This is a genomic window from Streptomyces sp. NPDC018019 (genome assembly GCF_044327805.1).
Classification (GTDB): Bacteria; Actinomycetota; Actinomycetes; order Streptomycetales; family Streptomycetaceae; genus Streptomyces.
In genome coordinates, this window is the sequence record NZ_JBIRGD010000003.1 from 112,630 (window position 1) to 166,879 (window position 54,250).

Sequence of the window (54,250 nt, forward strand, 5' to 3'; positions counted from 1 at the left end):
GGCAGGGCGGTCGTCATCGAGGGGGCCGACCACTATGTGCATGTGGAGGAGCCCGGCCAGGTCGCCGCGCACCTGACCGCCTTCCTTGCCGACTACGACGGCAGTGGTGAGCGCGATGACTGCTGAGACGGCAGAGATGGCTGAGACGGCAGAGACGCGGGCCGACCGGGAGCGCCGCTACCTGGAGCTCGGCTACTGGCGGGACGAGTTGCTGCACCGCGCCGTCCTGGGGGACTGCGCGGTCCGGGGTGACCGTACGGCCCTCGTCGAGGGTGCGCGGCGCATCGGCTACCGCGAACTCGGCGAGCGGGTGGAACGGGCTGCGGCGGGCTTCGGCGCCCTCGGGCTCCGGCCCGGCGACCGGGTGGCGGTGCGGCTCGGCAACACCATCGGCATGGTGTGCGCCTTTCTCGGGCTGGTACGGGGCGGCATGGTGCCCGTCCTGATGCCGCCCGGTCTCGGCACCCGCGAGGTGGACCACGTGGTGCGTACGACGGGAGCGCGTGCCCTGCTGAGCAGGGACGCCGGCAGCGGTTCGGAGACCGCCGCGCTCGTCGGCCACCTGCGGGAACATCATCCCGGTGTCCTGGTGTGCCTGGCCGCCGAAGGAGGCCGGGCCCGGCGCCGTACGCCACCGGAAGGGGTCCTGGCACTCGATGAGGTGCTGACTTCCGAGCGCTCCGAGGGCTCCGAGGGCATCCGGGATGCCGCGCAGGCCCCGCCGCCTGCTGCCCGGGACAGTTCCGACGTGGCTTTCTTCCTGCTGTCGGGCGGCAGTACGGGACTGCCCAAGGCCATCCCGCGCACCCACCGCGATTACATCTGCAACCTGGAGGTCAGCGCCCGCCTCACCGCACTCGGCCCGGACAGCATCTACCTGGCCGCGCTGCCGGCCGCCCACAACTTCGTCCTCGGCTGCCCCGGGGTGCTCGGCACCCTGGCGGCCGGCGGCACCGTCGTCCTCGGCTCCCCCGCGCTCGGCCGGGTGCGCCGGGACATCGGGAACGAGCGGGTCACCGTCACCGCGCTGGTCCCCGGCCTGGCCCGGCTGCTGCCGGAGCACGGAGCCGACCTGTCCACCCTCCAGGTGCTGCAGGTGGGCGGGGCCCGCCTGTACGAGCCGGACGCCCGCCGCCTGATCGACGCCCTGCCGGGGCGCCTCCAGCAGGTGTTCGGCATGGCGGAGGGACTGCTGAACTTCACCCGGCTCGACGACCCGGACGACGTGGTGGCCGGGACCCAGGGCCGGCCCGCCTCGCCCGCGGACGAGTGGTTCCTCGCCGACGCGGCCGGCGCTCCGGTCCCCGCCGGCCAGGAGGGCGAACTGCTGGTCAGAGGGCCGTACACGATCGGTGCCTACCTGGCTCCGGACGAGGTCAACCGGGCCTCCTTCACGGCCGACGGCTTCTACCGGACCGGTGACATCGTGCGGGTGCACGAGTCGGGCAACTTCGTGGTGGTGGGCCGGCGCAAGGACTTCGTGAACCGCGGCGGCGAGAAGGTCTCGGCCTCGGAACTCGAAGAGGTGCTGGCCGGCTGCCCGGCGCTCGCCGCGTCCGCCGTCGTCCCGGTCGCGGACGACCTGCACGGAGAGGCGGTCTGTGTGGCGGCGGTGGCCGCCGAGGGTGCCCGGGTGGACCTGCACACCGTGCGGGACTTCCTCGGCGCCCGGGGGATCGCCCGCTACAAGCTCCCCGAACACCTGGTGCTCTTCGAACGGCTTCCGGTGACCGCGGTCGGCAAGGCCGACCGCGCCGTGCTGGCCGAACAGGCACAGGCGCGGGTGCGGGCCGCCGCCAGGCCGTCCCCGGACGACGGCCCGACCGATCACTGACGCAAACAGACGACCCGTTCGACCAGGAGGCAGGTGCGATGGCCGCACACACCGACAACGAGATCGTGATCGACGCTCCTTTCGAGACGGTCTGGAAGACCGCCAACGACGTGGCGAACTGGCCCGAGCTGTTCCAGGGCGCCTACGACCGTGCCGAGATCCTGCACGGTGACGAGAGCCGGATGACGTTCCGCCTGACCACCACCCCCGACGAGGAGGGCAAGCAGTACAGCTGGGTCTCCGAGCGGGTGATGGACCGGGAGGAGGGTGCGGTCAGCGCCCGGCGGATCGAGAACGGCCCCTTCCTCTACATGCACATCTTCCAGTCGTTCGAGTCCCTGCCCGAGGGCGGCACCAGGCTGCGGTGGGTGCAGGACTTCGAGGTGCTGCCGCACATCCCGTACGACGACGCCTGGTTCGCCGACCGGATCAACAAGAACTCGCGGCGCGAACTCGCCCGCCACAAGGAATACATCGAGGCACGCGCCGGCGGGCGGCGGTGAGCGCCCCGGCCGGCGGCCGCACGGCGGACCGGCAGCGCCTGGTGGACCTCGGCGACGAGGTCTTCGCGGTGGTCAACGGGGACGGCGGGATGGGGCTGTCCAACTCCACCGTGCTGCTCGACGGCGGCCGTGCCGTCGTGATCGACACCATGCTCCTGCCGCGGATGAACGCCCCCGTGCGCAAGGAACTCCAACGGCGGAACGCCACTGCCGGACTGGTCGTGAACACCCATCAGCACGTCGATCACATGGGAGGCAACGGCGCGTTCCCCGAAGCACGGGCGGTGGCGCCCGCGGAGGCCGCCCGGGCCCTGGGCCTGATGGCCCAGGACACCAGCTTCCTGCCCCGCCTCATGCCCGCGTTCGCCTCCGAGCTGGCCGGCCTGGAGCTGCGGCTGCCGGAGCCGGTGGATCCCCACACGCTCCCTCTCCCCCACGGCGCCGAGGCACGGGTCTTCCGTAACGCGCACAGCATCGTGGACCTCGCCGTCTGGCTGCCCCGGCAACGGGTGCTGGTCGCCGGGGACCTCTGCTTCCACGGGGTGACCCCGCTCGCCGTACACGGCAGCATCTCCGGGTGGATCGGCGCGCTCGACCGGCTGATCGCGCTGGACCCGGCGGTCGTCGTACCCGGCCACGGTGAAGTGACGGGTCCCGAAGCGCTCCACGCACTGCGTGACTACCTGAAGGGCCTGTGGGCGACGGCGCGGCAGGCGGCCGACGAGGGCGCCACGGCGTCCGATGCGGCCGCGGTGGCGCGCTCCTTCGACGCCGGGACGGCCGGCGGTTGGCGCGAGCCGGAACGCAGCGCCCTCAACGTGCGGGTGGCGCTGGGCGAGATCACCGGTGACCCGCTTCCCCTGGGACCGCCCCGGTGACGCCGCGCACACCCGACGGCCGGCCCCCGCGGCCGGGCGAGAGCAGCAGGACAGGAGAATCATGAGCAACGCTCCCGGCGGGACGTCCCGCACCGCCCGACGCGTGGTGATCACGGGCATCGGCGTGGTCAACCCGCTCGCCACCGGCACGGAGACCTTCTGGGAGGCCGTGCTCGCGAAGAAGACGGCCGTCGGCGCGATCAGCCGCTTCGACGCGGCCGGCCTGCCGGTCCGTCTCGCCGCCGAGATCGCCGGCTTCAAGGCCACCGACCACGTGCCGCGCCGGCTGGTGGTCAAGAGCGACCTGTTCGCGCACTACGCCATCGCCGCCTCCGGGCAGGCACTGGCCGACGCCGGCCTCGGTGACGGGGGGCCCGGCGACGGGGGGCTCGACCCGTTCCGTACGGGCATCAGCTTCGGCAACAACAGCGGGGGCTGGGAGCTGTGCGAGCGGGGTTTCCGCGAGTACTACGAACAGCACCCGACGATGATCAACCCCTGGCAGGCGACCGCGTGGTTCCCCACCGCGGCTCAGGGATTCGTCAGCATCCGCTTCGGTATCCGCGGCTTCAGCAAGAGCTTCGCGGCGGACCGGGCCAGTGGCGCCTGCGGACTGCTGCACGGGATGCGCAGCATCAGCCGGGGCCGCAACGACGTCGTCCTGGCCGGCGGCGCGGAAGCGCCGCTGACCCGCCTGGGGGTGGCGGCCCACATCACGACCGGGGACCTCAGTTCGGCGGCCGCGCCCGAGGACGGCTACCTGCCCTTCGACCGCGAGCGCGGCGGGCTGGTGCTGGGCGAGGGCGCCACCGTGCTGGTGCTGGAGGAACGCGAGCACGCGCTGCGCCGGGGGGCCCGCATCCTGGGCGAACTGGCCGCCGCCGAGCAGCGCACCAGCGCGCCGGACGACCCGGACGGGCCCGCCCGGGCACTCACCGCTGCACTGCGCGCCGCGGACCGGGGCCCTGGGGACACCGACGTCGTCTTCGCCGAAGGGGCCGGCTCCGCGCAGGGTGATGCGACCGAAGCACGTGCCCTCGCCGGCGTCTTCGGGGAAGGCGGCGTCCCCGTGACGGTCCCCAAGGCCGGTTACGGCCATCAGTACGGCGCCAGTGCCGCCACCGAACTCGCCTGCGCCGCCCTGTCCATCAGGGACGGCGCCCTGCCGCCCACCCCGGGCACCCGCACGGTCGACGAGCGGTGCGCCGTCGACCTCGTGACCGAGACACGTCCCCGGGCCGTCCGCACCGCTGTCGTCCACTCCCGTTCCCGGGAGGGCACGAACGTGGCCGTGGTGCTGACGGCCACCGACCGGCAAGACCACGAGCACGACCGGAGGGTCGCATGAAGTACTACACGGAAGTCCACCGGGCCATCTGCGCCCTGGGGTTCGAAAGCGAACAGGTCGAGCCCGGCACGCGGCTGCTGGGGGACCTGGAGCTGGACTCCACGGAGCTGGTCGAGGTCTCCCTCCAACTGCAGCGGGACCTGGGGATCGAGGTGAAACTGGAGCTCGCCGACGATCTCACGGTCGCCGACGCCTGCCGGCTCGTCGAGGAGGCCGGGCAGGCGGCGGAAGGCGTTCCCCAGGCCGCGGGATGACCGGTCCGGCGCGGGAACCGGCCGGAGTGGCGGGTGTGGGCATCGACATCGTCGATCTGTCGCGCATGGCCCGGTTCCTGCGCCGGTACCCCGACCGCTCGCTGCGGATGCTCCTCAGCGAGACCGAGCTGGGGCAGGTCCGCCGCGACCCTTGTCCCGCCGTCCGCCTCGGTACCAGCTTCGGCGCCAAGGAAGCCTGCGGAAAGGCGCTGGGCACCGGCCTCGCCGGCCTCGCGTGGACCGACATCGAAGCCGATTGCGCGGCCGGGTCCGGCGATCGGGGCGTACGGATCGCACTGAACGGTGCGGCAGCCCGGCATGCCGCCGGCCTGGGGGTCGCGCGCTGGCAGGTGCGTACCCAGCGGCTCGGCCCCGAGGCGCTCATGGTGTGCGCCCTGGCCCTCACCGCCGGCGCGGACGGAGCGCCGGAACCACGGGGCGTACGGCACGTACGACAGCCCAGGCGATGAGAAGGAGAAGAAGATCCATGGCCGAGCACATCGAGAACAAGGTCCACGTCCGGGCACCTCTGGAGACCTTGTGGAAGCTGGCGAACTCGCCGGAGAACGACCGCAGGCACGCCCCCGACGGCCACCGCCTGGTGTCCCAGGACGAGGCGCGCCATTCACTCGTGCTCCAGGTGAAGACACCCCCGGACCGTGACGGCCGTTCCTGGTCCTACTTCGTCGAGCGGATCATGGACCCCGCCCATCACACGGTGTACGCCCGCCGCTGGGGCAACCCCAACTTCCGCTACGCACACCTGCTGTGGGTCTACCGCGAGGAAGCGGACGGCTCCAGCATCCGCTGCATCCAGGACTTCGAGATGACCCCGGAGTCCACGGTGGACGGCCCCACCATGGCCGGCATCATCCAGCAGGGGACCGAGAAGGCGCTTCAGGCCACCGTGCAGTTCGTCGAGGAGCAGGTCGCCCTGGCGGGGTGACGCCGCCCGCGGGAGGGGAAGAAAGGAGAACGACCGTGCCGATCCCGCAGTCCGGGCCCCCGCCGTCCCGGCTCCCGGCGTCCGCGGTGGCCACGGACCGGCTCGACGGCTTCCGCCGGTGGCTGGCCAAGCGGCGGCGTACCGACAGCCACCGGGTCCGGCGGGTCCGTCTGGACGAGCTGACGGGGTGGCGCACCGATGCCCGGTCCGGGAACGTCGTCCACGAAAGCGGCCGCTTCTTCACCGTCGAGGGGCTGGAGTCGACGCACCGGGACGGTGCGGTGCCACAGTGGTCCCAGCCGGTCATCCACCAGCCGGAGGTCGGCGTACTGGGGCTGCTGACCCAGGACTTCGACGGAGTCCCGCACTTCCTCGTCCAGGCGAAGACCGAGCCGGGCAACTGCAACGGTGTACAGCTCTCACCGACGGTCCAGGCGACCCGGAGCAACTTCACCGGCGTGCACGGCGGTTCGGCGGTCCCGTACCTGGACCGCTTCCGGGACGCCGACCCGCGGCACATCCTGGTCGACGTGCTGCAGTCCGAGCACGGGGCGTGGTGCTACCGCAAGCGCAACCGGAACATGGTGGTGCGCGTTTCCGATGCCGGTGAGCCGCCCGACGGGTTCCACTGGCTCACGCTGGGCGCGCTGCACCGGCTGCTGCGGGAGGACGACCTCGTGCAGATGGACACCAGGTCGGTGCTCGCCTGCCTGCCGCCGCCCGCCACCGGGCCCGGGCTGCACACCACCGCCGAGGTCCTGCACCGCATCACACAGGCGCGGGCCGAGGCGGCGGTGCGGTCGCGGCTGGTACCGCTCGCGTCGGTACGCGGCTGGGAGCGCGACGAGTGGTCCCTCTCTCCGGCCGGGGCCAGCGGTTTCGACATCGTCGGGGTGGACGTGGCGGCACCCGGCCGGGAGGTGTCCGCCTGGCGCCAGCCCATGATCGCGCCGCGAGGCACCGGTGTGGTCGCGTTCGTGGTGCGGCGCATCCACGGCGTGACCCATGTGCTGGCCAGGACCCAGACCGAGCCCGGCTTCCCCGACCTGGCGGAGCTGGCCCCGACGGTCCAGTGCGTCCCCGAGGACCATGTGCACCGGCCGCCGGCACAGTGGCCGCCCTTCCTCCGCGAGGTCCTTACGGCTCCCGCGGACCGGGTCCGGTTCGACACGGTGCTCTCGGAGGAGGGCGGCCGGTTCCTTCATGCCAGGACCCGGCATCTGATCGTGGAGGCCGACGCACGGGACCCCGTCGAAGAGCCCCCCGGTTTCCTGTGGGTGACGCCCGGGCAGATCGGCGAACTGCTGCGGCACAGCAACTACGTGAACGTACAGGCGCGCAGCCTGACCACCTGTCTGCACAGCGTGCTGACGAACGGGGAAGCGGATGCGGACGGGAGGTCCGGTGACGGCACGACGGACCGGTGACCAGGCCGTACGCTTCGGGATTCTCGGTACGGCGTCGATCGCCCGGCGGCGCACGGTGCCGGCCCTGGACAAGGACCCCCGGTGCACGGTGGTCGCCGTGTCCGGCCGGGACCCGGACAAGACGGAGGCGTTCGCACGGGAGTGGGGGTGCGAGGCCGTACCGGACCACGGGGCGCTTCTTGAGCGTACGGACATCGACGCCGTCTACATCCCGCTGCCGACCGGTCTCCACCACTCCTGGGCGGCGGCCGCGCTGGAAGCCGGCAAACACGTCCTGGTGGAGAAGCCGATGGCGGCCACGGCGGACGAGGCGGCCCGTCTGGTGGCGCTCGCCGAGGAGCGGGACCTGACCCTCCGGGAGAACTTCGCGTTCCTGCACCACCGCCAGCACCGTGAGGCGCGCGCCCTCCTCGACGGCGGCCGGCTGGGGCGCCTGGAGGAGTTCCATGCGGCGTTCTGCATCCCGCCCTTGGACGCGGGGGACATCCGCTACCGCCGTGACCTGGCCGGCGGGGCCCTCCTGGACGTGGGGGTGTACCCGGTACGAGCGGCGCAGCTGTTCCTGGGCGGCGGCCTGGAGCCGGTCGGCGCCGTCCTGCGGTACGACAGCGCCCTGGGGGTGGACGTCGCGGGCACCGTCCTCATGCGGTCCGCCGACGGTGTGCCCGCGACCCTCACCTTCGGTCTCGGGCACGCCTACGGCTCCGGCTACCGGCTGTGGGGCAGCGCCGCGCGCCTGGAACTGGACCGGGCGTTCACCCCGCCCGGCACCTGGTCCCCCGTCCTGCGCCTGGCATCGCCGCCCGACGTGGAGGAGGTACGGGTCCCCGCCGACGACCAGTTCGCCGGCGCGGTCGGCTCTTTCGCCGAGGCGGTGCTCCGGGCCGGGCGGGAGCGGGACCGGGACGCGCGTCGGTCCGCGGCGCGGCAGCGGGCGGCCTGGGGTGCGGACGCCGTACGCACGATGGAGCTGGTCGACGCGATCCGGCGGTGCGCACGGCGGGTGGAGGTCTGATGGAGATCGTCGGCCGGGGTTTCATCGCCCGGTACATGGCGCCCGTCGCCGACCGCCACCCGCACGTCACCCTGCTGGCCGCCGGGGTCTCCAGCACCCGGACCGCCGACCCCGCGGACTACGCGCGGGAGACCGCACTGGTACGGGCGGAGCTGGCCCGCTGCCGGGCGCGGGGCAGCACCCTGGTCTTCCTCTCCAGCGCCTCGTCCTCCCTCTACGGGCAGCCCGCCGAGCCCGCCGCTGAGGAGCTGGACCCTCACCCCCGCGACGCATACGGCAGGCACAAACTGTCCCTGGAGGAGGAGGTGCGCACCGGGGCCCCGGACTGGCTGGTGCTGCGGCTCAGCCATGTGGTCGGCCCCGGACAGCGTGCGCATCAGCTGCTGCCGTCGCTGGTCCGTCAGGTCCGGGCGGGCCAGGTGACGCTCCACAGGGGCGCCGCCCGGGACCTCGTCGACGTCGCCGACGTGCGCACCGCGCTGGAGGCACTGCTGCGACAAAATATTCGCAATGAAGTCGTCAATGTCGCTTCAGGGTTTCTTTGCCCGGTGGAGCGGATCGTGGCCGGGCTGGAGGCGCGACTGGGCGTCACGGCACGTAAAGAATTGGTTCAGGCCAATGCGTCCGGGGCGCCGATATCCATCCGGAAACTCCGCCGACTGCTCGCGAATTGGCCCTTCGACTTCGGCGCGGACTACCCGGAGCGGCTACTGGAGCGCTACACACAAAGTTACGACCAGGTTGCCCACGGCGCTGCCGGGTGAACGTTCAATCACTCAGGCGGAGTTGTCGCGTCCACGGCATGTAAAGTCTCCCCCAAGAGCCCCGCGCAAAACTTGCTACTGCCTGACCGGGCATGTTGTTGTATTGGTGTTCGAGGTCAGTGCGGCATCGGTGGCAGCTGATACCGCACACGAATCACGGGGGACATCAACATCTGGGGACCGCCGGACCAAGGCTGGTCGACGCATGCCGCATTCCATGGCACAGGCCGCGTAAAGCCCGTACCGCCGTCCATGATTTCCCCCCACGTTCCGTGCACCGAGCGGCACTCTCGGCAGAAGAGAGCCGCTCGGTTCGAATTGATTGGGGGACAGGATGGCCGCCGAAACGATCGCTTTGCCGGCTCAGGGTGCAGTGGTGGCAGACGATCAACCCGTGGTACGCCACGGCGTTCGGTCGGTACTGGAGAAGTGCGGGCTGGCCGTGGCCGCGGAAGCGGCCACCGCGGAGGAGCTCCAGCGGACCGTCCGGATGTGGCGGCCCAGCCTCCTGGTGGTCGACATCAATCTCCAGGACCGGTGGGTCATCACGGAATTGGAAGACATTCCCGCCCGCTCCCCGCACTCCCGGGTCCTCGTTCTGACGGAATGCATGGACTCGACCATCGCCCAGAAAGTCATGCAGGCCGGCGTGCACGGCTACATAAGAAAAGGCGCACCGCTGGAGCAGCTCTCGTCCGCCGTCGGCACGGTACTGTCCGGCGGCATCTATCTGGACTCGACGGTGGGGCAACGGGTGCTGTCCGGAAAGGAAACCGGCGCCGTGGCCGCACTGACCGCCCGGGAACAGAAAGTGCTCGCGCTGATAGGAGCGGGCCTGACCAATATGCAGATCGCCAGCCGCATCCATGTCAGTCTGCGGACGGTGGAAACCCACCGGGCCAGCATCAAGATGAAAACCGGGCTGCACGACCGGAGCCAGTTGAGCGCGTTCGCACGGAAGGCAAAACTGGTCAGCCTGGTGGAAGTACTGTGACCGGATACCGGACGGCGCCGGTTGGCAGCCGCTTGCGCGGATGCGAAAGGATCCCCGGGTGAGCACCTACATCATCGACTCGATCAAGGACCCACGCATCGCCGAGGCGAGAACGCTGCTGACCCGGGCCGGCCGGCTCGCCGCGGGGCTGTGTCTGCTGGAGGGGGCCAGCCTCATCGGTCAGGCCCTGGCCGGCGGGGCGCGGCTGCGGTACGTGCTCCGCGCGGCCGACGCGTCCGAGTCCGGCCTCGAAGCCGGCCTCGCCGCCGCGGGCGTCCCCGTCCACCCCGTCCGCAGCGGTCTGCTGCCGAAGGCGGTGGGCGGCTCCAAGCCCGTCTCCTGGGTCGCCCTCGCCGAGCTGCCCGCCGAGGTCGCGCCGGACGGCGAGTGGAGCGACTTCGCGCTGGTCTGCGAGGGGATCGCCGACCCGGGCAACCTGGGAACCCTGGTGCGCTCGGCGCAGGCCCTGGGCGTACGGGACGTGGTCCTGACCGACGAGCAGACCGACCTGGGCTCCCGCCGCACCCTGGACTCGGCCCGCGGCGCGGTACTGACCAGCCGGGTGCGCCGGTTCGCCACCCCTGCCGCCGCCGTGAAACAGCTCAAGGAGTCCGGCTTCCAGGTCGTCGCGACCAGTCCCCGGGGCAGCCACCTCCAGGCGATGGCGCCGCTGCGCGGCGGGCCCGTCGCGCTGGTCATCGGGAACGAGACGGCGGGGGTCAGCGACGAGACGCTCGACGCCGCCGACCTGATCGTCCAGATTCCGATGGCCGGCGGTGTCGAGTCGCTCAACGTCGGTGTGGCCGCCGGCATCAGCATCTACGAATTGCGGACCAAAATGATCCTCACCATGCTCACCGAGCACATCCGCGGCACCCTCGGCCGCGAACTCAACGTCACCGCCCGCCTGGTGCGCTCCGCACTCGACGCCGAGCTGAGCAAGATCGGCGACCTCGACGGCCGGCAGATGGTCGCGCTCATGGTCGTCGCCTGCGAACGCTCCACCCCGCTCACCGAACTGCACCGGGACCTCGGGGCCGGGAGCGAGGAGGAGCTGGGGCAGGTGCTGCGGCCGCTCAGGGACCGCGGGTACCTGGAGGCGGCCGGGCCGGACGCAGTGTCCATCACCGGCGCCGGTGAGCAGGCGCTGGCATCGATGTGGTCCTGCCAGGAACGCGTGGAGGCGGAGCTGCACGCGGGACTGTCGCCGGACGAGCGCGATCAGCTGCACGCGATGCTGCGCCGCGTCCAGGCCAATGCCTCCCGCCTCTGCGGCGGGCCGGAACAGCCGTAGCGCGCACCGGAACGGCCGTGGCGGCGGGACCGGAACGGAACAGCCGTGGCGGCGGGGCCGGGCGCGGCTCACCGGTCACCGGCACCGACGGCCGCTGCGCCCGGCCCGCCGCGGGCGCCGGTGGGCCGCCGGCTCTCCCGGTACCAGGCGACGGTCTCGGCCAGCCCCTGTGAGAACTCCCGGCGGGACCGGTAGCCCAGTTCCGTACGGGCCTTGGTGATGTCGATGGCGTAGCGCCGGTCGTGGCCCGGCCGGTCGGCGACATGCTCGATCATGCCGGGCTCCGCACCGCACAGTGCCACCAGCAGCCGGGCGAGTTGCAGGTTGCTCAGGTCGGTTCCGCCGCCGATGTTGTAGACCTCGCCGGACCGGCCGCGGGTACGGACCAGTTCGATGCCCTGGACGTGGTCGTCCAGGTGCAGCCAGTTGCGCACCTGGAGCCCGTCGCCGTACAGGGGGACCTTCCGGCCCGCGAGGAGTTCGGTGACGAAGCGCGGCACGGCCTTCTCGGGGTGCTGCCACGGCCCGTAGGTGTTCGACCCCCGGGTGATCCGGACGTCGAGGCCGTGCGTGCGGTGGCAGGCGAGCGCCAGCAGGTCCGATGACGCCTTGGACGCCGCATACGGCGAAGCCGGCCGCAGCTGTGCGTGCTCGGTGCACGATCCGGACGCCACCGAGCCGTACACCTCGTCCGTGGAGACATGGACGAATCGCCCGGCCCCGTGCCGCAGTGCCGCGTCGAGCACGGTCTGGGTACCCAGCACGTTGGTGCGGACGAAGGCACCGGCGGAGCTGATGGAGCGGTCCACGTGCGACTCGGCGGCGAAGTGCACGATCTGGCCGTGCGTGCCGACGAGGGCGTCCACCAGGGCCGCATCGGTGACATCGCCACGGTGGAAGGTGAAGCGCGGATGGTCCCGTACCGGTGCCAGCCGTGCGAGGTCTCCCGCGTACGTCAGCTTGTCCAGCACGGTCACCCGGACGCCGGGCGGGCCCGCGGGGCCCAGGAGCGTACGGACGTAGTGGGAGCCGATGAAGCCGGCACCTCCCGTCACGAGAATGTTCTCGGTGGTCATGAGCAGATCTGCACCTTGCTGTGGTCGCCGAGGAAGAGGCGGTGGGCGGCGGGCACCCGGGGCGCGGGGGTGACCTCGGCGTCGTGTCCGATGAGGGACGCCTCGACCCGGTGCACCCCGTCCAGCGAGGCCCCGCTCAGCATGATCGAGTATTCGATGCCGCTGCCGGTGACGCTGGTGTGCTCCGCCAGGGAGGTGTACGGGCCGACGTAGGCATCGACCACCGAGGCGTGCGGGCCGATGACGGCCGGGCCCACGATCCGGGAGCGGCACACCTTGGCGCCGGGGGCGATCCGGACGCGGCCGACGATCCGGCTCTCGGTGTCCACGGCCCCGTCGGTCCGCGGCTCGACGCTCTCCAGGGCCAGCCGGTTGGCCTCCAGGATGTCGGAGATGTTCCCGGTGTCCTTCCAGAAGCCCCGCACCGGCAGGGAACCGACGTCCCGGCCCCGGTCGATCAGCCACTGGACCGCTTCGGTGATCTCCAGCTCGCCCCGCCCGGACGGGACGAGCGAGCGCACGGCCTGGTGGATACCGGCACTGAAGGCGTACACGCCGGCGATGGCCTGGTCGCTCTTGGGCAGGAGCGGCTTCTCCTCCAGGCCGGTCACCCGGCCCGTGTCACCGTCGAGTTCGGCCACGCCGAAGGCCCCGGGGTCGTCCACCCGGGCCAGCAGCAGCATCGCGTCGGGGCGCTGCCGGCGGAAGGCGTCGACGAGTTCGGTGATCCCCGCACCGACGAGGACGTCACCGAGGTACATCACGAAGTCGTCGTCGCCCAGGAAGTCACGTGCCACGAGCACCGCGTGGGCGAGTCCGCGCGGCCGGTCCTGCGGGAGGTAGGTGACCCGCAGCCCGAACCGGGAGCCGTCGCCGACGGCCCGGCGGATCTCCCCGGCCGTGTCTCCGACGACGATGCCCGCTTCGGTGATGCCCGCGGCGGCGATCGCCTCCAGCGCGTAGAAGAGCACCGGCTTGTTCGCCACCGGCACCAGCTGCTTGGCGAAGGTGTGGGTGATCGGGCGCAGCCGCGTGCCGGCGCCACCTGCCAGGACCAGTGCCTTCATACCGCCCCCTCCCCGGGTGCCGCGGACACCTCATCAGGGACCCCGGGAAGTGCAGGGACCTCGGGGGGCTCAGGGACCTCGGTCATCTCGATGACGGCGGCGGTGCAGGTGTAGCCGGCTCCGCCCGCGTACAGCAGCACCCGGTCCCCGGGCACGAGCCGCCCTTCCGCCAGGAGGTGGGCCAGTCCCGCGAACTGGTCGCCGGTTCCCAGGTGCCCGGTGTGCTGCCCGAACCCCCAGGTCGTACGGGACTCGGGCAGGCCCAGCAGGTCGTGCAGCTCATGCCGGCCGTTCCCCCTGCGGGTGGCGGGCAGTACCGCACGGGCGAGCCCGCCGGCGGTGGTTCCGGCGTCCGCCAGTACGCGGTCGGCCGTCTGCCGCAGCAGCTTCAGCAGACGTTGGCCCGATCCGGCCGACTCCGGTGCCGCCGCGTACTGTTCGGCGCGCCGGAGCAGCGGGACGGGGGCCTTGCCGCCGGGGGCGTCGGCGAACGCCTCGTCGCCGCGGCCGACCGGCTCCAGCGTGTTGTCGGCGACGGTCGCCGTGGCGAGCACCCGTGCGAAGCCGGACCGGCGGGACAGCAGCAATGCCGTGCCTCCGTCACCGTAGGCGCACACCTCCTGCGAGTTCCAGCGGTCGATGGCGGGAGCGGCGAACCGGTCGCCGGTGGTGAGCAGGGCGGCCGGCCTTTCCGGAGGACCGGCCGTCAGCCATGCCGCGGCCATCTCCAGGGTGCCGAGCCCGGCGTTGGAACGCTGCTGCACATCGAAGGCCACCGGGTGGGCACCGACCGCGCCGGCGGCCACATAGCTGGCCGCCGCCCACATGTCGAGGCCCTGGAACCACAGGCTGCTGTGCAGTACGAGGCCGATCTCGGCAGCGGGTGTGCGCGCGTGCCGCACCGCCGAGCGGCCCGCCCGGACCGCGAGATCGGCCGCCGCCTCGTCCGGTGATACACAGACGGACCGGTAGCCGAGCTGGGCGCGGCGCTCCGGCGTCACCCGGCCGGCCGCCGTCTCGGACTCCGCGGCCACCGGCGGCGGCAGCGCCGTACCGACACCGGAGACGTACAACTCCTGCTTCCAGCGCATGAGGAGGCTCCTGGCTCTCGGGAACGTGCTTCGCTGATCACTCGGCGCGGCGGCGCCACAGGCAGTACCAGCCGTACGGCGACGAGGGGTCCGCGTCCGGGGACGCGCTGCCGAGTTCCATGTGCTCCGCCTGGAAATGAGGGCCGAACGCCTCCCACAATTCGGTGCTCGACACCCCGAAAGTGCGCACGAAGTGACTGGCGTCGTCCGGCCGCACCTGGCCGGGGCGCTGGCTGGAGACACAGCGCAGGACGTACAGACCGCCCGGCCGCAGCATGCGGGCGACCTCCTGGGCGAACCGCTCGCGCTCGTGTGCGCGCAGGCAGTGGAAGCAGCCGCGGTCCGTCACGGCGTCGAACGTGCCCTGGCCGAACGGCAGATCGAGGACATCGCCCACGTGCCAGTCCACGGAGTAGCCGTACACCTCGGCGAGCGCGCGCCCGCGCTCGACGGCCTGCGGCGCGATGTCGACGGCGGTCACCTTGAACCCTGCGCCCGCCAGGTACACCGATTCCGATCCCACGCCGCAGCCGATGTCGAGCACGGAGGCACCCTGGGGCAGTGCACCGGACCTCACCAGGGAGACGAGTTCCGGGGCGGCGGTGGCCGTGGTCCACTGCTGTCCTGCGGGCGCCGTGGTCTCGTAGCAGTTCAGGTAGTACTCACGGATTTCCTGCCCGGTGTTGCTGATGGCGTTCATGGTCCCTGCCTAGGCAATTCGACGGGTCGGAGATCGCAAGTCTTCGGCTGCCGGTCAGACCCGGTCAAGCGCCACCGGGAATTCCTGCGGCATTACCGCGCAGTGTGTATCGGAATCCCGCACCACTCCTTTTCCGCGGCGCGCTGCGTACGCACAAGGACCTAGCGTGCGAGAAAGGGCCGGACTGTTCCGGTGCCGACGCGAGGGAGTTGACAGTGTCTGAGACCGAAACGGATGCGCCGGCCGCGGGCGTGGTTTCCCTGCCGACCGCACGGCGCTGCCCGCTGGACCCGCCGGAGGAATACGGCCGGATACGGAAAGCGGGCGCACCGGCGCGCGTCGCCCTCCCGGGCGGCGGACAAGGGTGGCTGTTCACCCGGTACGAGGACGTGCGCGCGGTGCTGGCGGACCCCCGGTTCAGTTCGCGCACGCACGGGGTGGCACCGGCCGGCGACGGCGGTCCGGCCCGGGTGCCGCCGGGGATGTTCATCCTGATGGATCCGCCGGAACACACTCGTTACCGGCGGCTGCTGAACGGCGGGTTCTCGGCGCGGCGCATCCGGAAGCTGCTGCCGAGGATCGAGCAGATCGTCGAGGAGCGCCTGGCGGCGATGGCGGCCACCGGCGGCGGTCCGGTCGATGTGGTGCGGGAATTCGCCCTGCCGATCCCCTCACTGGTGGTGTGTGAACTCCTGGGGGTTCCGTACGAGGACGTGGCGGAGTTCCAGCGCACCTCCTCGACGCTGCTGTCGCTGGAGGACGACGCGGAGGTGGACGCGGCGCGCGACGAGGTGTGCGCGTTCATCCACCGCCTGGTCGTGGCCAAACGGGCCCGGCCCGCGGACGACCTGCTCAGTGAACTGATCACGGCGCCGGATGCGCAGCCGCCGCTCAGCGACGAGGAGTTGGTGGGCATGGGTACCCTGCTGCTGGTCGCCGGGCACGAGAGCACCGCGAGCATGCTCGCGCTGGGACTGCTGACGCTGCTGGAGCATCCGGAGCGGCTGGCCGCGCTGCGGGCCGACCCGGACGGCGCCGAGCGGGTCGTCGACGAGCTGCTGCGCTACCTCACGGTCTTCCAGTTCGGCATGTTCCGTACGGCCGCCGAGGACGTGGAGACGGCCGGGGTGCGGATCCGGCAGGGGGAGACGGTGATCGCCTCGCTGGCCGCGGCCAACCGCGACCCGGAGCGGTTCACCGGCCCGGACGCCTTCGACCCCGGCCGGAGGCGGGGCACCCATCTCTCGTTCGGCCACGGCGTGCACCAGTGCGTCGGCCTGCAACTGGCCAGGGTCGAGCTGACCATCGCCCTGCGGGCCCTGGTGCGGCGCTTCCCGGGGCTCGAACTGGCCGTACCGGTCCAGAAGCTGAAGTTCCGGGAGGACGCTGTCGTGTACGGGGTCGAGGAACTGCCGGTGCGGTGGTGACCGGGCCCGGGTCCCCGGGCGCGCCGGCGGTGCGGCCGGGGACCGGCGGAAGGAAGCCGGCCGGGCCGGTCAGCGGAAATCGTCCACGTGACCGGTCAGCCAGTCCTGGAAGGTACGGGCCGGCCGGCCGGTCAGTTCCCGTACGGCGTCCCCCGCACGGGCCCACGGTGCCGCACTGTCCCGGAGGGCGTCGAGCGTGACTGCCGCGTCGGGGCCGCACCAGCGGAAGTGCTCCAGGGCCGCCTCCCGCGGCACTTCCTCGAAGCGCAGCGGCCTGCCGAGCGCTTCGCCGATGAGGCGGGCCTGTTCCGCGGCGCTGATGCGGTGCGCTCCGGTGACGCGGTGTATGCGTCCTTCGTGACCCGGCTCCGTCAGGGTGCGGGCGGCCACCTCGGCGAGGTCCTCCGGGGCGACGGGTGCCGTGGTCACGTTCCCGTACAGCCCTTTGACCACGCCTTCCGCGCGGATGCCGGCCGCCCATTCCAAGGTGTTCGACATGAAGGCGCCCGCACGCAGCATCGTCCAGGACAGGCCGCTCTCCCGGACGGCGCGCTCGCCCGCGGCATGCCAGCGTCCGATGGCCTCGGGCGGTTCGCCCTCCACGCTCAGCGACGACAGCAGCACCAGCCGGCGCACACCGCTCGCCGCGGCGGCGGTGACGAGGTGCTGCGCGTGGTCCGGCAGCCGGGAGGCCCGGGTCGCGAGGAAGACGGAGTCCACTGCGCGCAGGGCCGGTTCCAGGGACGCGCGGTCGTCGAGGTCGCCGGCCACCGCCTGCACGCCGGCGAGCGGGGGCACCGCCGAGGGGTTCCTGCTCAGCGCGCGGACCGCGCTGCCGCGCCGGGCCAGTGCGCGGATCAGTGACCGCCCCACGTTGCCCGTCGCACCCACCACCAGGATCATTCCGCATCCTTTCTCTCTTAAAAGGTAGGCACCAAACTAGTTGGCACCATACTGTTTGGCCCCTATGCTTCTGCCATGCCACTCGACGACGCACTCCGCTCCGACCTGGAGCAAGCGGCCCTGCCGCATCTGGTGTCCCTCGCGGGCCATGTGGTCAGCCGCACGTGGGACCGCCTGGCGAGCAGCCAGCACGGCCTGTCCGCCGCCGGGGTCAATGTCCTGATGGTCCTCACCCGGGGCGAGGCGACGCACCGGGAGATCGCCCGGCGCTGCTGGGTCCACCCGTCGACGCTCACCGGCGTGGTGGACAACCTGGAACGGGACGGCCTGGTCAGCAGACGCCGCTCGGAACAGGACCGGCGGCAGGTACGGCTGGCGCTCACGCCGGCCGGCGAGCAGGCCATCCGGGCGGTCGGCGAGGACATCCGCGCCCGGTTCCCGCCCACCGCCACCGAGCGGGACGAGGCCGCCCTCGCCGCCGTCCGCACGTATCTGATCGAACTCATCACGCAGCACCACGGAGAGGAGCCGGCCCGTTGACACAGGAACTGGACAGCCCGCCGGACACGATGCCGCCGCCCGTCGCTCCGCAGCCCGCGGTGGTCGTGCGCGACCTGGTCAAGCGGTATCCCAAGCGCCCCGTCAACGCGGTCGACGGCCTGTCGTTCACCGTCGGACGCGGTGAGGTCTTCGGCCTCCTCGGCCCGAACGGCGCCGGCAAGAGCTCCACACTGGGCATCCTGACCACCCGCGCCGTCGCCACCAGCGGTACGGTCCTGATCGGCGGTGTCGATGTGACCACCCGGTCCGTCAGGGCCCGCAGCCGGCTCGGGGTGGTGCCGCAGCGCAACAACCTCGACCGCTCGCTCTCCGCCCGCCAGAACCTCCTCTTCCACGCGGCGTACCACGGCGTACCGCGCAAGGAGAGGATCGCCCGCGCCGACCGGCTGCTGGAGTCCTTCGGGCTCGCCGACCGGGCCGACGACCGGGTCGACTTCTTCTCCGGCGGCATGGCACAGCGGCTGATGATCGCCCGCGCGCTCATCCACGAACCCGAGGTGCTCTTCCTCGACGAGCCTTCCACCGGCCTCGATCCGCAGGCCCGCCTCTTCGTGTGGGACCGCGTCAGAGAGCTGCGCTGCCGCGGGGTGACGGTGGTGCTGACCACGCACGACATGGACGAGGCCGCCGAGCTGTCCGACCGGGTCGCCATCGTCGACCACGGCCGGATTCTCGCACTGGACACCCCCGAGGCGCTCGCCCGGAAGCTGGCCGGGCAGGCCGTACTGGACATCACGGTCGCCGCGCCCCAGGACCGCCTCCCCGGCGGTCTCCTCACCGCCCTCGACAGCATCGAGGGCGTCCGGCGGGTCGAGTGCATGGACGCCTCCGCCACCGCCACCGACCTGCGGCTGTACACCACCGAGGACCCCGCGGCGGTGCTCGTCCCGGTGACCCGGCTGCTGGCCGGCAGCGGCACCGCGCTCACCGGCACCCGCGTCGGGCAGCCGACCCTCGAAGACGTCTTCATCCACCTCACCGGAAGGGGGCTGCGATGACCACCGCCACTGCCGAAGCGGTGCCGGCCGGGCGCGCGGTTCCGGGGCCCGCGAAGGTCTTCCTCGCCGTCCTGAGCCGCGACCTGTTCGTCACCACCCGGCGCGAACTCGGTGTGTTCCTGTGCCAGGTGACGGTGCAGCCGCTGTTCATGCTGTTCGTCTTCGTCAAGGTGCTGGGCGCCATGAACTATGTCGGCGAGGACTTCGTCGACGTCCTGCTGCCCGGCGTCATCTCCCTGACCGGCTTCGTCGCGGCGTTCCAGACGGTCGCGCTCCCGCTGATCATGGAGTTCGGCTACACCAAGGAGATCGAGGACCGGCTGCTGGCGCCCATCCCGCTCCGCCTGCTGGCGGTGGAGAAGATGGTGATGGCGACCCTTCGCGGGGTGTTCGCCGCGCTGCTCATGTACCCGCTCGGCGCACTCGTCGCGGGATCGGCGCCCTGGCGCGCCGCGGGCCTGCCCTGGCTGCTGCTCTTCCTCGTACTGGGAAGCTGGGCCGGCGGGGCCATCGGCCTGATCCTCGGCACCGCCCTCCCGCCGCAGCGGGTGAACATCATGTTCGCGCTGATCCTGACGCCGCTGATGTTCACCGGCGGCATCCAGTACCCGTGGCCTTCCCTGGACGGCATGCGCTGGTTCCAGGTGGTGACGGCCCTCAATCCGATGACGTACCAGAGCGAGGGGCTGCGCGGTGCGCTGGTGCCCGGGGTTCCTCACATACCGCTCGGCGTGTGCACCGGGGTGCTGGTGGCCGTGGGCATCGCCCTCGCCGCCCTGGGAGTGCGCGGATTCCGTCGCCGGGCCCTGGACTGAACAGGACGGCGGTGCGGCCGGCCTCACGGCGGGGTGCCGCGGCAGGGCGCCGGGAGGCCGGTGTCCTGCCCAGGGCCGGCACCCGGCGCCGGAGCGGCGTCCGACGCCAGCGCGACCAGCCGCTCCGCGAGATCGGTGGGTGAGGGCAGCGCGGCGTTCCGCTCCCGCAGCCGCAGTGCCGCGGTGCGGTACGACTCCTCGCCGAGCAGCGAGCCGAGAGCGGTACGGACGGTGTCCGGCGCAGCGGTGTGGTTCGGCACGCTGATCGCGGCACCGGCCGCCGCCAGCCGCTCCGCCACCAGGGGCTGGTCGTAACCGCAGGGCAGGCACAGCTGCGGCACCCCGGCGGCCACCGCCGTCATCGCGCTGCCGCCGCCGGCGTAGTGGACCACGGCAGCACAGCCGTCGAGGACCTGGTGCAGCGGTGCCTCTTCCAGCGGGTGCACCCACGGCGGCAGGGGCCCGCACGCGGCCAGCTCCTCCCGGCCCGCCAGGAGCAGTACCTCCGCGCCGAGTTCACCGGCAGCCTGTAGTACGGCCGGAACGCGCAGCGAATCCGGACCGAAGACCCGGTGTACGGAGCGGCCCCAGACCACGCAGATCCGCGGTCGGCCGGAGCGGGGCACGGCGGAACGGGAGAAGGTTCCCGGCCCGTTGTACGGCGTGTACCGGGCCGGGAGCCGCAGGACACCGGGGTCTGCGGGCCGGTCGAGCGGCGCCGGGCAGGGATCGGCGACGATGCGACCGGTGTCCCCGGCGGACGCCGGGAGACCGTACCGTTCGAACGCCCCGCTGAGGTCCTGGGGAAGGAACCGCCTGTCGCGGCTCTCCGGAGCGCAGCCGATCGCCCCCCACCGGTCCGCGGGACCGACCGGCCCCCACAGGTGCAGCACGGCGGGCACCGCCGCGAGGGCCGCGACGAGCGGACCCTCCGCGCTCATCAGGTCGTGCAGCACCAGGTCCGGCTCCCAGGCGCGGGCGAAGTCCGCCGCCGCGTCGGTGCTCGCCCGGTGCAGCCGCGTCAGGGCGGGTTCGGTGCGCCCCCACCACGCGGCGAAGTCGAACGCCCCGGTACCGGCGAGCACTTCACCGGTGTCGGGGTGCAGCGGCGGCGACGCGTACGGCCAGGCACCTTCGTACGCGCTCAGCAGAGCGCCCATCCGCGCCTTGACGAGCATGTCCATCGAGGACAGGACGGGCGCGGCACTCAGGCCGGCCCGCGACAGCGCACCGGACTGCGAGGCGTCGCACAGGAACCGCACCGGGTGCCCGGACCGTTGCAGGGCCCGGGCGAGGGGGACCATCGGGTAGTAGTGCCCCGGCCAGGCCGAGACGGCGAACAGTACGCGCACGCGGCGTTCTCCCATCGGTGCCGGCGGTCAGCCGGCTCGCAGCCGTTCGAGGAGCATCCCGGCCAGGTCCAGGAACTCGTCCGGGGACGACGCGGTCATCTGGAGATCGACGAGGGCCTCGTCCGCTCCCGCCTCGGCGCCCGCACGCAGGTAGTCGGCCACCGAGGCGACGGTGTTGCCGGCCGGGTGCCGCGGCGAGGCGTCCGCGGTGAGTACCGGGTTGGTCCGCAGGATCATCCGCAGCCCGTCCGGGTCGCGGCCGGCCCGGTCGGCGGCCTGCCGTACCGCGGACCACATGTGCCCCAGCACCGGTACGGGCAGGTCCGCCGGCAGCCAGCCGTCGGCCCGCCGCCCGACCCGCTCCAGCGCGGACGGATGGAAGGCCGCGAAATACAGCGGCGGCCGGGGCCGCTGGACAGGGCCCAGCTCCACGTGGGACGGCGGTACCGTCCACAACTCGCCCTTGTGCTGCACGGGGTTCTCGCCCCACAGGGCGTCCAGCGCGTCCAGGAGTTCGTCGGTCCTGGCGCCCCGCCCGCGCCACGGCACGCCCAGGGCCTCGTACTCGTCCCGCGACCAGCCCAGGCCGAGCCCGATGTCGAGCCGCCCGTCACTGAGCCGGTCCAGCGAGGCGAGCGTCCTGGCGAGCAGCACCGGTGTGTACCAGGGCGCCACCAGCACATTGGTGCCCAGCCGCACCCGTTCGGTGACCGCCGCCACCGCCCCCAGGACGCTGACCGGGTCGAGGAAGCCCCGGTACTCGCGCGGTACGGGACCGGGCCCCTCGGGGGTCGAGTACAGGCTCCGCGGTTCGACCGGGACCAGGGCACGGTCCCCCACCCAAAGGCTGTCAAAACCGGCCTGCTCGGCAGCCCGCGCCAACCGGGTCAGACTCCGGCCGTCGGCGAACGCCCCGTACTGCGGCAGCGCCAGACCTACCCGCATCGTGACGGTGCTCCCTTCCGTTGTCGCGTCTGTCGTGTTCTCCGGGCACCGGGTGCGTCGTCCGAGGTCAGGGCTGGAGCCCGAGCTGCTGCATCAGGCTCAGCCGGTCGAAGACCGCGCTCCAGCCGGTGATCAGCCCGTCCGCCACCTCCACCCGGTCCACGGCCCGCCAGCGCAGCTGCTTGCCGGTCGGCTCGATCCGCTGCCCGTTGGGGTGCACCAGGGCACCGCTGTGCGTTCCGGTGAAGAACAGCTCCACGGCGATCGCCGAACCGTCGGCCGCCACCACCTCGGAGACCACTTCCCGGCGCAGGTCCGGGTAGGCGGCAACATGCCGGGTGAGGACGCCCTTCGCGTAGTCCCGGCCGGTTCCCTCGGTGGTCGAGGTACGGAATACCGCATCGGGTGCGAAGAGTTCGTCCAGCTCGTCGATGCGCCCGGCCTCGACCGCCGTCCAGACCGCGTCCCAGAGTTCCTTCGCGGTGGCCATGAAAAATCAGTCTCCTATTGCCCTGGAAATTCCTCTGCCGCAGCATGTAATTACCGAACCGCTCCGTACCGGCAGTGGGGTGTGCCGCGCGCCGGTGCGGGTTTGCCGCAACCGGACGGCGGTGACGCGACAAACCCCGCCGCACTCAATTACCGGTGTCGGCAAAATGATTGACAGTACGCGACGGCGAATTGCACAGTGCGAATGCGCCGGCGCCGTGAACGAATGCGCCGCAGCACTTTCTCCCTCTTCGCCGACCCCGGAGGTCACCCATGTCCACAAGCCCCGCGAGCACGGCCACGGCGGAGCCGGACCCGCTCCCCGTCATCGAGCTGGCGATGGCCTTCTACGGGTCCCGGGCGCTGATGAGCGCCCTCGAACTGGGGGTGTTCACCGCGCTGGCGGACGGCGGCGCGGACCGCTCGCTGCTGGAGGAAAAGCTCGGGCTGCACCCCCGTACCTCGCAGGACTTCCTCGACTCGCTGGTGGCGCTCCGCCTGCTCACCCGCGAGGACGGCCGGTACGCCAACTCCGCCCTCGCGGAGCGTTTCCTGGTACGCGGCCGGGACGGTTACGTCGGCGGGTTCGCCGAGATGGGCAGCGCCTCGCTGTACCCGGTATGGGGCAAGCTCACCGACACCCTGCGCACCGGCGAGCCGCAGATCCCCGCCGGCAGCAATTTCTTCGAGGGCCTCTACCAGCGCCCGGAGGCCGCGCGGAAGTTCATGGACGCGATGGACGCCTTCAACGCCGACATCGCGGCGACGCTCGAAGAACTGGCCGACTGGAGCGCCTGCGCCACACTGACCGACGTCGGCGGCGCCCGGGGCGATCTGGCCGCACGGCTGGTGTCCGCGCACCCGCAGCTCTCCGCCACCTGCATGGACCTCCCCGGCGTCCAGCCCCTCTTCGACGAGCGCGTGGGGGAGGCCGGCCTCGCCGACCGGGTCGCTTTCCACAGCGCCGACTTCGTGCACGACCCGCTGCCGGCGTCGGACGCGTTCATCTTCGGGCACATCCTGCACGGACGCGACCTGGACCAGCGCCAGGACCTCATCGACCGGGCCTACGCCGCCCTCAGCCCCGGCGGCAGCCTGTTCATCTACGACCGCATGATCGACGACAACCGGAACACCAAGGCGCTCAGCCTGCTGGGCAGCCTCGGCATGGCCCTCGTCTCCAGGATCGGCAGCGAGTACACGCCGGCCGACTGCCGCCGGTGGCTGGAGCGGGCCGGCTTCGAGGTCGTCGCCGTCCGCCCGCTGGCGGCCACGGACACCATCGTCGTCGCCCGTAAGCCCGCCTGACCCGGCGTACGGCGACACGCCCACGGCCCACCGCGCGAAGAGAAGGAGAGGGCGATGACGACGGACGACGACGCCGGGGTGCTGGCCGGCCAGGAGGTCTACTCGGCACGGGTCCTGAAGTTCTACGACCTCCTGGTCCTGCGGCTCACCAGCTCTCTGGTCTGGCGGTGCCCACCGGGCGCGATGCTGCGCCTGCACGAACGGAACCTCGGCGCGCGGCACCTCGAACTCGGCGTCGGCACCGGCCACTTCCTCGACCGCGGCCGCTTTCCGGTGCCGCACCCCGCCATCGACCTGCTCGACCTCAACCCCGACGCGCTCGCCCACGCCGCACGCAGGCTGGCGCGCCACCGTCCCACGACGCACCGGGCCAACGTGCTGGAGCCGCTGCCGGTGCCCGAGGGGGCGTTCGACTCGGTCGGCATGAATCTCCTGCTGCACTGCCTGCCCGGCGGCAGCCTGCGGGCCAAGGAGGCCGTGGTGAAGAACGCCGTCACCGCTGCGCGCGCCGGCGGCCGGGTCTTCGGCAGCACCGTTCTGGCCGAGGGGGTGCACCTGAACCCGGCCGCACGGGCGATGCTGCGCAACCACAACGAGCGGGGCATCCTCAACAACGCCCGCGACAGTCTCGCGGACCTGCGGTGGGTCCTGCACGAACACCTCACCGACGTCCAGATCCGCGTCCGGGGCTGTATCGCGCTCTTCGAGGCCACCGCCGGGTGACCGATCCGTGCCCGAGTCCAGGCCGTACGCCACCCGAGAGGAATTCCCCGAGATGACAGATCACGAGTCGGCCGGCGCCGCGGAAGCCGGCCGGCCGGGCACCGCGGTACGGCGCTTCCCCTTCGCCCCGTCCCCCCGGCCCGAGTGTGCGCCGGACCCGGGGCCGGGCCCGGACGATCCGTTCGCGGAACTGCGCGAGCACGACCCGGTGCACCTGGTCGAGCTGCCGTTCGGCGGCCGGGCCCGGCTGGTGACCCGGTACGAGGACGTCAGGACCGTGCTCGCGGACCCGCGCTTCAGCCGTACCGCTGCGTCACGTCCTGACGCCCCCCGGTTCGAACCCGTGCCGCCGCCACCTGTCGGGGTGTTCGTGTCCGACCCCCCGGAGCACACCAGGCTCCGCTCCCTGGTGGCGAAGGCGTTCACGAAACGGCGGGTCGAAGCCATGCGCCCGGGCGTCCGGGCCTCCGTCCAGACGCTGATCGGCCGTATGAAGGCCGCGGGACCCCCGGCGGACTTCGTGCCGGACTTCGCGCTTCCGCTGCCCGTGGCGGTGATCTGCGACCTCTTCGGCATCCCCGAGGAGGACCGCGCTTCCTTCCGGCAGTGGTGCGATGGCCTGCTGTCGACCACCTCGATGACCGAGGAGGAGATCCACGCATCGCGCCGTGCCCTCTTCGGCTATCTGTCCTCGCTGGTGGCCGAGCGGCGCAGGAAACCCGCCGACGACCTGCTCAGCGGCCTGGTGCGGGCCCATGTGGCGGAAGACCGCCTCACCGAGGAGGAACTGGTCGTCTTCTCCGGCGGGCTGCTGGTGGCCGGTTACGAGACCAGCGCGAGCCAGCTGGCGAACTTCACCTGCCTGCTGCTGCGTACACCGGATCTCTGGAAGCAGCTGGGGGCCCGGCCCGAGAGCGTCGGCACGGCCGTGGAGGAACTGCTCCGCCATGTGCCGTCACTGGAGATCGGCGGCTTCACCCGGGTGGCCACGGAGGACGTCGAACTCGGCGGCGTCCTGGTGCGGGCCGGGGAGACGCTCGTCCCGGTGCTCGGCTCCGCCAACCACGACCCGGCCGTCTTCGACGCACCGCACCGGCTCGACCTTGAGCGCACGCCGAACCCGCACATCGCCTTCGGCTACGGACCGCACCGGTGTGTCGGTGCGCAGCTCGCCCGGGTCGAACTCCAAGAGGCGTTCCGCGCGCTGCCCCAGGCCTGTCCCGAGCTGCGCATCGCCGCCGAGCCGCGCCGGAAGACCGGGACGATCATCCACGGCCTCGCTTCGCTCCCCGTGTCGTGGTGAGCCGCCCGCACCGGCCCGCCCACCCGGACCGCCCCGCCCACCCCGTCCACGCCCCGGCGTCGTACGCCGTACGCCGCCACTGATCGCTCGCGCCGGAGGCCGTACGCCACCGGCCCGGCCAGGAGGAACCACCATGCTCGCCCGTAAGGAACTTCCGGCACCGTACGCCGAATTCAACCGCAGCACCGGGGCGCCCGGACGGCACATGTCACAGGACGGCCGCACTCCCCAGCAGCGGCTGGCCGACCCCGACCCCCGGCGCTTCGGCCTCTTCGGCTTCCAGGTCCCGAGCGACACCCGCGCCTTCGAATACCCCTTCGCCGCCACCCGCATCGCGGCGGAACAGGGACTGCGGGTGCTGGACGTCGGTGCCGGTCTGTCCGGCCTGCAGTTCCTGCTGTCCGGGCAGGGCTGCAAGGTGACCACGGTCGATCCCGCCGCGCGGCAGACGCCGCACGCCGGCCAGGCGGACGAGGAAGGCAGCCGCTTCTCCCCCGGCTACTGGATGACACTGGACCCGGCCGATCACGCCCGTATCAACGAGCTGTTCGGCACCGACGTGGAACTCGTCGCGGACGAGATCCAGCACTGGGACGGGCCCGTCGGCGTGTTCGACCGGGTCGTGTGCCTCTCCGTCCTGGAACACGTCGGCCCGGCCGAGGCCCGCCAGATGATCACGTCGATGGCCGACCGGCTGGCTCCCGGCGGCACGCTGCTGCTCACCGTGGACCTCTTCTTGGACCTTGAGCCGTTCGGTGTGCTGAAGGAGAACGTCTGGGGCCGCAGCCACGACGTCCACCAGCTGCTGGCCGGGCTGCCCCTCGCGCTGAAGGAAGGGGACCGGCGCGAGCTGCTGGGGTTCCCGGAGTTCGACCGCGAGCGGATCGTGGGCCTGCTGCCGGAGCTCCTGATCGGCCGGCACTACCCCGTGATGACGCAGGCGCTGGTCCTGGAGAAGACCACCCCGGACCACACGTTCTCCTGACCGGCTTCCGCGCCGCAGAACCCGGGCCGGCTCCCCGGCCGCGAACCCCAGAGGAACGATCATGCGCGTACTCTTCAGCACCCTGCCGTCCCGCGGGCACTTCTACCCCATGGTGCCGCTCGCCTGGGCACTGCGGTCCGGCGGCCACGAGGTGGCCGTCGCGGCCACGGGTGCCTTCTCCCCCGCCGTGGCCGCCGCCGGACTCAACCCGCTCGGCACGGTCGACGACCTCGACATGCGCCGCCTGATCGGCGAGGACCGCCAGGGACGGCCGGTGCCCGACCCGCAGGACACCGAGGGCAAGCTGCACCGCAGCGGCCGCGGCTTCGGCCGGGCGTCCGCCGCGGCCTTGCCGGCCATGACCGAGCTGCTCACCGCCTACCGGCCGGACCTCGTGGTCGGCGAGCCCACGGACTTCGCGGGCCGGCTCGCGGCCTACGCGGCCGGCATCCCGCACATGGTCCACGCGTGGGGGCTCCCCGTCCCCCGGGCCATGGCGGACGGTGTGGTGTCCGAGCTGCGACCGGAACTGTCCGGCCTCGGCCTGGCAGAACCCCCGCCCCCCGGGCTCTTCGTCGACGTGTGCCCGCCCTCCCTCCGCCCCGGCGACGGGCCGGCGTCCGGCGCCCCCTCCCTGGCCATGCGCTACACGCCCTTCAACGGCTCCGGCGCCCTCCCCGACTGGGCACTGGGCCCGCCCGCCACGCGCCCGAGAGTGTGCGTCACCTTCGGCACCATGATCGGCGGCTATCCGGGGGCCGCGCAGTCCATCGCCGCACTGGCATCGGTGCTCATCGCATCCGGGTACGAGGTGGTGGCAGCGGTCGGCGACGACCTCGCCCCCCAGGTCCGCGAACTGGTCCCCCAGGCCCGCCACGTCGGCTGGCTCCCGCTCCACGCCGTACTGCCCGCATGCGACGTACTGGTGCACCACGGCGGCTCGGGCAGCGCCATGACGGCCCTGTGCACCGGCGTCCCCCAGGTCGTCACCCCGTACGCGACCGACCAGTTCAGCAACGCGGGCCACGTCGAACGCGCGGGCGCCGGCCTTCGCATCGACCGGGGCGGGTCCGGCCCCGAAGAGGTGGCCGAAGCCTGCACCCGCGTCATCGAGAACCCGGCCTTCACCCGGCAGAGCCGAGCCCTCCAGCAAGAAATCAGCCTTCAGCCGTCCCCCGCCGACGTGGCCACCAACCTGGCATCCGCCCTGTCCCGGGACCTGCCCCCGGCCCCTGCCGCGCAGCCGGCTGCGAACGGCCTTTGACCTGGGTCGTGCGTGTGGCCGCTGCGGGGCCCCTGATACCGAGCAGGCGGCCGGACAGGGGCGGCGGCCTCACCGAACTCCGAAAAGCGAGCATCTCCCTCATCTTCCCCCTCACCCTCCTGTGACCCACCACACTTCGTCCGGCGTCGAAGTGGCAGCTCTATAGCGTGGCGATCGCTGTTTCGGGCGACGACATTCACAGCTGCATTCGAGGGAGAGATATATGCCAGGCCGCAAGCGCTACACCGCGACCGAGACCAGCGAGGATTATTACTGGGAGCGCGTCAAGCGTAACCTCGGCTGGCTCGGTAACACCCTTGAAGAGCAGAAGGAACGCCAGCTCAAACTGTGGGACGCCACCATCGGCGTAGCGGGTGTCGGCGGTATAGGCGGGGCCACCGCCGAGCGGTTGGTGCGCATGGGCGTACAGAACCTCAAGGTGGCGGACCCCGACACCTTTGAAGTGTCGAACATCAACCGCCAGTACGGCGCTTCCCTCGACACCGTCGGGCGCAACAAGGCCGAAGTGGTGGCCGAGCTCGTGTACAACACCACCCGCGACGTCAATGTCGAGGTGTATCCGGAAGGCATCACCGAGGAGACGGTCGACGAGTTCTTCGAGGGCTGCGACTACGTACTCGACAAGATCGAGCTGTACGAGATCAACGCCCGTTACACCCTTCATCGGGCATTCCGCCGGTCGCAGCAGTGCCGGTTCATGATGCTCACGCCGGTCTTCGGGCACCGTACGTTCTTCTTCAAGTGGACCCGGGACTCCATGCCCGCCGAGGAGTATTTCGGCGTTCCGGCCGACGAGCCCATGAACGAGAAGAACGCCCGACGGATCATCAGCCGGTTCATCCCGGAAATGCCGGATATCCGAGTTCCGAGGTGCTGGAGGACTGGTTCATCAAGAACCTTGAGTGCCCGATCTTCGCGGGAACTCCGCCCCTCGCCCAGGGAATGCTCGCCTCCCGGATCGGCCAGGCCATCACCGGCCTCGACCAGCTGCCGGGAGCTGTCCCGCTGCCCGTCACCCCGGGGTACTCCATGATCGACACACAGAAGTGGATCGCCAGGACGGTGGAGGGGGTCTGGTGGTAGCCGGCACCTCCACGACGTCCCCCACCCGCCCGCCCGAGGACCGGCTCCATCTGCCGCCCACCGTGCGTCCACGGCATGCCACCACCTTGAGCACCTGGACCGAGCAGGATCTCGAAGCGCTCTACGACCGTGCCCGATGGATGCTGGGGCAGCCCCGCGAGGTGGTGGCGCGTACCGGGCCGGGCATGCTGCTGGGCACGCTCTTCTACCAGAACAGCACCCGTTCCAGGATCAGTTTCGAGGCAGCCGCCCACCGGATCGGCGGTGCCGGCATCGGGTTCTCCGATGTCGCCACCACCCGAGCAGGTGACTTCTACGCGGAGTCGCTGGAGGACACGGTCCGGGTCCTCGGCAGCTACGCGGATGTCCTGGTGCTCCGGCACACCGAGGACGACGCCGCCGAGCGCGCGGCCGCGGTCTCGCCCGTACCGCTGATCAGCGCCGGCACCGGGGACCAGGAACACCCCACCCAGTTCATGCTCGACCTGTGGGTGATCCGCAGGGCACTGGGGACGTTGAAGGGCGCCACCATCGGGTACGTCGGTGACCCGGCGTGCCGGGTGGCCCGGTCCCTCGTGTACGCCCTGCGCGCCTTCGGGGCCGGCGGGCTGGTCTTCCTGACGCCTGACGGCGCCCGCTTCCCGGCGGACGTCGTCGCGAGCATGGAGAGCGCAGGACTGGCGTGGCGCACGGTGGAGTCGGCCCGGGAGTTGCTGGCCGCTGTGGACGCGGCGTGCATCATCCCCTTCGAGCTGTCGGACTTCCATCAGAGTTCGGTGCGCACCCATTCCCGTGCCGACCGCCTCGACGAGCGTTTCGTCTTCGGTCGGGAACTGCTCACGGGCCCCGGCGCCGGGGTGCCGCTGACCCACACGGGACCGCGCGGCCCTGAGCTTCCGGCCGACGTGGACGACCTGCCGGACGTGCACTATCTCGACGGTGTCGCCAAGGGCGTGGTGCTGCGCGCGGCCTTGCTGGCGGAGCTTCTCGCGCGCCGTTGACCGGTCGGGCAGGGGCCGGGCGCATACCGGCCCGGCCCCTGTGCCGGTGGGCGTTCCGGTGGTGACGAAGACGGCAAGGTGGGTATCTCCGCCCAACGGCCGGCCTGTTCAGGCGCCCGGGCCCCGGTCACGCGCCGGACAGCGCGGCATCGGCCGCCCGCCGGCGACGCTCCACGCCGCACCAGGTGACCACGATGCCCGCCACGAAGCAGCCCGCGCTGATCACCGTACCGACGCGCATACCGGTCGGGAACGCGGAAGTGCCGGCCACCAGCGCACCGAGCAGCGCCACCCCCAGTGCGCTGCCCACCTGCCGTGCGCAGTTCAGGACGCCCGAGGCGGTACCGGCCCGCCCGGCCGGGGCCGACTCGACCACCGCCGTCACCGTGGCCGGCATCGCGAAGGCGGTTCCGAAGCCGATGGCGGCCAGCGGCAGGACAAGGGCGGGGTACGGGGTCGAGCGCCCCGCGATCAGCAGGCCCAGGAATCCCGCGGCCCCGATCGCCAGCCCGATCACGATGGGAAGGCGGGGCCCCGACCGGGCCGTCATCCTGCCGCCCAGCATCGAGGACACCGCCGCCATCGCGGTCTGCGGCAGGATGGCCAGCCCGGCCCACAGGACGGGGTAGTGGCGGTACTGCTGGAAGTAGAACGTCAGCACGAACAGCTGGCCGTAGAAAGCGGTGTTGAGGAACAGGCCGACCAGCGTCGCGCTGGAAAAGGTGCCGTTGCGGAACAGCCCGAGGGGCAGCATCGGGTCTTTCGTGCGCTTCTCGGCCAGCAGGAACGCACCACCGCAGAGTACGGCCAGCGCGAAACCCGCCAAGACGGACGGTGCTGTCCAGCCGCGATGGCCCGCCTCGATCACGGCGTACGCGATCGCCCCCAGTGTCAGAATGCCCAGCGCCTGGGCGGGCAGGTCGAGCCCGGCGGACCGTGCAGGGCGCGGCGCGACGACGTAACGGGCCGTCAGTGCGAATCCGAGGATGCCGAAAGGGAGATTCACGTAGAAGACCGAGCGCCAGCCGAATGCGGCCACCAGCAAGCCGCCCAGCACCGGACCGGACGCTGCCGCGATACCGCCGATGGCACCCCACACACCGATGGCCCGCGCGCGCTTTTCCTTCTGCGGGTACGACGCATGGATGAGGGCCAGCGATGTCGGCACCATCAGCGCTGCGGCCAGCCCTTGCAGCAGTCGCATGACGACGAGAAATCCCAGGGAGGGAGCCAGCCCGCACCCTATGGAGGTGACGACGAACAACACCAGGCCGGTCTGGAACACGGCCTTGCTGCCGAGCCGGTCACCGATCGAACCCGCGGAGAGCAGCAGCCCCGCGAAAACGACGGTGTAGCCGTCGGCCACCCATTGCACTCCGGACAGGTCTGCGCCCGCATGGAAACCCTGTCCTATCCGCGGCAGCGCCACGCTGACGATCGTGGTGTCCAGGATCACCATGAAGTAGCCCGTACACAGCGCGATGAGCGGCATCATGGAGGCCGTGCCACCGCCGGATGCCTCGGACGGAGCGGCAGCCGCCGTTTGTTGCTGAGCCATGAGGTGTGCCCTTCCTGCCTTTCCTGCGCCGGTCGCGTCAGCCGGTCGCGTCAGTCATGAGTCATGGCCCGGCACGCGGACGCCCAGCACGGCGGGCAGTTCCCGTTCGCCGCGACGGGTCAGCCGCACCACGCGGTCGTTCGCCGGCCGCCGTATCCAGTCGAGTTCGAAGAACCGGTCGAGAAGGACGGAACCCAGCGCCCCCGCCAGGTGGTGGGCCTGTTCGCTCCAGTCGACGCAATAGCGGACCGCCGACCGCCGGCCGGCCGGCAGCTCGACACCCAGGCGCTCGGCGAGCAGGCTCGCGCCGTGCGCCGAGAGCCTGTAGGTCACATCGCGGCCGGGGGCCGAAAGGCGGTCGTGCCGCGCCTTCCCGGGGTGGAACGCTCCGTCCCCGCCGGTAAGGGCCTCGGCGTCCAGAAGGGCGCGCATCACCGCGACCCCGAGTTTGCCCGCCAGGTGGTTGTAGCAGGTCCTGGCCCAGGCCAGACTGCGTACGCGCTGTTCCCGGCGGTTCGCGGGCAGCGGCCGCCGCGCGAGGCCGGCCAGCTTTTCCAATGCCTGGGCCGTGTCAGCGGAAGCGAGCCGGTAGTAGCGGTGGCGCCCGTGCACCTCCACTGTCAGCAGGTTCCCCGCGACCAGTTTCGCCAGGTGTGAGCTCGCGGTCGACGCGGAGATCCCGCTCGCGCAGGCCAGCAGCCCGGCGGGCAGCGCCCGGCCGTCGGCCAGCGTGAGCAGGATTCTGGCCCGCGAGCGGTCACCGATGAGCTCGGCCACTCCGGCGAGGTCGGGGCAGGGCTCGTGCGGGCACGGCTCGTGCGGGCCCGGCTCCTGGTCACCGGTCTGCCGGGCCGTCACGTGAACCGGGCTTCGACCTGCGAGCTGCCGCGGACGGCGATGGCGTCGAGTTCCACCCGGGCGCCGAGCGGCAGCCGGTCCACCATGAAAGCGGTACGGGCAGGCGGGTCCTGCGGGAAGAACTCCCCGTAGACCCCGTCGAACTGCGGCATCTCGTCGTAGGTGACGAGCCATACCCGCATGCTCACCACGTCGCCCAGGCCCATGCCTGCGGCCTCCAGCGTGGCCCGTACGTTCTCCAGCGCCTTGCGCCCCTGCTCGGCCACGTCTTCGGACACCAGCCGGCCTTCGGCGTCCACACCGAAATGGCCCGCCAGGTACGCCGTACCGGCTACGACGACACCCGGCGAGTACTTGTATCCGTGCAATTTCCCCCGCGTGATGACCTCTCGGCCCACGGCAGCCCTCCATGTGCGATGCGTTCCCGCCGCCATGGAGAGGGGCGGCGGGCGGTCGCCGTCACCGTAGAACGCCGAAGCTTCGATACGGAGCGAAGTGTGCCGCCGCCCGGCCGGGCGCCGCCCGGCCCGGCCGAACCGCGTGGGCCGAAGGCCGGGAGGAGATTTTACGTACCGCCCCGCAACGTCATGCGCCGGCAAATTACGCGCAAATTACCGTCAGGTAAATTGGTGGCCGCCGACACCCCCCTTGTAGCGTGACCTCGGGTAACAGGTGCCTCGCGGGCACTTCGGCCAATCACTCGTCAAGAATTCTTTTGGGGGACGGATGCGTGATTTCGCGGGCGATGCGAACTTCGTCGATCCAGCCGCACTCATAGGCGACAAGACACGGGCAAGGATTCTTCTGTCACTGCTCGACAAGCGCGCACTGCCCATGTCGATGCTGGCCTCCGAGGCAGGAGTTGCCCTGTCCACCATGAGCAGCCACCTGGGCCAGCTCCTGGACGGCGGAATGCTGACGGTCCGGCGCGAGGGGCGTCACCGCTATTACAGCCTGGCGTCCCCCGAAGTGGCCAGGGCCATCGAATCCCTCGCCCAGCTGGCTTCGCCGTTCAAGCCGAACTCGCTGCGCTCGGGAACCCGTGCCCGCGCTCTGCGGGTGGCCCGCACCTGCTACGACCACCTCGCCGGCCATCTCGGTGTGCTGATCATGCGCGGGCTCATCGCCAAGGGTGCCGTGGTCGGAGGCGACGGCACCCACCGTCCGGAACGCCCCGGAGCGGACCGGCTGGCCGCCTGCGGCCGGGACATCGCGTACGAGGTCACGGCCCAGGGGTGGCGGTTGCTGGGCAGCATCGGCGTCTTCCGCCCCCGGACCGACCGCCCGCTCGTGCGCTACTGCGTCGACTGGACGGAACAGCGCCATCACCTCTCGGGAGCAGTGGGAGCTGCCCTCCTGGAACGCTTCATCAGCCAGGAATGGGTGCAACGAGCCCCGGAGAGCCGGGCCTTGAAAATCCTTCCGGCCGGCGAGGCCGACCTCCACTCATGGCTGGACATCGACCCGCAAAAGCTCCATGCCGATCTCGCTGCGTGACGCGGAAGGCGCGGCAAATCGCGCCCATCGTCGGCACGGGGCCGCTTTGGGGTGATTACGAAATCTTTCCGGGGGGTGACGGCCGCCAGGACAATACAGCAGGATTGTCCTTGACCAAGGAAAAGCCCCCGCCCGCAAAGCTGGTGTTTGCGGGCGGGGGCCGTGCGGGCCGTGCGGCCCGAGTGCCATCGGGGCGTCAGGCCCGGCGGCGGCGGAACGCCTTGCGGATGAAGTGCACGATCAGCCAGATCACCACGATGATGATCACAATGAAGATGATCAGCAGCACGATGAGGAAGATGCCGAGCTTCTTGAAGAAGCCCTTCTTCTTTTCCTTCTTCTCCTTCTTGTCCTTGGAGCCGAAGGCGGCCTTCGCGTGGTGGAAGGAGGCCGGGGCGGCCGCCGGCTGTGCGGCCGGGGTGTCGGTGGTCTGCTGCTGGACGCTGTGGGCGACCGCCGGTGCCGCGGGCGACGCCGCTGCCGCGGAGCCCGCCGCCCCCATCAGGCCGAGCAGCAGGGCCACGACAACCGCGGTGATGCGCCCGCTTGTTGCCCGTACGGCGCTCCCGGCGCGTACGGCATGTTCGGAAGGCTTGCGCTCGGTGCTCATCCGGTCCGGTTTCCCCTCGTGGTTGGTGCTGGGCGCGGCACGCTGATCGTGACGCGCGGCAACCATTATGGGCGGCGGCCGTCGCCACCGGCTCTACGGCGGCCCTAGCGGCCCGCTTCCCCGGCACGCGCGCCTTCGCCGGTCCGCGCGCCCTCGCCGGTCTCCTCCTTCATCGCCTTCGTCTCGCTCTTGAGGATCCGCAGCGACTTGCCCAGGGCCCGCGCGGTGTCCGGCAGCTTCTTCGAGCCGAACAGCAGGATCACCACGAGCGCCACGATCAGCAGGTGCCAGGGCTCCAGCCCGTTCCGCAGCATCGTCGTCCCGCCTTCCTTCCGTGGCGGCGGCACCGGCGCCCGGTCACTGCCGCCTCGTCCGCTTCACATTTTGTGACTTGCTACATTGCGCAACTGTACAACCAACGGGCGAGAACGACCGTCTTCTTCGGCACAGAGCCGCGCGGGTGAGGGTGCACACATGACAGCAAGCAGCCACAAGGCGGTGGCCGAAGGCGCCGGACGGAACGTACGGAAAGGGCGCGACGGCCGGGCCGTACGGGGCAGACGCCGCCCCCTGCGGACGGCCGGGGTCATCGCCGTCTCGCTGCTCGTACTGATCGCCGCGGGCGCGGGCTGGTTCTACTTCAAGCTCAACGGCAACATCACCACCTTCGGCGCCGAGGGCGTCAGCCCGCAGCGCCCCGCGGAGGGTGCCGGCGGCCAGAACGTCCTGGTCATCGGCTCCGACTCCCGGGCCGGCGGCAACAGCGCACTGGGCGGCGGCGACGGTGACGTGGGCCGCTCGGACACTGCCTTCCTGCTACACATATACGGCGACAGCAAGCACGCGGTCGCGGTCTCCATACCCCGGGACACCCTGGTGGACATACCCCCGTGCCGGCTGCCGAGCGGCAAGTGGACCGCGCCGCAGCACAACGTCATGTTCAACGCGGCCTTCTCGGTCGGCGAGAGCCCCAAGGGCAACCCGGCCTGCACCCAGAACACGGTGGAGAAGCTGTCCGGCGTACGCGTCGACCACACCGTCGTCGTCGACTTCGAGGGCTTCTCGAAGATGACGTCCGCGGTCGGCGGCGTACCGGTCTGTCTGCCGAAGGACATCTACCAGGGCGATCTGAACCCGAACCGCCACTCCCGCGGTGAGCGGATCTTCGCCAAGGGCCCGCAGACCGTTTCCGGTCAGCAGGCGCTCGATTACGTACGCATCCGGCACGGTATCGGTGACAACTCGGACATCGGCCGTATCCAGCGGCAGCAGGCGTTTGTCGGCTCGCTCATCAAGAAGGTCAAGGACCAGGGATTCAATCCGGGGACCCTGCTGCCGCTGGCCAACGCCGCCACCCAGTCCATGACCGTCGACCCGGGCCTGGACTCGGCCGACAAGCTGCTCTCGTTCGCTATGTCCCTGAAGGACATCGACCTGCACAACACCAAGTTCGTCACCCTGCCGTGGCGCTACCAGGGCGAGCGGGTCGCGATCGTGCACCCTGCGGCGGACGCGCTCTGGGCGGACATCAAGGCGGACCGCACTCTGGACGGCACGTACGCCGGTGGGGCGGGGGCGTCACCTTCCGCGGGGCCGTCGCCGTCTTCCTCCCCCGATGCGGGTACTGCCCCGGGTACGGGCGCGGGCATCAGCGTCGTCGTGTACAACGGCACCACCACGACCGGGCTGGCCGCCCGCGCCGCGGAACAGCTCAGGTCCGCGGGCTTCACCGTCACCGGTACGGCGACCGCGCGCACCCAGCACCACACGGCCACCACCGTCGAATACGGCGCGGGCAAGGAAGCCGAGGCCAAGACCGTCGCCGCCCGGTTCCGTGACGCGCGGCTGGTGCCGACGGCCACCGCGGGCGTGCACGTCGTCCTGGGCACCGGCTACGCGGCCGACCCGGCCATCGTCTCCTCCGGCGCCTCTCCCGCGGCCTCCCCCTCGCCCCCGTCGTCCGGGGCGTCGGAGATCGCCGGTTCGGCACGGTCGGCCGACGACAACATCTGCTCCGGTTTGTCCTACGGGTGAGCCGACCGAGGCGCGGAGCCGTCAGGCCCCGGCCCCTACCCCGGTTCCGATGCCACCGTCCGCCGGTCGTACCGACTCTTGGCCCACGCCAGCCCGGCCCCGTACAGCACCAGTACGGCCGCCAGCAGCCCGTAATAGAGGGGAGGCAGCGCCGCCATGCCCAGCAGCGGACCCAGTGGTGACGGCGGCAGCAGCAGCCCGATGACGGCGAGCGCGCAGACGGCGGCCCGGATCGGGCCGGGTGCCCGGCCCGCCGCCGAGTGCCGGCCGGTCCGCAGCAGGTACATCACCAGCGCCTGCGTGAGCAGGTTCTCCGTGAACCACCCGGCGTGGAACGCGTCCTGACCACCCGGGTGCCCGGAGCCGTGCACCGCCAGCGCCAGTACGCCGAACGTGGCGAGGTCGGCGGCGGCGTTGAGCAGGCCGAAGCCGGTGATGTAACGCAGCAGGTCGGCGGGGCGCAGCACCGCGGGCCGGCGCAGTGCGGCCGGGCCCGGCCGGTCGAAGGCGAACGCGAGCTGGACCGCGTCGAAGCACAGGTTCTGCACCAGGACCTGCGCCGGGAGCATCGGCAGGAACGGCAGCAGCAGCCCGGCGCCGAGCATCGCGATGACGTTGCCGAGGTTGGAGGAGAGGGTGATGCGCAGGTACGTGGCGATGTTGGCGGTGCTGCGGCGGCCCGCGACGATCGCGCCGTCGATGGCGCTCAGGTCCTTGGAGGCGAGGACGACGTCGGCCGCCTCGCGCGTCACGTGGACGGCGTCGCGCGGGGCGATGCCCACGTCGCAGGCGTGCAGCGCGGGGAGGTCGTTGACGCCGTCGCCGAGGAAGCCGACGGTACGGGGCACGGCGCCCCTCCCGTCCGTGTCACCGGCGTTTGTGCCCGCGTCGCCGCCGGTCTCGCCCGTCTCTCTGGCGAGCGTCCGCCCCGTACCGCCGGCGGCTGTCCGCCCCGTACCGTCACCGGCCCGCAGCGCGCCCACGATGCGCGCCTTCTGCTCCGGTGTGCAGCGGGCGAACGCCGTCGTACGGGCCGCCAGCCGGGCCAGCTCGGCGTCCGTGAGGCCGTCGATCCGGTCGGCGGTGACCACCGCGCCGGGGCCGGTGTCGAGTCCCAGTTCGCGGCAGACGTGGGTGACGGTGCCGGGGTGATCGCCGGTGAGGACCTTGACGGCGACACCGCGCCGCGCCAGGCCCGCACAGGCCGCGGCGGCGGTCGGGGCGAGCGCGTCCCGCAGGCCGACGAAGCCGACGAGGGTCAGGCCGCGCTCGTCCGCCGGCGTGTACGGGCCGGTCCGGGCGGGCCGCTCGGCGACCGCGACGGCCAGCAGCCGCAGCCCGTCCGCCGTCCGCTCGGCGACGAACCGGGCCAGCCGCGCGCGGGCCGCGTCGTCGAGGTCGATGTCCCGGGCACCCCCACCGATGTCCTGGCCAGGGGTGACGGCCTCCCGGTCGCTGGTGTCCGTGTTCTCTCCCCCCGTACGGACACGGGCGCAGCGCTCCAGTACGTCCTCGGGCGCGCCCTTGACCACGAGCGTGTGCGTGCCCAGCCGGGAGCGGGGGCCGCCCGCCGTGGCCGCGTCCGTCCGGACCACCGCGCACGACGTGCGGCGTACCGGGCCGAAGGGCAGGGCGGCGACGCCCTCGTATACCAGCAGCTCGTCGAAGTCGTCCTCGGCCGCCTCCAGGATCGCCTCGTCGAGGGCGTCCGGCGTGGGCAGCTCGGCGAGCTGGAGTGTCCACAGGCTGTTGACAGCCGCCCAGTGCAGCGGTTCGGGCGCGGGACGTCCGTCCGGGGCGAGGGCGCAGTCCAGGACGGGGCGGTCCTGGGTGAGGGTGCCGGTCTTGTCCGTACACAACACGTCGATCGCGCCGAGGTCGTGCAACGCGGGCAGCCGCTTGACGATCACCTCGCCGCCGCGCGCGAGCAGCGCCGCGCCCCGGGCGAGTGCGGTGGTGACGATGACGGGCAGCATCTCGGGAGTGAGCCCGACCGCCACCGCGACGGCGAACGGCAGCGTCTCCAGGCCGCGCCCGCGCAGCGCCGCGTTGGCCATCAGCACCAGGGGCGGGGTGAGCAGCATGAAGCGGATGAGGGTCCACGAGACGCCGTTCACCGAACGGTCGAAGGCGCTCTCGCGCGGTCGGCGCGAGGACGGGCGGGGGCCGGGCGGCCGGGGGACGCCCGCGGCGGGCTCCTTCCGGGGCGCGCCCTTCCAGCGGGTACGGTGCGCGCCGGGGCGTGCGCCCCACCCGGCCGGCCGCCGGTACGTACCGGCGAACAGCGTGTCCGCGCCGGTCGCCAGCACCACCGCGGTCGCGCTCCCGGAGGCGACGCTGCTGCCCTGGAAGCACAGCTCGGGACGTTCGAAGAGGCCGGGGCCGGGAGGTGCGGCGGGGCGGGGAGGCGTAGCGGGAGCGGACTGTGCCGCGGGACCGGAGGACGCGGCAGCGGCACCGGACGGCGAGGCGACAGGCCCCGAACACGCAGCGGGCCCCGACCACGCAGCAGGCCCCGAAGCCGCCGCGGGGCCGGGAGACTCGGCAGGCGGCCCCGAAGCCGCGCCCCGGCCGCCGTCGTCCCCGTACGGTTCCGCCCCCGCCCCCTCCCGCACGTCCACCGGGTATTTCGCCACCGGCGCCGACTCGCCCGTCAGCGCAGCCTGGCGCACCGTCAGGCCACTCGCGCGCAGCAAGCGCAGATCGGCGGGGATCAGGTCCCCCGGGCCGAGCCGGATCACATCGCCCGGTACCAGCTGGTCCACCGGGATCTCCCGGGCGGCGCCGCTTCCCGGTGTCCTCGCGGCCCTGCCGCGGCCGGGCCGGGTGACCGGCGCGGCGGCGTCCGTCGGCGCCCTGCGCTGCACCGTCGCCGTGGTGGCGATCAGCTCGCGCAGCGCCGCCGTGGACCGCTCGGCCCGGTACTCGCCGCTGGTCCGCAGCACCGCGCTGACCACCACCAGGACGGCGATCACGCACGCCGCGCCCCAGGACGCGACGGCGGCCGAGACCAGGGCCAGACACAGCAGGACGGTGGTGAAGGGGTCGCGCAGGCTGCGGACGAAGCGCCAGGGCCGGCCCGCCGGCCGCCGCTCGGGCACCGTGTTCTCGCCGTACCGCAGCAGCCGTTCCTCGGCCTGTCCCTCGGTCAGGCCGCGCGGTCCGCTCTCCAGGAGCCGCAGCGTCTCCAGTGCCGTCAGGTCCGGGGTGTCCCGCAGGGCGGCGCCGTCCGCCGCCCGCGCCGCCGCTGGTACGAGGTGGGTGCCCGGCTCCGCCTCCCCCTTCGTACGAGCGGCCGCGGAGCCCGTGACCTTCTCAGGCGCCCAGGCCACGGATGCGCCCCGGGGCCGCCGGTCCCTCGGACCGGCCCGCCCGGTCGGTCAGCTGCCCCACCAGCCACCGCACCATCGACACCACATCGGGGTCGTCCACCAGGTACACCACGCGGCGGCCCTCCCGCCGCGACCGCACCAGCCCCGCCAGCTTCAGTTTCGCCAGGTGCTGGCTCACCGCGGGCAGCGCGCCGCCGACCCGCTCCGCCAGTCCGCTGACATCGCACTCGCCGCCCGCCAGTGCCCAGACGATGTGCAGGCGCGCGGGCGACGCCAGCAGTCCGAACGTCGCCGCGGCCTCCGTCAGCACCTCGGCCGACGGATCCGTCACGTCCTCGACGCCACTCGTCACAGCCGTTCTCCATCCGCCCAGGGCCGGGCCCGTGCCCCCGAAAGGGCCCAGTCTAGGCGCCGGGCACCGGGCGTTCCCGTACCGAAGGGGCCGCTCCCGGCCAGCGCCCGTGCTCGCCCGGACAGCGGCGCCGACCCCGGCGGACGCGCGCGAGACTCCCGGCTCCGAACCCGAGGGTCTACGCGAATGCCCCGCCTCCGCCCCCGGCCGGCCCACACGAAAACCCCGGCTCCGAACCCGAGGGCCCGGAGCCGGGGCTCCGTAGTGCAGTCGGGGGAAGCGGCGCCGGGGGGACAAGCCGCTTCCCCCGATGGCGGACCGTGCCCCAAAGTCCGCGCCGCCGTCAGGGGGGAAGCTACGGCGTGGACCCCGCAGAGGGGCGCGGGCCCGTGCCCTGCGGATTCCTGCCAGATTCGCCGGGCACACCACCATCCTGCTCCGGCCGCCGGATGCCGGACGCGGGCAAAAGGCCTCCCTCCAGGGGCCTTTGGTCCTTAAAGTCCCGGTGAACGAGGCGGGACAGCCCCGGCGAACGCGATGGGACATCCCCGGTGAACGCGGCAGGCACGTCCCGGTGAACGCGGCAGGCCCGGCACCGCCCCGGCCGGGCGCGCCCGGAGAGCCGGTCCGTCAACGCCCCGCCCCCGCCGTCGCTCCACCCCCGTTCCGGAAGTGGTTAGACTCACCCGGCCGGTACCGGGGAGGGCAGGCGGGAGCTGCCGTAGGGGAGACGGGGACAGTCGGATGGCGCAAGCAAAGAAGATCGCGTTGTACGTGGTCGCCGTCTTCGTCCTGTACACGATCATCACGTCCCCGGCGCGCGCCGCCGATCTCGTGCAGATAGGGTTCGAGGGCATCTCGTCGGCCGCCCATGGGGTCGGTGAGTTCATGACCCAGCTGATCTCGTAGGACGCCCGGCCAGACCGGGGCGGACGGTACGGGACGACGCCGGTGGCCGGACGGCGGGCGCCGTGCGACGCGGGCCCGGCCGTACGGACGAAGCGCGGAGGACCGCCCAGTGATACGCCACCTGGTTCTTTTCAAGCTCAACGACGGCGTCGAACGCGACGAGCCGCGGGTCGAGGCCGGCGTCAAGGCGTTCCGGGAGCTGGCCGACCAGATTCCCGAGCTGGAGTTCTGGGAGTGCGCCTGGAACATCACGGACCGGCCGATCGCGTACGACTTCGCCGTCAACTCCGCCGTGGCCGACACCGACGCCCTCAAGCGCTATATCGAACACCCGGCCCATCAGGCCGCCGCCGGGCAGTGGCGTGAGTTCGCCACCTGGGTGATCGCCGACTACGAGTTCTGAGCCGCGGCCCCGGCCGCGTGTCCGCCCCTTGCCCCTCGCGGGTGAGGGGCTTTTCGCCGTCCCGGACGGGGGGCTTTCGTCGCCCGGGCGCGCCGGTACGCCTCCGCCGCCAGGGCCTGCAACGCGGCCCATTCCGCGATCAACTCGGCGATCAACACGGCGTAATACGGTGCTTGCACACAGTGCACATGTCTTGTGATGCTATGACCTGCTATGACCGCTTTTGCCGGATGGATGGACTGAGAAGGGTGGCGTGACCGTGACGGCCCGAACTGCGCCCAAGGCGCCATCCCGCGAGAGCAGGAGCGCGGACACCCGGGCACTCACACAGGTGCTGTTCGCCGAGCTGGCGAGCCTGGAACCCGGCACCCCGGAGCACGCCCGGGTACGCGCCGCCCTGATCGAGGCGAACCTGCCCCTGGTCCGGTACGCGGCGGCACGTTTCCGCAGCCGTAACGAGCCGATGGAGGACGTCGTCCAGGTCGGCACGATCGGCCTGATCAACGCCATCGACCGGTTCGACCCCGGCCGGGGCGTCCAGTTCCCCACCTTCGCGATGCCGACCGTGGTCGGCGAGATCAAGCGCTATTTCCGGGACAACGTGCGCACCGTCCACGTACCGCGCCGCCTCCACGAGCTGTGGGTGCAGGTCAACGGCGCCACGGAGGACCTGACCGTGCTGCACGGCCGGTCGCCGACCACCGCCGAGATCGCCGAGCGGCTCAAGATCGGCGAGGACGAGGTGCTGGCCTGCCTGGAGGCGGGCCGCTCGTACCACGCGACCTCCCTGGAGGCCGCACAGGAGGGCGACGGGCTGCCGGGCCTGCTGGACCGCCTCGGGTACGAGGATCCGGAGCTGGCCGGCGTCGAGCACCGCGACCTCGTACGGCATCTGCTGGTGCAGCTCCCGGAGCGCGAGCAGCGGATCCTGTTGCTCCGTTACTACAGCAACTTGACGCAATCCCAGATCAGTGCCGAGCTGGGGGTGTCGCAGATGCACGTGTCGCGGCTACTGTCGCGGAGCTTCGCACGACTGCGGTCCGCAAACAGGATCGAAGCCTAACCGGGACGGGCGACCCCTTCCTGCACTGATATGTCGACTTGGCGCTACAGCGTGTTGCCGACATGTGACATTCTGCAGGAACCGCGTTTGCCGTGGCGTCGCCTCCGGTATTCAGGTGGAGGCATAAGTTCTCGGTTCACTGCGGGCCGAGGGCGCCGCAGCGACCCGACCGCGACCTCAAGGGGGTGGCATGTCCGTAGAACTGGGCAGCTCGAAGGTGCTTCCCGCGATTCCCGCGCCGGCAGCGCCCGTGCACGACGACGACGCGCTCAACACCCGTACGCTCTCCCGCTCCCTCTTCATGCGGCTGGCCACGCTCGACAAGGACAGCGCCGAGCGGGCGTACGTCCGCGACACCCTGATCGAGCTGAACCTGCCGCTGGTCCGCTACGCGGCGGCACGTTTCCGCAGTCGCAACGAGCCGATGGAGGACATCGTCCAGGTCGGCACGATCGGCCTGATCAAGGCGATCGATCGTTTCGATTGCGAACGCGGCGTCGAATTCCCGACGTTCGCGATGCCGACGGTGGTCGGCGAGATCAAGCGTTTCTTCCGCGACACGTCGTGGTCGGTACGGGTTCCGCGCCGCCTCCAGGAGCTGCGCCTGGCGCTCACCAAGGCCAGCGACGAACTCGCCCAGAAGCTCGACCGCTCCCCGACCGTCACCGAACTCGCCCAGTGCCTGGGCGTGTCCGAGGAGGACGTCGTCGACGGCCTCGCGGTCGGCAACGCGTACACCGCCTCCTCGCTCGACTCCCCCTCCCCCGAGGACGACGGCGGCGAGGGCTCCCTCGCGGACCGCCTCGGTTACGAGGACAGCGCACTCGAAGGCGTCGAGTACCGCGAGTCCCTGAAGCCGCTGCTGGCCAAACTCCCGCCCCGGGAGCGCCAGATCATCATGCTGCGGTTCTTCGCCAACATGACGCAGTCCCAGATCGGCGAAGAGGTCGGCATCTCCCAGATGCACGTCTCGCGCCTGCTCACACGCACCCTGGCAACCCTGCGCGAGGGCCTGATCTCCGACTGACCCCGGCCGGTCTCCCCCCACCAGCGGCCGGCCAACCCGCGACCGCAAACCGGTCACCGCATCCTCTGTTCCCCCACAGCACCCCTGACACCACCTTGTGCGCCACCATGCTGTGCAGTGTGCACCGGGCCTATGCAACTGACTACCCGTCAGCAACACTGGCCCGATGCGACGGACCATCCGCGCTCCACACACACGCGCCACCCGCGCGCACCACTTGTCGCGCGCTCTTCTCCCCACGGCCGCCCTGTGCATGGCCACGCTGCTCTCCGCATGCGGTGGCGACGGCGGCCAGGGTTACGCCGCCGTGGGCGCCGCCGGCCCGGCGGACGACCGTCCTCCGGCGCAGCCTGTATCCCCGGACGACGGCATCACGCTGACTCCCCTCGACGGGACCCCTTCCGGCACTCCGAACGCCACGCCCGGCCCCGAGGGCGCTCCCTCTCCCGCGCCGCATACCGCCGGGGCCCCGGCGACCGGACCCGGAGCGCGATCCGGCCCCTCTGACGCGAGTCCAAGCGGCAGCCTGAGCGGAGGCCCAACCGGAAGTCCACGCGGCGGCAACCGGGGTGACGCGTCCGACGGTCGGCCCGGCACCCCTGATGACCGCCCCGGCACCACCACCCCCAGCAGTCCACCCCGCGGAACCCCCAACGCTCCTGGCACCCCAGGCACCCCAGGCACTCCCGGCACCCCGGGGAAGCCCCCCGCCACCCCCGCGCCCTCCACCCCACCCCGCCTGTCCCTCGGCCCCCTCCAACGCGCCGACGCCGACGTACGGTGGTGCGAAAAAGTGACCGTCGGTCTCCGCAACACCGGCGGCCGCCCGGTGACTTCGGGCACCATCACCTTCAGCACCCACATCATCGGCGCCCTCGGCATCGACTGGGCCACCAGAACCTCCACCCACCCCCTCCCCACACCCATCCCGCCCCGCACCCACCGCCCCACCACCTGGCGCATCTGCGTTGCAGCCTGGCGCGTCCCCCTCGGAATGCACATCGACACACAGGATGTACGCGCCGACTGGCGCTGACAGCACCGCTGCCGGTACTGGCACACGACTGCCCGTACCGGCACAGGGCTGCCTGCACGGGCACACGGCGCCTGGCCCAGGTGGCCGCCCGGTGAGCGACGTGACGGTGCCGGGCACACGTCTCGGCGTGTGCCCGGCACCGGTGATGTGGGTGGTCAGACGAAGGTGACCGCGGCGGCCCCGCCGAGCGCGGCCAGTACGTACGCCGCCGCCTCCTGCCAGCCCCTGAGCGGCTTCCGGTGGCCCCGGGTGCTCAGCAGCATGACGGAGTTGGCGGCGTACCCCGGAACCAGGACACCGAGGACGCCGAGCAGGCTCAGGGTGCCGATGCTCCACTCGAAGTCGATACCGCTGAACACGGCGATGGCGACCAGGGCCAGCGCGGCGACGGAGTACACCAGGCCGGGGCCGAGCCTGATGTTGTCACGCTTGTCCGGCGCGGCCTCGGCCCTCTTGTAGTGGCGCCAGTGCCGCCGTTCGGTGCCGAAGCGGGCGAGCAGCATGATGACGAGCTCCGCCGCCACGACGGCCACGGAGACGTGTTCCAGGGTCACGAGTCCACCTCCGACGAGGTCAGGTGCAGGCCTTCTGGATGGCGCTGATGCCGATGAACGCCTTCACGGCCTCCCGCTCCTTCGAACCTACGTGCTTGCCCTTCATGAAGCGCCAAAGGATCTCGGCCGTCTTCTTGGCGCCGTAGCTCTTGAACAGCTTGACCGCGCGGGCCACCCTGACGCCCGAGCCGGCGGGGACGAAGGAGATCAGCACGCCCGCGACCGCCGCGGCGCAGCCGACGATGAACTTGGTCTTGTCCCACCAGCCGAAGGCCACCGCGGGGGCCTGCTCGCCGCTCTGCGCACCCAGGTTCTGCAGAGTGGTGTAGCGGACCTTCTCGTTGGCCAGGACGGGCAGCATGGCGGCCTGGGCCTCGGTGTCGCCGGGGTAGGCGGCCTCGGCGGTCTGCTGGGCGGTCGGGGAGGCCGGCAGCGCCGCAAGCCGCTCGCGCAGGCCGTGGGTGTCGATGGTGCGGGTGAGCGCGATGTCCAGCGCCTTGGCGAACTGGTCCTCACTGATGCCGAGTTCGGCTATGCCGTCGGCCAGCGTCTTGCCCTGCTCCAGCTCGGCCGCGGTGAAGCCGGCCTGGTCGGCGGGCTGCACAGCCGCGGCGCGGTCGGCGGGCCGGTGCGGGCCGGCCTGCGCGGCCTGGGCACCGGTGGCGGTGGCCAGGACGGCGCCGGCGGTGACGGAGGCGACGAGCATGGCGCCGCGGGTGAACATTCCACCTCTCGTGGCAGAGAACTTCATGTACGGATACCCCGTGTCCAGATGTAATTGCGAGCGCATCTCCCACTTCGGGGGATGCGCCCGTTTGGTCCCGCAGATCACACCACATCAAGATCTTTTTGCGGTGTTACGCAGGACACATATGCGGCCGTACCGGGTCTTTTCCCAGCAACTTCAGAAGGTCTAGGCCAATGGTCCGTTCCGCCGCCGACCGAGCCCCGGCGCGGCGGTCTCCGCACTTGCTCCGGGGGCGGCGCGACCACCGGTCGACCGGTATCTTCGGCTGCGCCGGGCGCGCACGTACGGAAGGTGGAGCGTGAACCGTAGACGGCAGAAGAAGCTGGCGAACCGGCTGGTGTCGGCGGTGATGTTCGACGGGGACCGGGAGGTCGCCGCGTTGCTGCGGGCCGGGGCGCAGCCGGGCACCGCGAACGCGGACGGTACGACGCCCCTGTACGCCGCCTCCGTACACGGCGACGCCGCCACCGCCCGCCTGCTCCTGGCCGCCGGGGCCGCGCCGGACGCGGAAAGCGGGCACGGCGCCGAAGGCACCCCGCTGTGCGCGGCGGCGGCCTGGGGGCACCTCGACGTCGTACGGGAACTCCTCGCCCACGGCGCGGACCCGAACCTCCGCGAGGACGGCGGCACCGGACTCTCTCCGCTCGACTGGGCCACGAAGGAATTCCAGCCCCACCCGGAGACGGCGGCGCTGCTCGTCGCGGCGGGCGCGCGTCCCCGGGCCTCCTGAACGGCCGTTGCCCGCCTGACCGACGATGCCGGTCTGAGTGGCCGTTGCCCGCCTGTGGGGCCGTTACGGTGTGGCTCCCGGCGCCACCGCCGCCAGTTCCTCCACCGTGCCGGACATGATCGTCCGTACGTGTTCCGTGATGTGCTCGGCCGGCCAGTCCCACCAGGCCAGTTCGAGCAGGCGGGCCACGTCCGCGTCGGAGTGGCGGCGGCGGATCAGCCGGGCCGGGTTGCCGCCGACGATGCCGTAATCAGGTACGTCGTCGACGACCACGGCCCCGGAGGCGATGACCGCCCCGTGCCCGATCCGGACGCCGGGCATGACCATGGACCGGTAGCCGAACCACACGTCGTTGCCGACGACGGTGTCGCCCTTCCCGGGCAGGCCGCTGATCAGGTCGAAGTGGTCGGCCCACGAGCCGCCCATGATCGGGAAGGGGAAGGTCGAGGGGCCGTCCATCCGGTGGTTGGCGCCGTTCATGATGAAGCGCACCCCCTCGCCGAGCGCGCAGAACTTCCCGATGACCAGCTTCTCGGGCCCGTAGTGGTACAGGACGTTCCGCTTCTCGAACGCGGTCGGGTCGTCCGGATCGTCGTAGTACGAGAACTCACCGACCTCGATCAACGGCGAGGTGACCAACGGCTTCAGCAGCACCACGCGCGGCTGGCCCGGCATCGGGTGCAGGACGTTCGGGTCGGCGGGGACAAGTGGCATGGCGGGTGGGCCTCTCGTAGGTGGTGGGTGGGGCCGGGGCGCGGCCTCCCCCGCATGATCTCCACCGACGCCGCCCCGGGCGACCGGTTTACCCGTCGCCTCGATCGCCGTACGCAGGCGGTCGAACCCGTCGACAACGCCCGTCCCCTGCCGCGGCTCCGGCGCAGCTCGTGGTGATCGCCGGCGTGGGACAGAATGGCCGTATCGACCTAGGGGGCCTGATGTTCCGTTCGCTACGTGCCGCTGTTGCAGCCGTGACCGTCACGGTCTGCCTGGCGGGCACCGCGTCCTGCGGGACCGCGAACCCGCCGAGGGCTCCGCGCCCCGAGCCGCTGACCGAGGCCGACCTGAGGTCCGTAATGCCGTCCGGCGACGCCTTCCAGGGGTACACCGTCATGCCCCACGAGCCATCCGGTACGGCCGGCCCGTCCGGTACGGCCGGCCCCTCCCCCAGCAGCACGCGCACGAGTTCGCCCCTGAGCCCCGACAGCCCCAAGGCCTGCCGCGCCCTGCTCGACTTCGAGCTGGATCATGTGCGGCACCAGCCCGCGGCGAGGGTCTCGGCCCAGGTGTCGACGGGGAACCACAAGGCCGGGCCGACCGACTTCACAAAGCTCCACGCGATCGTGCTGGCCAGTTACTCCGTCGCGGAGGCGTCGGAGGTGATCAGGTCCCTCAAGGAAGCCCTGCCCCTGTGCCACGAGTTCGTCGCCTACACCCAGGCGTACAGCGAACCGGACGCGGGGATCCTCATCGGGAAGTGGCCGGCGCCGGGGGCCGGGGACGACGCGGTCGCCTTCACCTGGAAAATTCAGAGCTACGCGATGGACGCCACCGTGCCCATCACCGTTGTGCGCACCGGCGGCGTACTCGCCAAATACTCGGGCGCGCTCCCCGCGGAGATCCCCCGGCAGCAGCACGAGAAGATCCGGGACCTCATCTCGGGAACCACAGGCTGACACGCCCCGGCCGCCCAGCGGCGGCAATTGCCATCCCGGCAAATAATGTTGCCAGTCCCGTACGGGCAGTCGCACCCTGGTGCCTCCTCAGGGCCATCCGGAGAAACAGGGGGCAACACGATGACCTTCCACGACAGTGTCGGAACCGCATCGACCGCCGAAGGAAACCGGCCGCAGCCCAACCGCGTACACCACGTCCGGGCCGACGAACTGGACGGTCACACCGCCATCAGCGGCGGCACCGTCGGCTCGAAGAAGCTGTGGATGGGCCTGGTCGAGAACCCGCCGCTGAGCGCGACGGACAACCACCACCACGGTGAGTCGGAGGCGGGCATCTACGTGGTCAGCGGCCACCCCGTCTTCGTCTACCACGACGGCACCGAGGAGGTACGGGTCGAGGCGGGCCCCGGCGACTTCCTGCTCGTCCCGCCGTTCGTCCCGCACCGCGAGGAGAACCCCGATCCGGACGAGCCCGTGGTCGTCCTGATCGCCCGCACCACACAGGAACCGGTCAAGGTCTCGGTACCGGAGCTGTACCGGCACGAGGCACCGGAGGCGTCGGGGTAACCAGGGGCATCGGGGGAACCTGGGGCGTCAGAGGCACCGGAAGCACGGTAACCGGGGCCGGTCAGCGGGGGGCATCGGTGAGCTGGGTGCCGATGACGGCGAGCAGGTCCAGTTTGTCGGCGCTGTCCGTGCCCAGCGCGGGGGTGAACCAGAGCAGCCGCTGCCGGCCGTCCTCGCTGAAGAGGTTGAGGCAGTTGACCTCCAGCGTGCCGAGTGCGGGATGGATGATGCGCTTGCGGTCGTGCCGACGGACTTGGACCTCGTGCCGGGCCCACAGGCAGGCGAACTCGGGTGAACAGGCGTTCAGTTCGTCGATCAGGGCGCGGGCCTGGGGGTCTTTCGCGTCGCGGCGTGCCGCGGCGGCCCTCAGATCGGCGACGAACGAGCGGGACTGTGCGTCGTGATCGGCTTCCGGGTAGAGGCGGCGTGCGTCGGGGTCCGTGAACCAGCGGTGGACGAAGCTCACGTTCTTGCCGCGGAACGCCGACTGGTCGCCGAGCAGGGCGATGGCGAGGGGGTTCTGTACGAGCGTGACGTGCAGGTCGGTGATGACCTGCGCCGGGGTGGAGGTCAGCCGGGTGAGCAGGTCCATCATCCCGGGGTGCACATGCGACTGGGGCCCGCCGTGCGCGGGCAGGGGACGCTCGGCGAGGCGGTAGAGGTAGTCGCGCTCGTCCGACGTCAGACGCAGCGCGCGGGCCAGCGCGGCGAGCATCTGCTCCGAGGGCTGTGACCCCGCGCCCCGCTCGATCTCGTTGTAGTAGTCGACCGAGGCACCCGCGAGCTGCGCCACCTCGTCACGGCGCAGCCCCGGCACACGGCGGCGCGGGCCTGCGACGAGGCCGACGTCCTCGGGGCGGATGCGCTCGCGGCGCGAGCGCAGGAAAGCGCCCAGTTCGGTGTATTTCCGGGAACCCACACACCCCAGTCTGCGCGATGCCGGCCCGCCGGTGTGCCGCTGACACAGGGGATGACATCCCCTGGTACACGCGCTGCGAGTGCCGCAGCGTGGAGAACATGAACCCCACCGACACCGCTGCTGAAGCGCCCCGCCGAGTCGCCGTCGTCACCGGCGGCTCGCGCGGCATCGGGCGCGCCGTTGCCGAGCGCCTGGCCCACGAGGGCGTGATCGTGGCCGTCACCTACGCAAGCGACTCCGCCGCCGCCCGGGAAGCGGTGAAGGCGATCACCGCGGCCGGCGGCCAGGCGGTCGCATTCCAGGCCGACGTCGCCGACGAACATGCCGTCGCCGCTGTGTTCGATCAGGTGGAGGCCGAATTCGGCGGTGTGGACGCCGTGGTGAACTGCGCCGGACGGATGGCGCTGTCCCCGATCGCCGACCTCGATCTGAGCGTGCTCGACGCGATGCACCGCACCAACATCCGCGGCACCTTCGTCGTCGCGCAGCAGGCCGCCCGCCGGCTGCGCGCGGGCGGTTCCTTCGTCGCCTTCTCGACCTCCGTGATCGCTACCCAGTTCCCCGCCTACGGTGCCTACGCCGCCGGCAAGGGGGCCGTCGAGGCGATCACCCTGATTCTCGCGCGGGAGCTGCGGGGCCGGGACGTCACCGTCAACACCGTCGCCCCCGGGCCGACGGCGACCGATATGTTCCTGGACGGCAAGACGGACGAGAAGGTCGAGGCGCTCGCGAAGACCCCGCCGCTGGAGCGCTTGGGGACGCCGGCCGACATCGCCCACGTGGTCGCCTTCCTCACCAGCCCCGAAGGCCACTGGGTCAACGGCCAGGTCCTGCGCGCGAACGGCGGCATGGCCTGACGGCGGCGTCCGCCCCCCGTGACGGCAGCGAGGTCGTTCCCGCCGTCGCGGACCGCGTCCGCGCGGAGTTCTACCACCGCATGGGCATCGGCGGCCCCCTGGCCTCCGAAGCCACCCTGTGCCCCGTTCACCATCGGAAAGGACCACCTCATGCCCTTCGCCAACCTCAAGGTTCCCGCCGACACGCTCACGGCCGAGTCCAAGAAGAAGCTCCAGGACGCCGTCACCGACGCGTTCGCCGACGTCTACGGGGAGCGTGCCCGCGCGACCACGCTCGTGATCCTCGAAGAGGTCGCCGACGGCGGCTGGAGCCTGGGCGGGACCATTCTCGACGCCGAAATGCTCGGCCGTAGTTGACCAGCCCGGGGCACCGGGCCGGCGCAGCGGCAGGCTTTCGATGTGGAAAGCGTCAGGGCCCAGACACGGTCTACGCCTTGCAGGCGAGGAGCTGGACTTCCCGGAACTGCCGCTGATCGGTGGGTTTGGGTTCGATCACCAGGCGGGCCGACTCCGCCAGTCCGTGAGCGCGCAGCAGTCCGGCGAGGCGGTCGGGGGACCAGCGGAAGGCCGTCGCCACCGCGTGGTCGTAGGACTGCGGCTCGTCGTCGGGACCGTCCGTGGCCGGGAAGCCGATCAACAGGTGTCCGCCGGGAGCCAGGACCCGGGCCATCTCGGCGAGGATGGCGGGCACGTCCTTCGGCGGGGTGTGGATGACGGACCACCGCGAGAGCACCCCGCCGAGCGCGCCGTCCCCGATGTCCAGCGCGGCCATCGAGCCGACCTCGAACCGCAGCCGGGGGTTGGCTTCGCGCGCCAGCTCGATCATCACAGGGGAGGCGTCGACGCCGAAGGCGTTCAGGCCCAGCCCGTGGAGGTGGGCCGTGATGTCACCCGGCCCGCAACCGAGGTCCGCGACCGCGCCGTCACCGTTCGCCCGCACCAGCTCCGCGAAGACGCCCAGAAGGGCGCGCTCCAAGGGCCGGTCGCGCAACTGGTCGTGGAACAACTCCGCATAGGTGCGGGCGATGGCGTCGTAGGCCGTACGGGTGGCGTGCGAGGTGTCGAGTTCGGTCACCCGGAGACCGTATCGGGAGGGCGGGGCTACGACTCGGGGGACTCCGTCGGCCGAGTCGCCGAGACGAAGGAGCCCATGCCGGGCGTCGTGACGATGAGCCCTTCTTTCCGGAGGGCGGCGGTCACCTTCCGTACCGTTACGCGCGCGACGCCGAACTCCTGCTCCATCTTCACTTCGGAGATGAGGTGGCGCGGAGGGTAGGCCCCGCTCGCGATCCGCTCTCGGATCACATCGGCAATCTGCGTCCACTTGGGCCGCGTCGGATCGAACTCCATCACGAACGGGACTCTACGCATGGGTAACTAACCCGGCATAGATGCTCCCGTAGGGGCCTAGGTATATACAGGAGCCGATAGGATGCACGCCATGAGCAAGGCCGAGCCCCGGCGGGTGCACCACCACCCCCGGGGCGTGGTCAACGCCTCCCTCAACGAAAAGAGCGCCGACATGCGCCACCGTATCCGCCGATTCGCCGCGAGGGTGAGGGAACTTCTCTCGCCTACGCCGACCACGCCCTTCACAACCCACCGCACGCCCCTGCGCCCCTCCCCCAGGCGTGTGTCACGGGTGCTCGACACTCCGCTCGACGGGGACGCCTCCGCTCTCGTGCGCCCGTACCTCGTCGCCTTCGAGGTACGGGCGTACGAGCAGCAAGCACGGTTCACCGCGCGCATCGCCGCGCTCCGCGGGGAGTTCGCCGCGTGAGCGGGGGCGGGGAGGGGCCGCTGTCAGGGGTGCGGCTGCTGCCCTGGTCGCAGGAGGGCGGGAAGCAGTGCCTGCTGTCCACGGACGGCGACGGGTACGTGTCGCGGCTGGCCGATGACATGGAGGCGGCGCAGCTCGACATGGGGACGGAACTGCTCGATCACGCGGGCGCACTGCTCGCCGAGCCCGACGCCTCGGTCAGTGAACTGCGGTTCCTCGCCAACCGGTTGGTCGAGGCGCTGCACGACGCGCTACGGGTGGCCGACAGCCGAGGCCGGCGGGTTCCCGGCCTTGGCGTGGGGGGCGGTGAAGGGGGTGTCGGCCGCTTGGCCGCGGCCGAGTGAAGGGGTGTCAGGCCGTCGCGTACGTACGCGGCAACCCGTACGCGTACGGTCAGCTCAGCGCGAGCCACGCGGCGCCGACGACGACCGCGATCGCGACGATCACGCCGACGATGACACCGATGCGGGGCCCGGCGGACGACTGCTGCCGGGCCGCGGCCCGGCGGCCGCCGGCCTGGGGCGCCGCGCCCTCGTCCACGAAGGCGCGGAACATCTGCGTGCTGCCGGCCGGGTCGTGCTGGCCGTTGGCCGGGTTCTGCTGGTAGTTCGCCATAGGCCAGGACCCTAGCGAACCGGGCATGCCCGGCACACCCCTGGGCCCCGTGCGTCACAGCACAGTTGCGTGTCCCTCGTAAGCCGGCGTCCCGGCCCACGCCGTCAGCGCCGCGTGCCGCTCGGCGCGCCGGGCCCGGAGGCCGGTGGAGCGGGTGGCCCAGGCCACGTGGCCGTCGGGGCGGACGAGAATCTCCGTCACGCCGTCCAGGTCCGCGTGGGCGTCCCGGCCGGTGACGGTGACGGCGGTGACGCGTCCGCCCCAGCCGGGGGTGACGTCCGCTTCGAGGTCCGGGGCGTCGCCCGCGAGGTCGAGGTGGACGAACCGGCCAGCGGGGAGCAGTTCGTAGACCCGTATCGCGTCCGACCGCGCGGCGGTCAGGCCGATGTCCGGCATCCGCCGTCCGACCAGCGGGTCGGCACCGGGGGACGGCGGCGGGTAGGCGGTGCCGAGCGCGGAGACCCGGGCGGCGAGCGTGCGGTTGACCGGTTCCATGCCGAGGAGTTCGTCGAAGAGCGTGCGCAGGGCCGCGGCGGGGCGCTGGTACTGCGGTACGAGCGTCAGTTCGGCCAGCAGGGTCTGGATCTCGGTGTTCTCGGTGACGGTCCGGCCGACGGGGCGGCGTTCCGCGTCGTATGTGTCCAGCAGGCCGGGCGGCGCCCAGCCGTTGACGGCGGCGGCCAGCTTCCAGCCGAGGTTCACGGCGTCCTGGAGACCGGTGTTCAGGCCCTGGCCCGCGGCGGGGAAGTGGATGTGCGC

61 protein-coding genes (2 of these 61 running past the window's edge) are annotated in these 54,250 nt (G+C 71.7%); 38 read left to right on the forward strand and 23 right to left on the reverse strand.

Annotated features, from left to right (window positions below):
• The 13 genes from ACH4FX_RS06320 to ACH4FX_RS06380 form a co-directional block, all read left to right on the forward strand.
• On the forward strand, positions 1 to 126 hold the end of the coding sequence (locus ACH4FX_RS06320) for an alpha/beta fold hydrolase (protein WP_398475714.1). The gene continues 1,995 nt to the left of window position 1, outside the view; 126 of the gene's 2,121 nt are visible here — the last part of the coding sequence; its start codon lies beyond the left edge, outside the window; its stop codon occupies positions 124 to 126.
• A 10-nt stretch (positions 127 to 136) separates the two neighbouring features.
• Positions 137 to 1,834 (forward strand): (2,3-dihydroxybenzoyl)adenylate synthase, encoded by a 1,698-nt coding sequence (locus ACH4FX_RS06325; protein ID WP_398475716.1) that lies wholly within the window; start codon positions 137 to 139, stop codon positions 1,832 to 1,834.
• Between the two features lie 38 nt (positions 1,835 to 1,872).
• The gene (locus ACH4FX_RS06330) at positions 1,873 to 2,337 is read left to right on the forward strand and encodes an SRPBCC family protein (protein ID WP_398475717.1); all 465 of its coding nucleotides are present in this window, start codon (positions 1,873 to 1,875) and stop codon (positions 2,335 to 2,337) included.
• Positions 2,334 to 3,215, forward strand: coding sequence for an MBL fold metallo-hydrolase (locus ACH4FX_RS06335; protein ID WP_398475719.1), 882 nt, complete (start codon positions 2,334 to 2,336; stop codon positions 3,213 to 3,215). The genes ACH4FX_RS06330 and ACH4FX_RS06335 overlap by 4 nt, the downstream gene beginning before the upstream one ends.
• 61 nt (positions 3,216 to 3,276) lie before the next feature.
• Positions 3,277 to 4,563, forward strand: coding sequence for a beta-ketoacyl-[acyl-carrier-protein] synthase family protein (locus ACH4FX_RS06340; protein ID WP_398475721.1), 1,287 nt, complete (start codon positions 3,277 to 3,279; stop codon positions 4,561 to 4,563).
• A complete protein-coding gene (locus ACH4FX_RS06345) occupies positions 4,560 to 4,817 on the forward strand; it encodes an acyl carrier protein (RefSeq protein ID WP_398475723.1) in 258 nt (85 codons plus the stop codon). Before ACH4FX_RS06340 ends, ACH4FX_RS06345 begins: the two co-directional genes overlap by 4 nt.
• Before the next feature lie 35 nt (positions 4,818 to 4,852).
• The gene (locus tag ACH4FX_RS06350) at positions 4,853 to 5,287 is read left to right on the forward strand and encodes a holo-ACP synthase (protein WP_398475725.1); all 435 of its coding nucleotides are present in this window, start codon (positions 4,853 to 4,855) and stop codon (positions 5,285 to 5,287) included.
• Between the two features lie 17 nt (positions 5,288 to 5,304).
• Positions 5,305 to 5,763, forward strand: coding sequence for a hypothetical protein (locus ACH4FX_RS06355; RefSeq protein WP_398475726.1), 459 nt, complete (start codon positions 5,305 to 5,307; stop codon positions 5,761 to 5,763).
• 35 nt (positions 5,764 to 5,798) lie between these two features.
• Positions 5,799 to 7,190 (forward strand): NDP-hexose 2,3-dehydratase family protein, encoded by a 1,392-nt coding sequence (locus tag ACH4FX_RS06360; protein ID WP_398475728.1) that lies wholly within the window; start codon positions 5,799 to 5,801, stop codon positions 7,188 to 7,190.
• On the forward strand, positions 7,168 to 8,205 hold the full coding sequence (locus ACH4FX_RS06365; protein ID WP_398475730.1) for a Gfo/Idh/MocA family protein: 1,038 nt from the start codon (positions 7,168 to 7,170) through the stop codon (positions 8,203 to 8,205). Before ACH4FX_RS06360 ends, ACH4FX_RS06365 begins: the two co-directional genes overlap by 23 nt.
• Positions 8,205 to 8,969, forward strand: coding sequence for an NAD-dependent epimerase/dehydratase family protein (locus tag ACH4FX_RS06370; protein WP_398475732.1), 765 nt, complete (start codon positions 8,205 to 8,207; stop codon positions 8,967 to 8,969). The genes ACH4FX_RS06365 and ACH4FX_RS06370 overlap by 1 nt, the downstream gene beginning before the upstream one ends.
• Positions 8,970 to 9,303: 334 nt before the next feature.
• Positions 9,304 to 9,963, forward strand: coding sequence for a response regulator (locus ACH4FX_RS06375; protein ID WP_398475733.1), 660 nt, complete (start codon positions 9,304 to 9,306; stop codon positions 9,961 to 9,963).
• Positions 9,964 to 10,021: 58 nt separating this feature from the next.
• A complete protein-coding gene (locus tag ACH4FX_RS06380) occupies positions 10,022 to 11,257 on the forward strand; it encodes a TrmH family RNA methyltransferase (RefSeq protein ID WP_398475735.1) in 1,236 nt (411 codons plus the stop codon).
• 68 nt (positions 11,258 to 11,325) lie between these two features.
• On the opposite strand, the gene rfbB is transcribed toward ACH4FX_RS06380, so the two are convergent.
• The 4 genes from rfbB to ACH4FX_RS06400 are packed head-to-tail and all read right to left on the reverse strand — an operon-like array spanning position 11,326 to position 15,191.
• Complete coding sequence (rfbB, locus tag ACH4FX_RS06385; protein WP_398475737.1) at positions 11,326 to 12,333, reverse strand: dTDP-glucose 4,6-dehydratase; 1,008 nt, start codon at positions 12,331 to 12,333, stop codon at positions 11,326 to 11,328.
• Positions 12,330 to 13,400, reverse strand: coding sequence for a glucose-1-phosphate thymidylyltransferase (locus ACH4FX_RS06390; RefSeq protein WP_398475739.1), 1,071 nt, complete (start codon positions 13,398 to 13,400; stop codon positions 12,330 to 12,332). The genes rfbB and ACH4FX_RS06390 overlap by 4 nt, the downstream gene beginning before the upstream one ends.
• Positions 13,397 to 14,491: a ketoacyl-ACP synthase III family protein gene (locus tag ACH4FX_RS06395; RefSeq protein ID WP_398475741.1), complete on the reverse strand. Its 1,095-nt coding sequence runs from the start codon at positions 14,489 to 14,491 to the stop codon at positions 13,397 to 13,399. The genes ACH4FX_RS06390 and ACH4FX_RS06395 overlap by 4 nt, the downstream gene beginning before the upstream one ends.
• Before the next feature lie 37 nt (positions 14,492 to 14,528).
• Positions 14,529 to 15,191 (reverse strand): class I SAM-dependent methyltransferase, encoded by a 663-nt coding sequence (locus ACH4FX_RS06400; RefSeq protein ID WP_398475743.1) that lies wholly within the window; start codon positions 15,189 to 15,191, stop codon positions 14,529 to 14,531.
• A 215-nt stretch (positions 15,192 to 15,406) separates the two neighbouring features.
• Here ACH4FX_RS06400 and ACH4FX_RS06405 point away from each other — a divergent pair, with 215 nt between their 5' ends.
• Positions 15,407 to 16,618 (forward strand): cytochrome P450, encoded by a 1,212-nt coding sequence (locus ACH4FX_RS06405; RefSeq protein WP_398475745.1) that lies wholly within the window; start codon positions 15,407 to 15,409, stop codon positions 16,616 to 16,618.
• A gap of 69 nt (positions 16,619 to 16,687) precedes the next feature.
• Here the strand turns inward: ACH4FX_RS06405 and ACH4FX_RS06410 are convergent, their stop codons facing one another.
• A complete protein-coding gene (locus tag ACH4FX_RS06410; protein WP_398475747.1) occupies positions 16,688 to 17,521 on the reverse strand; it encodes an NAD(P)H-binding protein in 834 nt (277 codons plus the stop codon).
• Positions 17,522 to 17,596: 75 nt separating this feature from the next.
• Between ACH4FX_RS06410 and ACH4FX_RS06415 the strand changes: the two genes are divergently transcribed.
• The 3 genes from ACH4FX_RS06415 to ACH4FX_RS06425 are packed head-to-tail and all read left to right on the forward strand — an operon-like array spanning position 17,597 to position 19,895.
• On the forward strand, positions 17,597 to 18,061 hold the full coding sequence (locus ACH4FX_RS06415; RefSeq protein ID WP_398475749.1) for a MarR family winged helix-turn-helix transcriptional regulator: 465 nt from the start codon (positions 17,597 to 17,599) through the stop codon (positions 18,059 to 18,061).
• Positions 18,058 to 19,080: an ABC transporter ATP-binding protein gene (locus tag ACH4FX_RS06420; RefSeq protein ID WP_398475751.1), complete on the forward strand. Its 1,023-nt coding sequence runs from the start codon at positions 18,058 to 18,060 to the stop codon at positions 19,078 to 19,080. The genes ACH4FX_RS06415 and ACH4FX_RS06420 overlap by 4 nt, the downstream gene beginning before the upstream one ends.
• Positions 19,077 to 19,895 carry an ABC transporter permease gene (locus ACH4FX_RS06425; RefSeq protein ID WP_398475753.1) on the forward strand — a complete coding sequence of 273 codons (819 nt, stop codon included), beginning with the start codon at positions 19,077 to 19,079 and terminating at the stop codon, positions 19,893 to 19,895. Before ACH4FX_RS06420 ends, ACH4FX_RS06425 begins: the two co-directional genes overlap by 4 nt.
• Positions 19,896 to 19,918: 23 nt before the next feature.
• Here ACH4FX_RS06425 and ACH4FX_RS06430 read toward each other — a convergent pair whose 3' ends face one another.
• The 3 genes from ACH4FX_RS06430 to ACH4FX_RS06440 form a co-directional block, all read right to left on the reverse strand.
• Positions 19,919 to 21,247: a glycosyltransferase gene (locus ACH4FX_RS06430; protein WP_398475755.1), complete on the reverse strand. Its 1,329-nt coding sequence runs from the start codon at positions 21,245 to 21,247 to the stop codon at positions 19,919 to 19,921.
• Between the two features lie 27 nt (positions 21,248 to 21,274).
• A complete protein-coding gene (locus tag ACH4FX_RS06435) occupies positions 21,275 to 22,192 on the reverse strand; it encodes a TIGR03619 family F420-dependent LLM class oxidoreductase (protein ID WP_398475757.1) in 918 nt (305 codons plus the stop codon).
• A gap of 67 nt (positions 22,193 to 22,259) precedes the next feature.
• Positions 22,260 to 22,682: an ester cyclase gene (locus ACH4FX_RS06440; RefSeq protein ID WP_398475759.1), complete on the reverse strand. Its 423-nt coding sequence runs from the start codon at positions 22,680 to 22,682 to the stop codon at positions 22,260 to 22,262.
• 272 nt (positions 22,683 to 22,954) lie between these two features.
• Between ACH4FX_RS06440 and ACH4FX_RS06445 the strand changes: the two genes are divergently transcribed.
• From ACH4FX_RS06445 to ACH4FX_RS06475, 7 genes are all read left to right on the forward strand, one after another.
• A complete protein-coding gene (locus ACH4FX_RS06445) occupies positions 22,955 to 23,989 on the forward strand; it encodes a methyltransferase (protein ID WP_398475761.1) in 1,035 nt (344 codons plus the stop codon).
• Positions 23,990 to 24,043: 54 nt separating this feature from the next.
• Positions 24,044 to 24,712: a methyltransferase gene (locus ACH4FX_RS06450; protein WP_398475763.1), complete on the forward strand. Its 669-nt coding sequence runs from the start codon at positions 24,044 to 24,046 to the stop codon at positions 24,710 to 24,712.
• A gap of 52 nt (positions 24,713 to 24,764) precedes the next feature.
• Entirely contained in the window at positions 24,765 to 26,015 is a 1,251-nt protein-coding gene (locus ACH4FX_RS06455; RefSeq protein ID WP_398475765.1) for a cytochrome P450, read from the forward strand.
• Positions 26,016 to 26,148: 133 nt separating this feature from the next.
• Positions 26,149 to 27,000, forward strand: a complete 852-nt coding sequence (locus ACH4FX_RS06460; RefSeq protein ID WP_398475767.1) for a class I SAM-dependent methyltransferase — start codon at positions 26,149 to 26,151, stop codon at positions 26,998 to 27,000.
• Positions 27,001 to 27,061: 61 nt separating this feature from the next.
• Complete coding sequence (locus ACH4FX_RS06465) at positions 27,062 to 28,264, forward strand: nucleotide disphospho-sugar-binding domain-containing protein (RefSeq protein WP_398475769.1); 1,203 nt, start codon at positions 27,062 to 27,064, stop codon at positions 28,262 to 28,264.
• A gap of 223 nt (positions 28,265 to 28,487) precedes the next feature.
• Positions 28,488 to 29,318, forward strand: a complete 831-nt coding sequence (locus ACH4FX_RS06470; RefSeq protein WP_398475771.1) for a ThiF family adenylyltransferase — start codon at positions 28,488 to 28,490, stop codon at positions 29,316 to 29,318.
• 112 nt (positions 29,319 to 29,430) lie between these two features.
• Complete coding sequence (locus ACH4FX_RS06475) at positions 29,431 to 30,369, forward strand: hypothetical protein (protein WP_398476394.1); 939 nt, start codon at positions 29,431 to 29,433, stop codon at positions 30,367 to 30,369.
• 127 nt (positions 30,370 to 30,496) lie between these two features.
• On the opposite strand, the gene ACH4FX_RS06480 is transcribed toward ACH4FX_RS06475, so the two are convergent.
• Genes ACH4FX_RS06480 through ACH4FX_RS06490 form a run of 3 tightly spaced genes read right to left on the reverse strand, consistent with a single transcriptional unit; the run spans position 30,497 to position 33,183 of the window.
• On the reverse strand, positions 30,497 to 31,927 hold the full coding sequence (locus tag ACH4FX_RS06480) for an MFS transporter (protein ID WP_398475773.1): 1,431 nt from the start codon (positions 31,925 to 31,927) through the stop codon (positions 30,497 to 30,499).
• Between the two features lie 54 nt (positions 31,928 to 31,981).
• Positions 31,982 to 32,785, reverse strand: a complete 804-nt coding sequence (locus ACH4FX_RS06485) for an ArsR/SmtB family transcription factor (RefSeq protein WP_398475775.1) — start codon at positions 32,783 to 32,785, stop codon at positions 31,982 to 31,984.
• Positions 32,782 to 33,183 (reverse strand): RidA family protein, encoded by a 402-nt coding sequence (locus ACH4FX_RS06490; RefSeq protein ID WP_398475777.1) that lies wholly within the window; start codon positions 33,181 to 33,183, stop codon positions 32,782 to 32,784. Before ACH4FX_RS06490 ends, ACH4FX_RS06485 begins: the two co-directional genes overlap by 4 nt.
• 328 nt (positions 33,184 to 33,511) lie before the next feature.
• Here ACH4FX_RS06490 and ACH4FX_RS06495 point away from each other — a divergent pair, with 328 nt between their 5' ends.
• Positions 33,512 to 34,282, forward strand: a complete 771-nt coding sequence (locus ACH4FX_RS06495; RefSeq protein ID WP_398475779.1) for an ArsR/SmtB family transcription factor — start codon at positions 33,512 to 33,514, stop codon at positions 34,280 to 34,282.
• A gap of 196 nt (positions 34,283 to 34,478) precedes the next feature.
• Here ACH4FX_RS06495 and ACH4FX_RS06500 read toward each other — a convergent pair whose 3' ends face one another.
• Both ACH4FX_RS06500 and tatA read right to left on the reverse strand, forming a co-directional pair.
• Positions 34,479 to 34,892, reverse strand: coding sequence for a hypothetical protein (locus ACH4FX_RS06500; RefSeq protein ID WP_398475781.1), 414 nt, complete (start codon positions 34,890 to 34,892; stop codon positions 34,479 to 34,481).
• 104 nt (positions 34,893 to 34,996) lie between these two features.
• Positions 34,997 to 35,206, reverse strand: coding sequence for a Sec-independent protein translocase subunit TatA (gene tatA, locus ACH4FX_RS06505; protein WP_398475783.1), 210 nt, complete (start codon positions 35,204 to 35,206; stop codon positions 34,997 to 34,999).
• Positions 35,207 to 35,366: 160 nt separating this feature from the next.
• Here tatA and ACH4FX_RS06510 point away from each other — a divergent pair, with 160 nt between their 5' ends.
• Positions 35,367 to 36,926, forward strand: coding sequence for an LCP family protein (locus ACH4FX_RS06510; RefSeq protein WP_398475785.1), 1,560 nt, complete (start codon positions 35,367 to 35,369; stop codon positions 36,924 to 36,926).
• Positions 36,927 to 36,961: 35 nt separating this feature from the next.
• Here ACH4FX_RS06510 and ACH4FX_RS06515 read toward each other — a convergent pair whose 3' ends face one another.
• Together ACH4FX_RS06515 and ACH4FX_RS06520 are read right to left on the reverse strand one after the other, a co-directional pair.
• On the reverse strand, positions 36,962 to 40,258 hold the full coding sequence (locus ACH4FX_RS06515; RefSeq protein ID WP_398475787.1) for a cation-transporting P-type ATPase: 3,297 nt from the start codon (positions 40,256 to 40,258) through the stop codon (positions 36,962 to 36,964).
• On the reverse strand, positions 40,242 to 40,610 hold the full coding sequence (locus ACH4FX_RS06520; protein WP_398475789.1) for an ArsR/SmtB family transcription factor: 369 nt from the start codon (positions 40,608 to 40,610) through the stop codon (positions 40,242 to 40,244). The genes ACH4FX_RS06515 and ACH4FX_RS06520 overlap by 17 nt, the downstream gene beginning before the upstream one ends.
• A 744-nt stretch (positions 40,611 to 41,354) precedes the next feature.
• Here ACH4FX_RS06520 and ACH4FX_RS06525 point away from each other — a divergent pair.
• From ACH4FX_RS06525 to ACH4FX_RS06545, 5 genes are all read left to right on the forward strand, one after another.
• Positions 41,355 to 41,519, forward strand: a complete 165-nt coding sequence (locus ACH4FX_RS06525; RefSeq protein WP_167515140.1) for a hypothetical protein — start codon at positions 41,355 to 41,357, stop codon at positions 41,517 to 41,519.
• A gap of 109 nt (positions 41,520 to 41,628) precedes the next feature.
• A complete protein-coding gene (locus tag ACH4FX_RS06530) occupies positions 41,629 to 41,922 on the forward strand; it encodes a Dabb family protein (protein ID WP_398475791.1) in 294 nt (97 codons plus the stop codon).
• 253 nt (positions 41,923 to 42,175) lie between these two features.
• The gene (locus ACH4FX_RS06535) at positions 42,176 to 42,985 is read left to right on the forward strand and encodes an RNA polymerase sigma factor SigF (RefSeq protein ID WP_398475793.1); all 810 of its coding nucleotides are present in this window, start codon (positions 42,176 to 42,178) and stop codon (positions 42,983 to 42,985) included.
• A gap of 190 nt (positions 42,986 to 43,175) precedes the next feature.
• Positions 43,176 to 44,012, forward strand: a complete 837-nt coding sequence (locus tag ACH4FX_RS06540; RefSeq protein ID WP_398475795.1) for an RNA polymerase sigma factor SigF — start codon at positions 43,176 to 43,178, stop codon at positions 44,010 to 44,012.
• Between the two features lie 793 nt (positions 44,013 to 44,805).
• On the forward strand, positions 44,806 to 45,048 hold the full coding sequence (locus tag ACH4FX_RS06545; RefSeq protein ID WP_398475797.1) for a hypothetical protein: 243 nt from the start codon (positions 44,806 to 44,808) through the stop codon (positions 45,046 to 45,048).
• Between the two features lie 155 nt (positions 45,049 to 45,203).
• On the opposite strand, the gene ACH4FX_RS06550 is transcribed toward ACH4FX_RS06545, so the two are convergent.
• A complete protein-coding gene (locus ACH4FX_RS06550) occupies positions 45,204 to 45,602 on the reverse strand; it encodes a hypothetical protein (protein ID WP_398475799.1) in 399 nt (132 codons plus the stop codon).
• 19 nt (positions 45,603 to 45,621) lie between these two features.
• A complete protein-coding gene (locus ACH4FX_RS06555; RefSeq protein WP_398475801.1) occupies positions 45,622 to 46,326 on the reverse strand; it encodes a hypothetical protein in 705 nt (234 codons plus the stop codon).
• A 322-nt stretch (positions 46,327 to 46,648) separates the two neighbouring features.
• On the opposite strand from ACH4FX_RS06555, the gene ACH4FX_RS06560 reads away from it, so the two are divergent.
• The gene (locus tag ACH4FX_RS06560; protein ID WP_398475803.1) at positions 46,649 to 47,080 is read left to right on the forward strand and encodes an ankyrin repeat domain-containing protein; all 432 of its coding nucleotides are present in this window, start codon (positions 46,649 to 46,651) and stop codon (positions 47,078 to 47,080) included.
• A gap of 63 nt (positions 47,081 to 47,143) precedes the next feature.
• Here the strand turns inward: ACH4FX_RS06560 and ACH4FX_RS06565 are convergent, their stop codons facing one another.
• Entirely contained in the window at positions 47,144 to 47,794 is a 651-nt protein-coding gene (locus tag ACH4FX_RS06565; RefSeq protein ID WP_398475805.1) for a CatB-related O-acetyltransferase, read from the reverse strand.
• Positions 47,795 to 48,048: 254 nt separating this feature from the next.
• Between ACH4FX_RS06565 and ACH4FX_RS06570 the strand changes: the two genes are divergently transcribed.
• Complete coding sequence (locus ACH4FX_RS06570; RefSeq protein ID WP_398475806.1) at positions 48,049 to 48,753, forward strand: hypothetical protein; 705 nt, start codon at positions 48,049 to 48,051, stop codon at positions 48,751 to 48,753.
• Positions 48,754 to 48,873: 120 nt separating this feature from the next.
• Positions 48,874 to 49,320: a cupin domain-containing protein gene (locus ACH4FX_RS06575; RefSeq protein ID WP_398475807.1), complete on the forward strand. Its 447-nt coding sequence runs from the start codon at positions 48,874 to 48,876 to the stop codon at positions 49,318 to 49,320.
• 61 nt (positions 49,321 to 49,381) lie between these two features.
• Here the strand turns inward: ACH4FX_RS06575 and ACH4FX_RS06580 are convergent, their stop codons facing one another.
• Complete coding sequence (locus ACH4FX_RS06580) at positions 49,382 to 50,239, reverse strand: helix-turn-helix transcriptional regulator (protein WP_398475808.1); 858 nt, start codon at positions 50,237 to 50,239, stop codon at positions 49,382 to 49,384.
• Positions 50,240 to 50,337: 98 nt separating this feature from the next.
• On the opposite strand from ACH4FX_RS06580, the gene ACH4FX_RS06585 reads away from it, so the two are divergent.
• Together ACH4FX_RS06585 and ACH4FX_RS06590 are read left to right on the forward strand one after the other, a co-directional pair.
• A complete protein-coding gene (locus tag ACH4FX_RS06585; RefSeq protein ID WP_398475809.1) occupies positions 50,338 to 51,096 on the forward strand; it encodes an SDR family oxidoreductase in 759 nt (252 codons plus the stop codon).
• Positions 51,097 to 51,246: 150 nt separating this feature from the next.
• Entirely contained in the window at positions 51,247 to 51,453 is a 207-nt protein-coding gene (locus ACH4FX_RS06590; RefSeq protein WP_398475810.1) for a tautomerase family protein, read from the forward strand.
• A gap of 70 nt (positions 51,454 to 51,523) precedes the next feature.
• Here ACH4FX_RS06590 and ACH4FX_RS06595 read toward each other — a convergent pair whose 3' ends face one another.
• Both ACH4FX_RS06595 and ACH4FX_RS06600 read right to left on the reverse strand, forming a co-directional pair.
• Positions 51,524 to 52,171, reverse strand: a complete 648-nt coding sequence (locus ACH4FX_RS06595; RefSeq protein ID WP_398475812.1) for a class I SAM-dependent methyltransferase — start codon at positions 52,169 to 52,171, stop codon at positions 51,524 to 51,526.
• Positions 52,172 to 52,197: 26 nt separating this feature from the next.
• The gene (locus ACH4FX_RS06600; protein WP_398476396.1) at positions 52,198 to 52,446 is read right to left on the reverse strand and encodes a GntR family transcriptional regulator; all 249 of its coding nucleotides are present in this window, start codon (positions 52,444 to 52,446) and stop codon (positions 52,198 to 52,200) included.
• 91 nt (positions 52,447 to 52,537) lie between these two features.
• Here ACH4FX_RS06600 and ACH4FX_RS06605 point away from each other — a divergent pair, with 91 nt between their 5' ends.
• Positions 52,538 to 52,876, forward strand: a complete 339-nt coding sequence (locus tag ACH4FX_RS06605; protein ID WP_398475814.1) for a hypothetical protein — start codon at positions 52,538 to 52,540, stop codon at positions 52,874 to 52,876.
• On the forward strand, positions 52,873 to 53,220 hold the full coding sequence (locus ACH4FX_RS06610) for a hypothetical protein (protein ID WP_398475816.1): 348 nt from the start codon (positions 52,873 to 52,875) through the stop codon (positions 53,218 to 53,220). The genes ACH4FX_RS06605 and ACH4FX_RS06610 overlap by 4 nt, the downstream gene beginning before the upstream one ends.
• Before the next feature lie 49 nt (positions 53,221 to 53,269).
• On the opposite strand, the gene ACH4FX_RS06615 is transcribed toward ACH4FX_RS06610, so the two are convergent.
• Positions 53,270 to 53,491 carry a hypothetical protein gene (locus ACH4FX_RS06615; protein WP_398475817.1) on the reverse strand — a complete coding sequence of 74 codons (222 nt, stop codon included), beginning with the start codon at positions 53,489 to 53,491 and terminating at the stop codon, positions 53,270 to 53,272.
• Positions 53,492 to 53,545: 54 nt separating this feature from the next.
• Positions 53,546 to 54,250 carry the end of a monooxygenase gene (locus tag ACH4FX_RS06620; RefSeq protein ID WP_398476398.1) on the reverse strand. Its footprint extends 837 nt past the window's final position, so only the last 705 of its 1,542 coding nucleotides appear in the window; its start codon lies beyond the right edge, outside the window; the stop codon is at positions 53,546 to 53,548.

What these genes read in the sequence shown, in the direction of transcription:
- ACH4FX_RS06540 (WP_398475795.1), top strand. Translation starts at nt 43,176, where the DNA reads ATGTCCGTAGAACTGGGCAGCTCGAAGGTGCTTCCCGCGATTCCCGCG.
- ACH4FX_RS06565 (WP_398475805.1), bottom strand. Translation starts at nt 47,794, where the DNA reads ATGCCACTTGTCCCCGCCGACCCGAACGTCCTGCACCCGATGCCGGGC.
- ACH4FX_RS06460 (WP_398475767.1), top strand. Translation starts at nt 26,149, where the DNA reads ATGCTCGCCCGTAAGGAACTTCCGGCACCGTACGCCGAATTCAACCGC.
- ACH4FX_RS06555 (WP_398475801.1), bottom strand. Translation starts at nt 46,326, where the DNA reads ATGTTCACCCGCGGCGCCATGCTCGTCGCCTCCGTCACCGCCGGCGCC.
- ACH4FX_RS06465 (WP_398475769.1), top strand. Translation starts at nt 27,062, where the DNA reads ATGCGCGTACTCTTCAGCACCCTGCCGTCCCGCGGGCACTTCTACCCC.
- ACH4FX_RS06390 (WP_398475739.1), bottom strand. Translation starts at nt 13,400, where the DNA reads ATGAAGGCACTGGTCCTGGCAGGTGGCGCCGGCACGCGGCTGCGCCCG.
- ACH4FX_RS06340 (WP_398475721.1), top strand. Translation starts at nt 3,277, where the DNA reads ATGAGCAACGCTCCCGGCGGGACGTCCCGCACCGCCCGACGCGTGGTG.
- ACH4FX_RS06500 (WP_398475781.1), bottom strand. Translation starts at nt 34,892, where the DNA reads ATGAGCACCGAGCGCAAGCCTTCCGAACATGCCGTACGCGCCGGGAGC.
- rfbB (WP_398475737.1), bottom strand. Translation starts at nt 12,333, where the DNA reads ATGACCACCGAGAACATTCTCGTGACGGGAGGTGCCGGCTTCATCGGC.
- ACH4FX_RS06495 (WP_398475779.1), top strand. Translation starts at nt 33,512, where the DNA reads ATGCGTGATTTCGCGGGCGATGCGAACTTCGTCGATCCAGCCGCACTC.
- ACH4FX_RS06605 (WP_398475814.1), top strand. Translation starts at nt 52,538, where the DNA reads ATGAGCAAGGCCGAGCCCCGGCGGGTGCACCACCACCCCCGGGGCGTG.
- ACH4FX_RS06600 (WP_398476396.1), bottom strand. Translation starts at nt 52,446, where the DNA reads ATGGAGTTCGATCCGACGCGGCCCAAGTGGACGCAGATTGCCGATGTG.
- ACH4FX_RS06510 (WP_398475785.1), top strand. Translation starts at nt 35,367, where the DNA reads ATGACAGCAAGCAGCCACAAGGCGGTGGCCGAAGGCGCCGGACGGAAC.
- ACH4FX_RS06330 (WP_398475717.1), top strand. Translation starts at nt 1,873, where the DNA reads ATGGCCGCACACACCGACAACGAGATCGTGATCGACGCTCCTTTCGAG.
- ACH4FX_RS06615 (WP_398475817.1), bottom strand. Translation starts at nt 53,491, where the DNA reads ATGGCGAACTACCAGCAGAACCCGGCCAACGGCCAGCACGACCCGGCC.
- ACH4FX_RS06345 (WP_398475723.1), top strand. Translation starts at nt 4,560, where the DNA reads ATGAAGTACTACACGGAAGTCCACCGGGCCATCTGCGCCCTGGGGTTC.
- ACH4FX_RS06415 (WP_398475749.1), top strand. Translation starts at nt 17,597, where the DNA reads ATGCCACTCGACGACGCACTCCGCTCCGACCTGGAGCAAGCGGCCCTG.
- ACH4FX_RS06525 (WP_167515140.1), top strand. Translation starts at nt 41,355, where the DNA reads ATGGCGCAAGCAAAGAAGATCGCGTTGTACGTGGTCGCCGTCTTCGTC.
- ACH4FX_RS06395 (WP_398475741.1), bottom strand. Translation starts at nt 14,491, where the DNA reads ATGCGCTGGAAGCAGGAGTTGTACGTCTCCGGTGTCGGTACGGCGCTG.
- ACH4FX_RS06470 (WP_398475771.1), top strand. Translation starts at nt 28,488, where the DNA reads ATGCCAGGCCGCAAGCGCTACACCGCGACCGAGACCAGCGAGGATTAT.
- ACH4FX_RS06590 (WP_398475810.1), top strand. Translation starts at nt 51,247, where the DNA reads ATGCCCTTCGCCAACCTCAAGGTTCCCGCCGACACGCTCACGGCCGAG.
- ACH4FX_RS06425 (WP_398475753.1), top strand. Translation starts at nt 19,077, where the DNA reads ATGACCACCGCCACTGCCGAAGCGGTGCCGGCCGGGCGCGCGGTTCCG.
- ACH4FX_RS06450 (WP_398475763.1), top strand. Translation starts at nt 24,044, where the DNA reads ATGACGACGGACGACGACGCCGGGGTGCTGGCCGGCCAGGAGGTCTAC.
- ACH4FX_RS06355 (WP_398475726.1), top strand. Translation starts at nt 5,305, where the DNA reads ATGGCCGAGCACATCGAGAACAAGGTCCACGTCCGGGCACCTCTGGAG.
- ACH4FX_RS06445 (WP_398475761.1), top strand. Translation starts at nt 22,955, where the DNA reads ATGTCCACAAGCCCCGCGAGCACGGCCACGGCGGAGCCGGACCCGCTC.
- ACH4FX_RS06585 (WP_398475809.1), top strand. Translation starts at nt 50,338, where the DNA reads ATGAACCCCACCGACACCGCTGCTGAAGCGCCCCGCCGAGTCGCCGTC.
- ACH4FX_RS06325 (WP_398475716.1), top strand. Translation starts at nt 137, where the DNA reads ATGGCTGAGACGGCAGAGACGCGGGCCGACCGGGAGCGCCGCTACCTG.
- ACH4FX_RS06370 (WP_398475732.1), top strand. Translation starts at nt 8,205, where the DNA reads ATGGAGATCGTCGGCCGGGGTTTCATCGCCCGGTACATGGCGCCCGTC.
- ACH4FX_RS06375 (WP_398475733.1), top strand. Translation starts at nt 9,304, where the DNA reads ATGGCCGCCGAAACGATCGCTTTGCCGGCTCAGGGTGCAGTGGTGGCA.
- ACH4FX_RS06400 (WP_398475743.1), bottom strand. Translation starts at nt 15,191, where the DNA reads ATGAACGCCATCAGCAACACCGGGCAGGAAATCCGTGAGTACTACCTG.
- ACH4FX_RS06455 (WP_398475765.1), top strand. Translation starts at nt 24,765, where the DNA reads ATGACAGATCACGAGTCGGCCGGCGCCGCGGAAGCCGGCCGGCCGGGC.
- ACH4FX_RS06435 (WP_398475757.1), bottom strand. Translation starts at nt 22,192, where the DNA reads ATGCGGGTAGGTCTGGCGCTGCCGCAGTACGGGGCGTTCGCCGACGGC.
- ACH4FX_RS06440 (WP_398475759.1), bottom strand. Translation starts at nt 22,682, where the DNA reads ATGGCCACCGCGAAGGAACTCTGGGACGCGGTCTGGACGGCGGTCGAG.
- tatA (WP_398475783.1), bottom strand. Translation starts at nt 35,206, where the DNA reads ATGCTGCGGAACGGGCTGGAGCCCTGGCACCTGCTGATCGTGGCGCTC.
- ACH4FX_RS06575 (WP_398475807.1), top strand. Translation starts at nt 48,874, where the DNA reads ATGACCTTCCACGACAGTGTCGGAACCGCATCGACCGCCGAAGGAAAC.
- ACH4FX_RS06480 (WP_398475773.1), bottom strand. Translation starts at nt 31,927, where the DNA reads ATGGCTCAGCAACAAACGGCGGCTGCCGCTCCGTCCGAGGCATCCGGC.
- ACH4FX_RS06410 (WP_398475747.1), bottom strand. Translation starts at nt 17,521, where the DNA reads ATGATCCTGGTGGTGGGTGCGACGGGCAACGTGGGGCGGTCACTGATC.